Raw genomic sequence first — 57,671 nt, 5'->3', positions numbered from 1 at the left:
TGACAGCATGCGCCTCGACAACCTCGTCCAGCAGCGCTTTCTCAGCCTCGCAAGGCTCTCTGTCTCGGTCACGCCAGGCCCGGTAGCTGCTGCGGTACACCTCAAACACCCGACGCAGGCGCTGCACCGCATAGCTCTCTTCAAGTCGCTCGATTATCGAGAATTGCTCAGGGAGTCCGAGCTTCACCTTTTTGTGGTGCCTTGCCTGATCGCTCGGCTCGAAGCCTGCGCACCCAATACTCCATGATTGATTTACCAACCCCCATGGCATCGCAGGCCGCTTTCATTGTGTAGCCCTGGTCAATCACCAGCTGGGCCGCTTCCAGACGGAATTCCGGACTGAAATTTATTTTCTTTGGCATCCAATCCACCTGACTTGCTCTACGAGTGATCATACACTTAAAATCAGGTGGCCAGATTCACTATGCCACTACTCTTATAGTCAATTCGGTCGTTTCTGAATGTTCGCTTTTGTTTAAAAGAGCTTGAGCTTAACTGAACGTCCAGAAAGGTCCGCTTTGAAAACCGAGTGGACGCAAAAGTGGGGTGATTTTTTTGCGTGCTACTACATGAACAGAAGTCACGCCATGGTTTCTTTCAGCTAACTTTTAGGATTTTAGATTAGTATGTTTACTAAACCTAAAAACGCTCATTCACTCACTCATACGATCATTTGGGATATTTTATATTGTTATAGTACTTCGATTCAGGCTTGCCTCGACCGGTAGCAAATTCACAGGGTCATTAGCAAACCGTAACCGCTTCTCGCCTGACCACTTGTTGGCCCCACGATCCCACGACCAGGCTAGCGGTACCAAGTGATCAATGTCGATATTCGAGGCGTTTTGGATAACGTTACCAGTGAAGGTGCTCACCCAGCGACCGGCAACCACCCGACACCCCCTATCTGTCGCAAAGCGAACTTGGGTGGTAGAGCTGGCGACCAGAGCCTCTGCTCGACTATTTTGGCAGTCACCATTCGCGTCGCCCCATCCATAACCGAAAGCGGACCGCTGGTACCTCGCCATAGCGTCTGGAGAGGCTCTAGCGGAGCTTTTGGCCTGATCCAGGGACGCTAACGATACTCCCTTGGGCAACCGCCCTCCGGCATCTAGGCACGCTTCAACTGTATCGAAGGGCTTGTAGGTCCGAGTCCTGTCATACCAGCTACTTTGTGGCGGATGGCACAGGCCACTGGCTGAGTGCTTTATGGCGCTCGCTGTCGCAGCGTCGCTGGCAAGGGAGAAAAAAGAGAAGACTGCAAGGTGGAAAAATACTACAACGATGTTCATAAATCCGTCTGGTTCGAAAGGGAGGCAAGAGAATACTGATACGTGCAGTCATATGCCTGAATTTAGACCGATTTTGCAATCCATGGCCGCCGAAATGTTTCGGAGAATAACGGCTGCAACCCATTCTGAGCAACCCAAAGACGTTGCTAGACCGGCTTTGACAAACGTGAGGAGCCGACTTTCGACAGGGCGCTACGACACGTCTGACTGCGCAAGTTTGCCACAACCTCAGAGTATGGGCGTAGCGGAGACGAGTTGGCTATAGGGGCATGAAAGAGTCGCCATTAAACAAAAGCAGACATTCAGATATGATCGAATTTACGAGGACCTTTTCCGAGCCGTGTGACCCCGTTTCCTTCCCTCGATTCACTTGAAGACCTGACGCAATGGAGATACCTGGCAAAGCACCAAAGGGCTGAAACCTCTAATCAGCAATGCAACTAAACAGGGATGGTTACACACCCAATCTTTTGAGCAACATGCTGCCAACGGGAAAAAATAATGCTAGGTACCACTCGGTAAAACTTCTAATAAGTTGCTCAGACCGGCGTATGCCGCAGCGCGGCACACGCTGATCATGCACCTCGACTGTCATTGCCGGTTCGTGGACACCCACTTCCGGGCAAGAGCTTGAGCTTCATAAACCTGCTGGGATGTCATTAGGTCAGCTAAAAGATCACGGCTTTCAGAAGCATTTTTATTCCCTTGTGACGCCGCTAAGTTGTACCACATGTGAGCTTGTATATAGTCTTGAGGAGTTCCCATTCCTTCGGTGTACATAACCCCCATAAGAATCTGAGCAATGGCATTGTCCTGTTGTGCTGCCTTCCGGTACCAAGTCAATGCCTCAGTATGGTTCTTGGGAACACCTTTCCCATTATTGTACATATTCCCCAGATTTAATTGAGAACCGGCATGACCCTGCTCCGCCGCTTTCCGGAGCCAAGTTACTGCCCCAGAATAATCTTGGGGAATACCCTGGCCTTTTATGTACATAAGCCCCAAATCGTACTGTGCACTGGCATGCCCCCGCTCCGCTGCTTGCCGGAACCAGCTCGCCGCCTCAGCATCGTCCTCAGGAGCAATCTGACCTTTGTCGTACATAAGCCACAGGTTGTACTGGGCACTGGCATGGCCCTGTTTGGCTGCTTTCCGGTACCAGATCATCGCCTTTTCAGCGTCTTTGGGGGCACCGCGGCCCATCTCGTACATAATCCCCAGATTGTTTTGGGCGAGGGTATGGCCCTGTTCGGCTGCTTGCCGGAACCAGTTCATCGCCTTGGCATCGTCCTGGGGAACACCTAGGCCATTGCTGTGCATAATGCCCAGGTTGTTCTGGGCGACTGCATGGCCTTGATCCGCCGCTTTCCGGTACCAGCTCATCGCCTTGGCATTGTCCTGGGGGACACCGCGACCGTTTTTATACATAAGCCCCAAATTGTATTGTGCGCCAGCATGGCCCTGTTCTGCTGCTTGCCGGAACCAGCTCGCCGCCTTGGCATCGTCCTGGGGAGCGCCGTGCCCCATGTTGTACGCAACCCCTAGGTTGTATTGTGCGTCAGCATGGCCCTGCTCTGCTGCTTGCCGGAACCAGCTCGCCGCCTTGGCATGGTCCTGGGTAGCACTATGTCCCACGATGTACATATATCCCAGATTGTTCTGGCCGCTGGCATGGCCCTGTTCGGCTGCTTTCCGGTACCAGCTCGCTGCCTTGGTATCGTCTTGGGGCACACCGCGTCCGTCTTCGTACATAAACCCCAGTCTGTATTGGGCCTCAGCCACTCCCTGTTCCGCTGCTTGCCGGAACCAGCTCGCTGCCTTGGTATCGTCTTGGGGTACACCGCGCCCGTCTTCGTACATAAGCCCCAGATTGTATTGAGCCTCAAACACTCCTTGTTCGGCTGCTTGCCGGAACAAGGACGCTGCCTTGGCAGCGTCCTGGGGAACACCGTGCCCCATGTTGTACATAACCCCAAGATTGTACCGGGCGCTGGCATTGCCTTGTTCGGCTAACGGTTGAAACTTTTGAAGAGCCGTTGTGTAGTCGGCTTTGTTATAGGCTTTTAAACCTTCATCAAAGGCTGAAGCCCCTGCTATAGAGGTGATGCCCAAGCTCAGAGCAAGGAACATGGCATTTATTAATTTTATAGATTTCAACTGCATGTAGTTTCCTTCGACTGCTTGGGTGGCGGCTAATATGGGGTCGGTGGATAGCTAAGAGTAACGAAAGTCGTCGTATGGTTGAAGTTCACAGCACTGCGAGTAAGAAGTGTTATCTAAAATCACCACCCGCCGCATCAAAGCAAACCGCTATCATGTGCTTACTGTATCGGGGGCTTGCCACTGCCCCTGAGAGGAGGGGCCACCCCATCTCGGCGCGGTAACAAGGGCCGCCTTCCAATGCAGACAGTAGTTTTATGGCTTCAACACGACTTCTAACGCACCCAAAGAGAGCGCTTCTGTTCTATCCCCGAATGTCCGCTTTGCGACCAGGGCATCCTCTGAACCCAGCTAAACAAAAGCGAACATTCGAGTCAGCGCTTTCCTCCAGAGCCTCAAGGCCAATCACTGTCATTTCATCCAGTATGATTGGCGGGCCAACTTGCAGACGCTGAATGATTACATGGTAGAGTTAGCTATGTTCGGCTAAGCTCTTGTTTTATCGATTTATGTGCAGCGTGAGTGATAGTTCCAAGTCAGCAATAACGGCGCAGTCCAATTTTTGCATTGATAAAGCGCGCTGCCTGATTGCTGTTATGTGAGGAGAGATTAATGAATCATATGTATCTGTTTTCGGTTACCAAAGGCGTAGAAAAATATCCATTACACGATGAGGCGCAGCGGACGGGCAGCTTCGTCGTGTCTGATACACAGTTTGTAGTTAGGGAAGTGGGTTTAGATCCTGACCAGGTTATTACTAAAGTAAATGAACAGTATGGTGTTGAGGTAATAGTTGAGCCCCTCACTCAGGAATTAGTTGCCAGTTTCTCAGGCACTGGATTGCAAGAGCACATTGAGCAGTATTGGTCCTAATAGATTCGCATAAAAAATACTACGTGTGAGGAAAAGCCAGATGGGAACCCTAAATCTCGATGATCCGCTTGGCTTTTTTAGGGAATTAGTGGATCCGAATTTCAGTGACTTCTACTGGGATTTTCAGTCGGACGAAGACTGTGATCAAGTCAAGTTGATCCGCGTTTTCCGAAAAATGGTGAATCTCTGTCTTACACTGAACCACCTTGCTGATAAGAATGCGGTTAAGCTTGGGTATGGGGAGGCAAAATTGCTAATTCCCGTCATATGCAAGCACTATCCCGCAGACGGTGCCGCAATTGATGCAGTTCGCCAGTTTTCCAACAACGTAAAACATAAATCTAAACTGGATCATAATTTTTCCACCAGAAAACGAACTTCATCTGACTCGTTTTTGGATGGGTCAGATTTGCCTGAATGGTCTTTTACGGATAAATCTGGAAAAAAAGTGGCGATTTGTAGCAGTGTTATCGATGCTTACCTGTTTTGGGGAAAGTGGTTTGCTGGTGAACGAGTTCTTCCATCGAAGAATACATAACCAAGCCATTGAGTCTGCTCTGTACTTACTCCACTTAAAAAGACTCGCATCGATAACTGCGAAAAGGGAGAAAGCCGATGGTCGCCGGGCGCCCCAAGCTAAGCTACATATATTACTGGAGGGCTGAGAAATGGTGTCTGTAATTCAGAAGCAATTCTTAGTTTCTGATTGGTTCGATCGAACCAAAATTGTTGAGGGAAGGTTTATAAGTGAGGCAGTATCGAAGTTCTTAGGTTCGCCGGTGGCTACTGCAGTAGATCGTAACTCAGCAATTGCCTTCGCTTGTGAGCTTACAGATGAAGTTAAAACGATCGTATTCTCGAAAGACCTAAGGCAAAAGGGCTCCGATGCTCTGGAAGCGTTGCCAGGAACAAGATATTACATTAAATTATCAAATTAAATCTATAAGGGGTGATCTTGAAAAACATCGCTGCGGAATCTGAATTGTTCAAGGAGATAACTTTAAAAATTATAATGGCTATGAGTGATATTTCAGATCAAACTACTAATGACAAAGTTGTTGATATTTTTAAAAGCTACTCGGGCGCCAAGGATAATTTAATTAGAGTTAGGGTCTCGTCTATCGTCTTTGAAGGAAGAAAAGGTCAGCAATCGACCTACACCTGTTACGTGACACTGTATCTGCATGGTTCTGAAGTAAATAGGCGTGCCGACATTTTAAGAAACTTTTTAAAGGTGGGAGCTGCGACCGAAATTTTTCAACGCAATCAAATGAAGCTTAGCGATATCACAAAACATAGGGACGCCTCCAGGAACCTTGGGCGAGGGAATGTTGAGGATCGTTCAAGCTTTTCCTTTTCGCTGGTAATGGAAAAGTCTCAATTATAAAGGCGCCGTCGTGGACTGGCATTATTGCACCATTTGAATATCCGCTTTGCGACCAGGGATCCTCTGAACTCAGCTAAATAAAAGCGGACATGCGAATCAGGGCTTTCTTCCGGATCTTCCAAGCTCATCACATCCATTTGATCCAGTATGATTGGCGGAGCAAATTGCAGATGCTGAATGATTGCATAGCAGAGATGGCTTTGATCAGCTAAGCTATTGTTTTATCGATTTATGTTCAGCGCGATTGATGGTTTAAAGTCAGTAATAATGGCGCAGGCAGATTGCTGCAATCATAAAGCGCGGTACCTAATTGATAGAAGTGGCTCAATTCGTATCGCTGTAGGAGGCTCATGATGAGCTTGGCAAGGAAATCGCTAGTTTCATGTTTTTTATTGATCATACTTACTGGGTGTTCAAAGAGCCTTGAAGGTGAGGATCTTAAGAAAGCGACCGTTCTGTATGACACAAATGTGATGTGCTCGATTCTAGTAAAGTATCGGGTTGGACAGGTTTCTCTCTTGGCGCTGAATGGCGATAAGCACGACCAGTTGGCTGAGAAATTGAGGTCGATTGGTGCGGACCATAGGAATGATGATTTTAGGCAAAGGCTGGACGAAGCCCTTGAGGATGACCTAGAGCGAATTTTTGCACAATTTGAAAAACATGAGCACGAACGGATAGTAACTGGGATTTATGAAGACTCTCAGGATGACTACTTAAAAAAACATGGCTATTCTTACCCAGACTGTCATATGGCCATTGCGATGAGCGAAGCACTGATTGAGCGTTATAGCTTTTGGTGAGATGAGCCTTTAAACAAGGGCTGTAGGCTATGGGTTCCAGGCTTTTAAACAAGCAAGTATTTTTGGTTTTCTTGGCTACTTTGACGGTTGCATGTCAGCCGGTTGAGCTTGGTGAATTTAGCGTAGCAGAGGTTTGCAAGGCTGGCATCGCTACTTTCATGGGGAAGGATCCTGGAATCATCGTTTCAGATGGAAGTTTTGGTGAGGTTGAGTACCTCTATTATTATCGGAAGTCAGACGGCACACGTTGGGACTTTCGGTGCAAACTCAAAAGTGACCGCATTGTTTGGGCAACCGAAACTGGTCCATGGAGAACTAGAAACGGGGATCCTAAAGTTGAGTTCGCTATTCAAGGTAATCGCATAGCTGTTGCTGAAATTTTCTCCGATGGTTCACATCGTTCAAAAGTCTTCAGTAGAAGTCAGTTATGAGAAAGTGAATCGGGGCACGCGAACTACCGCTGTTGAGCTGTAACCGAAGCAGGTTTATTACCTGTTGATCCGTTGATGTTTCTGGGAGCGGGCCTTCTCGGTTGATCCCAAGGTAGCGTTCGTTATTGTTTGGACTTTCTATCGGGCCTAGCTCTCAGGGTTGATCATCCAGTCTGAATGTTCGCTTTGCGACCTTAACGTAACGCCGATTATGCGCAGTATGAGATTAGATGAGCTTGGAAGCTCAACCACTAATGAATTTCATATGATGGGATAGCTCCAGCCAGTCACGTACGTTCAGGTACGCGCTTCACCTCGTGGTTCTGAGTGCAACAACCATAAATCTGGGGCTTTTTTGAAGCCCTCTCTGCTAGAAATGCTCCCGTAACGGATTGCCTCGTCGATATCCTGTGGGAATTTTTTTACAGGGGTCATCAGCCGGCTCTGATTACCAGATTTCCGCCGAATCTGTCTCTGACGCCCTTTTAGACGAGATAATTCAACCACCCCCAGGTTTCCTTTCAATCTCACCAGAGGGAGGAGCGAAAGTGAAAAGTCTATTACTACACATTCGCCCCCTCCATCGTTCTGAAAAGCCCACGCTCTCAGAGTAATGAGAAAAGCGGAACTACTGCTGATAAGCTCCAGTGCCCTGACTTTTGCCATCACCACACAGACACTCGTAATCCCAAGCCTCAAGCGTAAAACGTCTGTAACCGTCATCCAGTGCTACAGGTGTCATGGCTCCTTGGAGATATTTACTTGGGATATCCAAATTCGCTGTCCCGGCTGAAATCGGCGTAGTTCCGGCAGGGCATTTCAACTTCGGCCCCTCGGGGACGTGGACGCTTTTGGTCACCTCCACAAATTTGGGCCGGTGGAAGGGCCCTGCGCATACCTTGTTTTGTTTACCTGTCGCTGAGCCTGGTGCCCCGGAATTAGCTGCTGAAGGCGCGGCCCCCGAATTTGAGGGTTCAAACGAACGATCAATTTCTTTTAGTTTCTTATTCAATCCTTGTATTGTCGCGGCATTGGGCCGTGTTTGATAGCTAGAACTAGATGCTCTCTGCGACGCATAAGCCCTGTCAATCATCTTCTGGGTTCGTGACATGCTTCTATCCAGCATTCGGTTTGTTCTTTCTAGAGATCTCTTGATGTTATTCCTGAAATCAGCTGCCATTTGTCGTCGGTCTTGCGCCACGGCGGACTTTTCAGCTTGTATTTCGCGCTCTTTCACGCGCCTAACGTAAGAAAACTCCCTGGAATAAATGTTATACAACTCATTGTTCTTCCCGGCTTTTATGGCCTCATCTTCAATGAGGGTCTTCATGGCATTGGCGTTATCTCCCAAGACGCTCGCCAACTGGTTCTTCTGTTCTTTGTAGACTCGACAGAAGCGTGAAGATTCCGTGTTGAGCTGCTTGACAAGTTCAGTCCTTATGGCTTCACAGCTCTCGGAAAAGAAGCTACCAGAACCTGATATAAAAGCACCGCACCTGTATTCGGTGACAGGACCCATAATATCTTTTATTGTTTTACAATCTTTGCCCGAGGAAACAACTTGTTGAAAGGCCGATTTTAGGGTTGAGTTGCCATTAATCTCTTTTTGAATAGCGGCAACTTTTCTATCTATGATTAATTCGTTTTCAAGATATTTCACGATTTCATCTTGATCAAGACGCCGAAGTTTAAGTAGCTTTTCATACTCGGCCCTCAGCTCTAAATAACGGTCACCATAGATATCAACTCGTCTATCAATTAAGCTTTTGGCGTTGTCTCTAAATGGCCAATTTTTAGTGTAATGATATGGGTCCGCACCGTATTTGAGAACGAGTACTTTCATGCTTCGTATGACCGAATCATTTCGTTCCTTGCTGTTTTCGTGATCCCAACCTTCTCGGACTAATGAAAGAAATGCAGTAATTCCATAGCCGCCCCAGTCATCCACGTCTGCACCTGCATTGATGAGAATCTCTGTGAGTTCCAAGTCGATAGAGGGATCTGCATCTATCCCCCAATATTTTTGGAGCCAATGCGAACGATTAACTGCTAGAACAGTATAAGGGGACGTCGAATAACCATCCTCTATTGCCCAGGCTCTGAAGGGAGTTCTAACATACCCTCTCACACTTGCACCTTCTTTTATCAGTTCCTCGACTCGCTCTGGAGAAAAAAGAATGGCCGAAGAGAGTGGGGTTAACGAATAGTCGTCCCACCAAAACTCTTCTTTTTGATTTACGTCCTCATAACTGGCTAATAAATCCAAAGACTGTTTACGGTACTCATCACTAATTTCATGAATGGTGTGGTTGGCGCAACCTCCAAAGAAGATCAATAATGAGCTGATAAACAAATTTTTTAGATTTCGGCTAATCCAGATTAAATTCATCGCGTCTTGTGCCTTTTAAAATTACGGACTACAGAGAATTCAGTTAACCATTTTCCTTAACCACTTGCACCCCCCCCCCATATTGGGGGCAGCAAAAGCCTGAGTATCCCGCACAATCAAAGTATAGGTTTATGCAGCTAAGGAGTAGGCTTGACGGCGGAGCGGCCCCATTAGGATTGGCATGATCTGTAGTGGCATAGTGAATCTGGCCACCTGACTTTGAGTGTATGATCACTCATAGAGCAAGTCAGGTGCAGACGATGATGAAGAACAGAAGGTACAGCCCGGAATTCCGCCTGGAGGCGGCCCAGCTTGTGGTGGATCAGGGTTATACCCTGAAAGCGGCCTGCGAGGCGATGGGCGTCGGTAAATCCACGATGGAGTATTGGGTACGCCGGCTCCGAGCAGAGCGATCCGGCAAGGCTCCACAGAGAGGTGAGGCGCTGACTCCGGAGCAGCGTGAGATTCAGGAACTGAAGCGCAAGCTGCGGCGGGTGGAGGAAGAGAAGGAGATATTAAAAAAGGCTACCGCTCTCTTGATGTCGGACTCCCTGAGCAATTCTCGATAATCGAGCGACTTGAAGAGAGCCATGCGGTGCAGCATCTGTGTCAGGTGTTTGGGGTGCATCGCAGTAGCTACCGAGCTTGGCGCGGCCGGGACAGCAGGCCCTGTGAGACGGAGCAGGAGCTGCTGGATCAGATTGTCGAAGCGCACACGGCCAGTAACGGTTCGGCCGGCGCTCGTAGCATTGCCAAAATGGTCACGCAGGCCGGAATGCCGCTGAGCCGTTACCGTGCCAGCAGACGGATGAAACAGTTGGGACTGGTGAGCACGCAACCGCCAAGCCACGCTTACAAGAAAGCAGATCAGCCGCACTTGGGTATCCCGAACCTTCTTGATCGGGAGTTTGATGTGAAGGAGCCCAATCAGGTTTGGACGGGCGATATTACCTACGTCTGGACAGGCGTACGCTGGGCTTATCTGGCGGTGGTCATCGATTTGTTCTCCCGTAAACCGGTGGGCTGGGCAATGTCTTTGTCGCCCAATACCGAGCTGGTGAGCAAGGCTTTGACGATTGCCTACGAATCACGTGGAGAGCCAGCGGAAGTCCTGTTCCATTCGGATCAGGGCTGCCAGTACACCAGCCCGGGATTCCGACAGCTGCTCTGGCGATATCAGATGAAGCAGAGCCTCAGTCGCCGAGGGAATTGTTGGGATAATGCCCCGACGGAGCGCTTCTTCAGGAGTTACCTGTTTTCGAGCCGCTTAAGCGAAGCGTTCAGGGTTCCCCTTGCTATGTCAAAGTGCTCAGCTACCTCTTTCTTTGTGATATTCGGGTCTAAGAGCATCGCGGCAGCCTTCTTTGTATCTGCTTCAGACATAGCCGGTTTCCGGCCACCTTTTCTCCCTCTAGCTCGGGCGGCCTGCAGCCCAGCCATTGTCCGTTCTCGAATCAGGTCGCGCTCAAACTCAGCCAGAGCCCCGAAGATGTGGAACACCAGACGGCCACCTGAACTGGTGGTGTCGATGGATTCCGTCAGGGACTTAAAGCCGATACCGCGATCCTGGAGGTCCTGAACAATCTCCACCAGGTCCTTCAATGATCGGGCGAGGCGGTCCAGCTTCCACACGATCAGGATATCGCCCTTCCGGAGCGTACGGAGACACTGCGACAGCTCAGGTCGCTCCCGGAGAGTTCCGGTGAATTTTTCCTGAAAGACCTGTTCAGCCCCGGCTTTTTCCAGAGCATCAACTTGGAGTTCCGGATTTTGGTCGTTCGTGCTGACTCGCGCATAACCTATGATCATAAAAGGTACCTTTTCTGATCATAGATTGTTGTACGTGATTGTTGGACACAAAACAAACCGAAATCGGATATTTTTGAGGGGTAGCGGGGAGCGTCCAACAAACGACCGTTTTTTTTCAGCAAACACCCCACGTGAGGCCCTGTTTGGCGTTCCGATCCAGCCGGTCCAGGCTGGTAATAATGTAGTTGCACAGATAGTGCACAAATAAGTAGCCGTCCGATATTCCCATCTTGACCAGCGTAAGCGTAAGCGTAACCAAGCTCCACCCAAAGGGTCGTAATTACTCCAAATGTGCGGAACCTTCGCATTTCCCAGGTTTTCTCTCTCCTGAGATTTTTGCCTATCCACGGCTAACAAAGAACCCGACATCCGCCGGGTCCTGCTATAGTTCGTGTGCATCGTTCGTCATAGGTGAGTCCTTTCGTTAATGATCCATACTACTGTCTTCGTAAACCGCAATATCGGTGGCCCAGCCACCGGCATTGACTAGCCGACCCTCTTTATCAAGCTCCAACATTCTTTGTACTTGTGCTTCAAGGCCCAGATCAAAATTGAAATATTTCAGATCGTGGCGGAAGGCTTTCATTTCCCAGTAGCCCATGCCCTGATCGAAAGCCAACTTGATCGTACGCCCCGAGGCCAATCCAATGCTAAGCATCCGACGGTGGGTAAGTTCACGCCTATCATTATTGACTTGAAAGTCTACCTGTTTGGCCCCTAGAGCGGCCCTCAGAAATGCACCCGAGACGACGCGCTGCGTTTCGGCGTTTACCCAATCGTCCCACGCCATTCGACTATCCCGACGGCCATCGCCAGGCATGGTGATAACAGACAATGATGTTTCATCGCCTATTTCCACCGCTTTCAAAATATTGGCGAGCATTACTACCGCCCAGGGAGACTTGAGATAGCGATCCTCGTACTGCAGCGAAACAATTTTTTCTTGATCAATGGCTTCCGCATAACTCGGAGCCTTTTGCTTGAGTATGCTCCAGAAGTTTCGGGCCAAATCCTGAATGGAGCCGTTCAGTTCAGTGGTCAGCTCTAACACCGCGGCGCCGCTAGGCTGAGCCGACCAACCTGCCATATCTATGGTGCTGGCTGAGAAAGTAGGCTCCTGATGTGAATAAACCCACAAGGCCTGATCATCGCCACTCAGCCAGTTTTTACCGGGACTCTGGGCGTTGATGCTGTTGGTGATCAGAGTAACGAGCCCGTCCTTTTCAAACTCGAACTGAAGCGGCATTCTTATATCTGGATTTGGGTGATCCTCGCCTGTCTCTGAGACGCTGATACCGAATCGGCCGAGATTGGCGAGCTCCTGTTTGATCTCCTCACTCAACGTGGCGCCCTTCGGCAAGATCAGAGTTACTCGCAAGCCATCGATAGCCCGCCATCCCATGAGTTTCCGGCGAAAATCAGGGTTTCCGAGATCCCATTCGCTGGGGTCTCCTTTTAGACGCAATGAGACAGCTTTCGCGCCTTTGTTAATCCAATGCCGGACAAACCGCTCAGGATCATACGGCCAGTAGGCTGCGCCGGGAACAGAAGCGAAAGGTTCAGGTAAACATAGATGGTCTCTGATACCGCTGTGAGCGACCCATTCCAGTGCTGCCTTACGGTTCAGCTCGTCGAATTCCACCCGGCTGTCTTTGCTGGCAAGGCAGGCCGCACAGACATTGTCGCAGTTGGCTGGGCACTCAAGCTTTCTGAGCATCTTTTCGATCAGTTCTGCCAGATTCTCTAATCCCGTCAGAACAAAGCCCGCGCCACCGGCGACGTCATCGTATACCTGGATGACGAAACGGGTTGCTCCTGTATCGAGGTCTTTGTCTTGCCGGACCCCGAAGCCCATTTCAGTGGTCGCGATGCCGAGCTGGTCTGCAATGGTATCCCTCAGCGCGACTGCCAGGGTTGTGGCAATGACCCGGCCGTCTTCTGAGGCCGGTATCCATTCACCGGTAATCGGACTCTTGAGTATGAGTTCCAGGACATCAGTTTGAGCCTGGTACCCAAGGTAGATCCCAGCCATAACCTGCTCGCCCGAACAATCTTTCTCTTTGTGGCTACCCGCATTTCCTCCAATGGGGCGGTGAAACTTGTCAGGCTGAAGGTCTTTTGGTTTCTCGTGGTTGGCAGACATAGAATCTGCGCGTCCGCAGCTCAGACAAACAGCGTATCCGGTTCCGTTTTCACCGCCCGAATGGTGGAAGACATGGCCTTTGTCTCCGAACCGGATGAAACCGCAGCGTTCGTCAGGCAGTGAAATCACATTCTCATCTACGCTGATCCGGGGCTTTTCAACGGGGATGAATTTCTGAGAAGTAACGTCGTTACTCGTCGAATCGTAGAAATCCGTGGTGAAGCCAGCCGGTCTGAGAACCCTTTTGACGTATTTCGGGTTGATCATGCTGTGGCACTGTGTGCATGACAACTCATCACTGTTCACATAGGCATACTCTCGGTAGCCATGTGCACCGCAATTCTGACAACTCCAGGCCAGATCAAACTTTTGTGGTCCACCCTGCGCGCTGTCGTAATAGGAATACAGGGTCACACCGGCAGAGCGGTATACACGTCCATCGATGACAACCTGGGCTCCAGGAGCATATTCGCGGATGGCGATCGGTAGGCCCCTTGATGGTTTTTCCTTGTAAGTAAAGATGTTGTCCTCGCGGGACTTCTCCTGTTTGCGGGCGGTCTTATTGATGAAATCTTCGACGTTATAGGTATTGAGGTTCACTACGTCTGTGGGAAAGCCATACCCCGGCAGGAAAGCGCGGGCCGCCAGGTCGCGCAGTAAGTACTCCTCTTCGTGGCGCGTTTTCTCGAGTTCCAACGCTTTTTTGTATGCGTCATCCGACGCTTCGCGATGCCGTTCATTGAGGCGACGGTATTCTTCCCGCCAGGATGATGACAATCGTTGGATCGCTTCTTTACAGTCGGCTGCCAACACGGCAAAGGATGTGGCGGATAACGCGGTATTTTCTCGAGTGATCCGGCCAACTCCTTTCACCACGTTGTTTTCTGCTGATCCGGCGGCCAGTGTATCCAGCCAATCGACAAACCTTTCACACACCGAGGGATTACCGCCGAAGAACCAATGAACATTTAATCGGGTGCGATCATCCTCACTGTCCGTTTCGGACTTGAGGAAGTTCGCTAGCAGGAAAGAATTCACGTGCCGTTGTACCAGCGGCGCCGCACTGAGAGTAATCACCGGAGCTGGAATGGCCGTTACCCAGGGCCACTGAGGATTCTGGAAGGCCCGGGTGTTGTGGGGATCTGGTTTACATAGAGTGTAGGCAACGGCTCTCGGCTCACTACGCCGGCCGGCGCGACCCGCTCGCTGGAGGTAGTTGGCTGGGTGGGGCGGCACATTATTCATGACTACAGCCGAAATACCGCCAATATCAACGCCCATCTCCATGGTGGTGGAACAATTGAGAACGTTGATTTTGCCTTTTTTGAAATCATCCTCGTATCTCTGTAGGCGCTCTGCAGCTTGCTGTGCGGAGTGTTCGGCGGTGCGATAGTAAAAGCCGCCCTCAGCGGTTCGATCTGAAATGTCCGTCCAGAGGTTTTGCTCACGAAGAGACGCAACAACGTCATTTGCCGCAACGCGGTTTCGGATAGACCGGAGCACACCTTCCGTCTCCCCTTCCGGGGCAAGCGAGGTGAATTCAGGCATATCAATTCTTGTGCATCGATACTTCTCTACTTCGGCCTTGTTGGGCAAGTAGGGAGTTAACCCACGGAATGTAGTGTCGATTAGCCGGTTTGTAACCGGGCATACCCAAGCCGACTTGGGCAGAGAAAAGGTCAGTGTTTCGCGGGAAAGCGCATAACCCCCACCCTGAGTTTGCAGAATCTGTGATTTTACCAATGCTTGCCAGGCGGCCTTGAGCCAACCGTTCAGCTTGTTTCGTTGCGATTCCAGCTCGGTGTTCAAGCCTGTTCCGAGAGAAAGCACCTTGACCAAGCGCGACTGCGAACCCTTTTGAAACTGAGGCCACGCCTTGTCTCTGGTGCCACTGACATCGCTGCCCGGAGCGTATAGCTCTTTCGGCGCGAACCGCGCGCCCATCCATGAACGCTCCGTTTCGCCAAACCGGAGAAAAGTGTTTTCCCTTACGTGGAAGTCCAAGGCAACTTTCAGAAAATCTTTCCAGTCGTCCAGGGTTAGCCGGGATTCGCTTTTGCCATCTGCCGACGGAGCCTGAGTTTCGGTCCAGAAGTCGGGTGTGTGTGTTATCTGCTCCAGGCCTTTGTAGCCAACAGACACGAGACCCAGCGTTTCCGTGCTGTTCTGGTTTTTGGGCCGGCGGGCGAATTCGCGCAAGAGGAGAACTCGCGCCATGGAATAGCTGCCCTCATTGCCTTTGAACAACTGTGGGTTGGCGTAGCGGTTGTAATCCAGAATTGAGTATTTGAGGTCGTTCGTGGCGGCTAGATCCTCGACCAGTTCAGGCCAGGGAACCTCCAAACGGTCTTCTGAACTCCCCCCACTATTGAGTTTCTCAGCTTCAGACCTTACCCCCGAAGCAGCAGCGTGCATTCCCATTTTCTCAAGCTGCTCGGCTTGCTGTATTAATTCTTCATAGCTAGCCGTCGGAGCATTTTTAGGGCCGGCGTCAGCCTTTGCCTGCTTATTTCTCAGTATCTGAAATACTAACCCTCTCAGACGCGAGCGTTCCGCTTCCTGCTGCATACGCACCGCCATACGAGCAGTGCCCTGGCGGCTATCGGTAAAGGTGATCAGCTTGCGGCCACGCCCCGGCAGGGATTCGGGTGATTCCCCATCGCAATCTTCGCGGGAAGGGTCAGGACAAAACTCCAGAACCGTTGGCACGGCGTTACTGACGTAGAAAGGTGATCCCAGATACGACTTGCGCAGAAAGCCGCCTGGCGTTTTGCCGGCGCTACCACAGTTCACGCAGATCGATTCATGTTCGTCCGCCTGTGAAATCGTGATGCTGTTTTCGGCGTCCAGCTTCCCAAGCTCTGCCGTGTCCAGATCCAGATCTTCAGAAACGAAGGCTTCGTGGGGCTTGGGCGCAATGACGGTACGCCCTTTCAATGAGCTCCCGGCGCTGTCCGAAAGCCCGCTGTCATCCGAGTCATCTTCCTGCAGTGAGAACTCATCACCGACATAGGGGCTGGCCTGACGCAGATACGGATGAGCATGCTCAGCCGTCAGGTGAGGTGTCTTGCAGTCGTCACAAAAGCCGACTTCGTATATTGGCGAACCACAGTCACATTTCCCACGCTGCTGAACATAAACCTGGCCGAATGGCCAGTCTTTGAGATCCTCGGATTTTGCGGAGCAGCCGGGGTTTACGCAGCTCCAGAGTCCATGAAGCATGCGTTGAAACAAGTGGGCCCGTAATTTGAGGAAAGGTTCCTGTTTATCCGACGGCTTGGTATCGGTCAGCAGATCCAACCATTCCAACAGCTCCTGCTGTTGCTCAACAGCGTCCTTACTTACCAACAGAGGCCCCACAGAGCCGGAGAGATCGTTAAGGCTGACGGGCTTCGGTGAGTTGACTACCGTATTCCGTATCAGCTGTGCCGTTCTGGATTTGCAAAGGGCGTCGAATCTCTTGGCCGAGGTTGTGCTTCCCTCCTCGATCGACTTTAACTGTGTCAAAGACATGCCGCTGTCATCGCCGTCAAACTGAATTTCCGGAACCTGACGCTGACCACCGATCACTACAACCTGGTGCAAAGGAACACCAGCCAGACCTGCAAGGTATTCTCTCAACCTTTCTTCAGCCTTCTCATCAGCGATGGTCGCAGATGTGGCGACAAACCGGATATCTGAGGCTTCGCGGCCAAAGGCTTCGACTACACGACGAAGCAGCAGAGAGAGCTCAGCGGCTTGAGATCCGATGTAGGTGTGGGCTTCGTCGAGGACAATCCAGCGAAGAGATTGCGCTTCCCGTGACTTTCGAATGATTGGATCATCCACCTGACGGACGAGCATATACTCAAGCATCGTCGCATTAGTCATTAGAATCGGCGACGGATGCTCCCTCAGCTCCTCCCGTGAGAGGGTTTGATTGGGAGCCTCTTTTTGTTCTTTCCGAACGGAGGCTCTAGATTCTTTAGTGTTGCCATTGTAAAGACAGAACCTGATGTTCTGATCGAATGGCCGAGTCCAGGCGTCAAGACGTTCCCGTTGAGAGTTGATCAGCGCATTAAGAGGATAAAGGAACAGGGCTCGCACGCCTTGAAGTGGCTTCCTTGTCTGCTGATATTCACTGACGAGATCCTGCAAGATCGGGATCATGAAGCACTCGGTTTTACCTGACCCTGTCCCGGTGGTGATTACCGCAGACTGTGGTTTTTCAGCGAGCAAAGTTCGCCAGGCAGTCAACTGATGCGTATACGGTTTTATATTCGGGTCAAACCGATAGTTTTCGTTGGGCGCATCGGACAAAGCAGAGATAACTTCACTGCTGAGCAGTTCGCCCTCCAGGGCCTTAAAGGTAATATTGCCCGGCTCCCATCCAAACGTGTGCTCGAAGACCGGTGGCGCGAGAAAACAGCCCTCCTCGCCCAACTGGTTGCTCATTTGCTTTGCCAAATGGGCTCGCAATCCGGGGTCAGCCAAGCCCAAGATGCTGAGCGTGGACTCCCGGGTACGCTCTAGTGATTGGTTAATGAGATCCTTGAAATAACCACTCATTTTGATTCCTTATTCTTCTGTTTCGAGCAAAAGATTTGAGAGTACCAGTGAATAGGTAGGTTCATACCAAGCGTCACGGTCGAAGTCCGAAAGAACCCGAACAGCAAACCTCAGTTCCGGAAGCGATTCTGAAACATCCGTAAACCTCGCTTTTCCTGCAGTCACCGCCGCCATAAATACAGGCAAGTAGGCCACTGCCCTCGAAAAACCAACATCGGGGAGTGTCGTTATTTCCGCTGGGAAGTTCTGCTGGTGAACCCAGTTTGCGAGCTCCACCTTGAACCATTCGGGCCATCTCTGGTCGTCCGCATGATTACGTCGCAGATCTTCAAAGCATATCTTCGCAAAAACGTAAGGAACCTGTTCCAAGTTCACGTGCTTTGGCTCTCGCAAATAGTTCGATAGATGCATAAAGCAGGGAATTGCGGTAGCGACGCTGCTTATCCGATCCTCTACGAGTTTTTCAGCTAATTCTTCGGGGATGCCCTGGTCGACAAGAAAATCGCTCTGACCAGCCCGAACATTGATCCAAGTCTGCACATTCACCGTTTCCCAGATCACTGCAAGCTCGTTACTCAACCGCCTACAAAACGCAGGATCAAACTCTAGCCGAAAAACTGCCGCTGCTATCGCTGAAGTATTGTTCGCCAAAGCCTTCCAACTCTCGAATGCCGACAAGGGCAAAGCGCTGTATTGCTCTTTAAGGGCCCGAAGATAATCCCAACCACTGTGAGAGAAATCCCGGGCCATCGCCGAGATGACTTGATCAAAAGCATTAGGATTGTGCACTGGGTGAAATGCTTTGGCGGCCGAATGCAGGGTGTTTACAGGAGATTCGGATGTGTTAGCAGAGTCCTCCGTAACCCAGACCGTTGGTCGGAACTTAAGGCTGGATTCAGCCGGGGGAAATAGTAACCAAGGACCGTTTTTCATCATTTTCGGTGGGATTTCGAATACCCCCATTCCCACGCCCTCGGATACCCTCTCTGGTACCTCAACTGGAAGTGCCCGGGGGTCGTCGAGTCGCATACCAGATACTCTGACGGAGTTCTCTGATTCACATAGAGTATCTGTAACTACTTCGAGCCTTCCTGTCGATGACGGGCCCTCAAGACGGGCATTGTAACGAACGATATTTAGCTGTTTGAGGATGCGATCTGTTTCGACGCTAATGCGAACAAATGCGTCTTGATTGGACGTTGTTCCCAACATCTGTTGAATATCTTCCTCGAACGCATAGAGGCTAATTCTCTGCGCCTGGGTATTCACTGTGAAAGGATAATAACGACGAAAATTGGGAAGTTGCGGACACACAAGCTCAAGAGAAACAAAGAATTGTTCTCTCGTGTCGGGCTTTGGTGTCAGCGTCATAGACATCCCTATAAGCTGATCGAGGGATATCAAGCCACCTTTAACTTCAGTGCCCACATCGTCATAAAGCTGAGCCCCAGTCCTTGGATAAGGTAATCTCAAAATCACTGGTTCACCAGGATTAAGGCCATCAGAGAGCGCAACGCTAACCTTTTGCGGAACCTGCCCTCGTACAATCGGCTCCAGGGTTATCTCACAACCATCGTCTATTAATTGAGTTTCGGCCCGCATAGAATCATCAAGTATACAAACCGCAAGCTTCCTCCCACTCCTCAGAATGATTTTGGCGGAACTGTGAGTGGAAGCGGGAACCGAAATTACTCGCAGATCTTTGGGTATAACACCAATCTTTCGGCGAAGAACGGTTTCTCCTCCCCTCGCAACGGCGCTCAGACTGAAACTGCCAACTTCATTTTTTTGATAATCGAATTCCAGGGGTTTACCGTTTGCGAACAGACTGATGTCCTGATTATCCTCATTTCCAGTAGCCCTGAGGTTTGGCCACCCTCTGTAGACAAGATTGGGAAGTGTGTCGTATAACGACACCGTTCCGGCCAGAGTTGGCTTTGTGATTACTGCATTTGGGTCAAACCGCACAACCACTCGCGAATCCGCACCTACGAAGGTGATGTCTTCCGATACGCGGATCCACTCTGCGCCCAATTGATCACTTCCTAACAGCTCACTCTTGGATAAATCCTCAGAGCTCATCGCCGGGGGCACTCTCACCAACGCATATGAAGCCGCCAGAGTTGTAGACGCTGTTGAAGCTAGTTTTAACTGCTCTCCGTCCTCAATGAAAATTAGTGGCAATGATGCAAAATCGACTTCGCTTCCCTCGAAATAAAAGACATCGATTCGCTGTCCGTTCGATAGAAGTTGAACGGTCAAAGGGAGCTCCGGATTCACCCGGCCAACTCGAATTGCTCGGTTGTTAATCTTTAACGTAATCTGTGAACGATCGTCATTCACTTTGCCATGAACAATTCCCGATCGCCTTAGCAGTTCATCGCCTTCGTAGAAAGCGACCTCAACCCTGGTGCTCTGAATGGGGGCACCTTCAAGCGAAATCGAAAGTTCTGAAGGCAGAAATACCTCTGTTTCGATCGCCCAATTTTCATAGGTGCCTTTTAACCAGTGATCACAGGTAAAGTTTTTCTCGTCTGCTTCAATCCGCTTTTTCTCAGACCGACTCTTGCTAGCATCTTTAAGCCATTCATTGATGAGATTGCGCGCATTACCCTCACTCACAGGGAGAGGGGAAAGCTTGCGCCAGTCGGGTGCATGCTCGTCAAGGTAATCGGTCGGATCTTCAATTGATGCAATGGGATGGGCTTCTGCAATTCCCATCAGCCACTCAACAATGGATGCGATCAATAGATATTTTTCATGGGTCCTGAATGTCTGCGGAAAATACTGGGCGTAATTCGACACAGTCGAAGCTATGTCGCCGCCTAACTGCTGGACTCGATAATAGTTAGAAATCGTCCCACGAACAGCCCGACCGAAGCCGTGCGTGTCACTCTGAATCAGGCGCCAGGGTAATCCCCCTTCATCAAACAGAGAGCCAAGATAATCATGGCCATTGGTTCTAAGGCGAATTGGACGTCGCCAAAACTCCAGCCCTTTTCTGACAATTTCTGAATGACGCAAACTTGGAAGCTTGATTGAAAGCGGTTTCTCGAATCCCTCCCAAGACCATCCGAGGTTGGTGCCGTCGTATTCTCTGCGATATTTTTCAGCAACGAAAAGACAGAAAGCAGCCGACCAATATACCGAATGCACGGGACTCTCGATATCGGGCAAAGTCTGTCTCAATAAAGTCGGAAGATAGGCAAATTCTTCATCAGTCACGTGGTATAGGTATAACGGACTTCCATCTGGCCCCGAAATCATACCTCTAATGAACAAAAACTCATTCACCCAGGCTTTTGACTTACTTCTCATACCCATATCCATTTGAAAGTCCTTTTTACAGCATTTCTTCTTCATTTGCTTTGGACGATTTCATTGACCATAGCTACTGCTTTCGCCAACTAAATCAGCAAAAAATTTTTATAACCTACGCCTTACTGTTACTGGACCCAGGTAAAACACTTTGCTTTCAACCTTTGTGCTCCATCGAACCGATATGCGCACAATTTTCCGCCGGGCCCACCGGCAACGCTGTAATCCAGGCAAGCAATGCGCTCATTCAATGGAGCCGGCTCCCCTTTCATCCAGTAATGCCCCACAAACAGCGGCTTCTCACCGTCGTAACCGGGTAAAACGTGAGAAGCTACTGGTTCATGGGGAATTTTATCGATGACCTCTTCCGGTACCATGGCAAGATCGCGATAGGTCAGCTCACCCTCGCGCCACCATTCAGTGCGGATGTTGGTTCGCTTATTCTTATCTTTGTCGAAGAAGTGATGGTCGCCCGGAAGCGGAATCTCCAACCCTTTGAGAAGAGTTTCAATCGCCTCATAGGCCTCTGAGCCCTTTCGGCTTGCCTCCTCCCAGGTGCCAGGAAGTAACCGGTTTTCTTTATCGGTGTGCTTGGCTATGGCCGCAAGATGCTCTGGGTGCCAACAGGCGTGTACTACTCGAAATTCCGGCAAGTCCAGGTACACCGGCAAGGTTTTGAACCACTTGATCATGCTGTGGTGCAGTTCGCTCCCCTCACCTACTTGCTCCAGAAAGGCTCTGTGCTGCTTCAGGTTTTTTTCGATATGGGGGCGAAGATGTTCACCAGGGTTTTGCGGGTCTTCCGTAGCCCAGGCTACTGCGTTGAATTCGTGGTTGCCCATGACCGCCAGAGCGTGGCCCTTCTCGACCATGTTTCGGGCAATGGTGACGGTTTCTACCTGTTCCGGGCCGCGGTCTACAAAGTCACCCAGGAAAATGACCTTTCGCTCGGGGTGCTGCCACACGCCGTCTGTTTCGCGGTAATCCATCTTGGTGAGGAGGGCTTTGAGTTCAGTGGCGTGGCCGTGAATATCACCGATCAGGTCGTACATCTTTCGTCCTTGTTTGGTAAATCTCTCTGCGCGGCCAGCCCGCAAAGTTCAGAAAAGTTAGGCTGCGTTGCATTCCGAGTATAAGCAATACTGCTTGAAGTTGGAGCCAATTCCAACAAACGTAACTATTGTTTACATGTTGCAAAGTGTTTTTCGCCAATCACGTGATCTTTCGGATCGTCGAGGCATAGAACCTTGACCCCTCGCTATTCTTACGGGGCGCTGCGACATTGAATGTCGCCTCTCTGCTCTAGAATTATCGGAGTTGAAATCAACAGGGAGAAAACGATGAATCGTGCCGAAAAAGAAATGCTCAAGAAGCGCACCGCAGAACGCGAGGGTCTATCCGGGGAGGAGTGCCGGAAGCTGGATGAGCTCAACAAGCTGGTCCACGATGTTCACTACGAACTCTTCCCGGAAGAATACGATGCCATGATGGATTCCATCGCAGACGCCAATGACCGTCGCCGTGGTATTAATCCCATGAGTTTGGACTACACCGAGAAGGTAAACGCCCGACGCAAAGAGCGCGGGGTACCACCGCTGGGAGCTAACGGATTGCGTACCGACGATTCCAGCTGGGATGTTGCCCGGGAAGAAGCGTTGCGGAGAGTTAACGCCAAGGCGACATAATTTGTCGCCACTACACCTTAAGCTTTCGCTCCAATACACAAGCCTTTGGAGCTCATCATGCGCAAGATCGCCGTTATTGGTTCTCGCCACTTTAATGACTACGACCGCCTGGAGCGTGTGCTTCAACCCTGGCTACCTGCACATATCATTTCTGGTGGTGCAAAAGGCGCGGATGCTCTGGCGGAGCAACTGGCCCGAGAAAATAAGCTGCCTATTACCGTGATCAAACCCGACTGGAAACAATACGGCCGTGGGGCCGGCCCGATTCGCAACCGTACCATCGTTGATACAGCTGATTTGGTGATCGCCTTCTGGGATGGCAAATCCCGGGGTACCGCGTCCGCCCTGAATTATGCCCGGGCAAAAGGTAAAACGGTGATTGTTGAAACCGTGGGGGAATGACTCATGCGTTACCGGTCCTTCGGGTCCGCCTCAGCCCCTGCTCTCTTCCCCTGAGCCCGCGCAGCTCAGGGGGGGGGCACCAGACAGTGCACTCCACTTCCCTCAAGTTCTTAGTAGTGCGTTTACTTAGTTCCGCCGACGAACATCGCTAGTTCGAGCGCTCTGAGCCCGGAGACGCTATACCCCAGCTCTTGATTGATGTGCGAGTGCAACTCCAGGAATCGGGGATGATGCATTAGCTTCAGCAGTCTTTCCCGGTAAACGGTATAAGTTTTTACATTGTTGACCCGATTCGGGTGCGGCTCGGTGGCAGGATAAGCAAATCGAAAGATCTTTGAATCCCAGATCGGATACTGCTCGGGGTTGATAAAGTGAAGCAGTTTAGAAGCTCCAACTATAGAGTTGTTGACACACTTCTTCACCACTTCAAGCTCGTTCGTGTTGAGGGCAACGTCGCCGTCCTTCGCGGATTGCAGAATTGGGATGACATCTTCCAGCTTTGCGCCATTCTTATTGAGGTGCACTATGGTTGGCATCCATCCGTAGACCATGTGTGCACCGACAACGACATCCTTCGCCGTCAACTGGGGTATGTCGTGGAAATATTCGAGCATATGGGGGTAGCTTCTAATGTACGAAGCGTTCTCGACAGTAAGCTTCGCTATGTACTCGGGCTCAAGCACCCGCTCTAGATCATCCATTAATTCTCTCCTAGTCCATAAACTACTTCGGTGCGATCATGGAAGGCCTCAACCCGAGGCAAAGCCTCTTTCATGTGAGCGAACCGACGGCTGCCGCCCGGGAACATTTCAACTTACTTTTCATGGTACGGTTTGCAAGCGACAAAAAGTGTCGCAGCCAGATGATAGTGTTTGGTCACTGATCACCGAGTTCCAGAGTACACCACCATGCCCCACCCCATAGAAGAAAAGCTCGTTATCGCCGTAGCTTCCAGCGCTCTGTTTGACCTGTCTGAGTCCGACAGGGTGTTTCAGGAGCAGGGTGCCATTGCCTACCGGGATTACCAGGAAGAGCATCTGGAGGTCCCGCTGGACAAGGGGGTGGCGTTTCCGTTTGTTCGGCGGTTTCTGAACATCAACAAGCGGTTTCCGGAGACCTCGCCGGTGGAAGTGGTACTGCTGTCCCGCAACTCCTCAATCACCGGTAAACGAGTGTTTCGGTCGATTGAGTACCATGGGCTGGATATCTCCCGGGCGGCGTTTCTGGAGGGCAAGTCACCCTACCCCTATATTCCGGCGTTCAATGCGTCGCTGTTCCTGTCGTCCAATGAGCAGGATGTTCTAAAAGCCATCGACTACAAATACCCGGCAGGCACGGTGCTGCCGTCCCCTGTGGTGGATGACGAGGACGATTTCGAGCTGCGTATTGCTTTCGACTTCGATGGGGTGATTGCCGATGATGCGTCAGAGCGGGTTTACAAAGGTGGTGAGCTGGAAGCATTCCATGCCCACGAAACCTCCAAGGCCCGCATTCCCCACAGCCCTGGCCCACTGGCTAACCTATTCAGAAAGCTGTCACTGCTGCAGCAACTGGAAGATGAGGCCCAGAAAGCCGATCCGGACTACCAGCGCATCTTGCGCACCGCCATCGTCACCGCCCGCAGCGCCCCTGCCCACGAGCGTGTGATTACCACCCTGGAACACTGGGGCGTGGATGCCAATGAGGTGTTTTTCCTGGGCGGTATGAAGAAAGACCGCATTTTGAATGTGCTGAAGCCCCATATGTTCTTTGATGACCAGCGCAGCCATCTGCAGTCGGATGCGGGGAATGTTCCGATGGTACATATTCCGTTTGGGGTGGCGAATCATGCTCAAAGCGACACGAATAGTCGCTAACAAGACTTGGCCTGCCGCGTCCGCTTCAGCCCCTGCTTGAGCGTGTCTTCAATCTCATCCCGCAACCAAGCCGGTTCCAGAATATCGCAATGCACCGCCTGAGCGGTAAGCCACCAGCGCAAGTCCTGGGTGTCGCCCACGGTGACGGCCATTTCGAAGGTCTGGTCATCAATCTCGGTGGTGATCTGATCAAATCCCAGTGGGGATTCGATCAGGTGGTTCAGCACCGGTTTGTCGCAGCGTAACTTCAGATACACCGGCTCATCGGATTTCAGAATACCCATGGCGCCGGAGTGGATGTACAAATCCAGATCAAAATCTTCCGGGCGCTCGATGAGCTCTTCCACTACCTCACCGGCCGTGGCCCTGTGCAACACCAGCTGGCGAACCCCTTCCCTGCCTTCGATGGTACCAATCAGGTACACGTTCGGGTCCCGGAAGATAAGCCCGAATGGATGCACCACAATCTCTTCCGGCTCCGGCCAGCTGCGAGCCTGATACGTAAGTTTGCACTGGTATTCCCGGAGCAAGGCTTCGGTGACCGCTTCCAGAACATCGACATCAACAGGCGGGCGCGCACCTCCTAACCCCCGATTGATCACCCTGACCCGGTCTGGCCATTGGCCCAGGGGGTTCTTTTCACGCAACAGCGTGCGGTGGGCTTCATCGAAGTGAGGCTTTAAGTGGGACAGCGCCCTTGGGGGCAGCATTGGTGAGAGGTAGGCCTTCGCCAGCTCAAACGTGAGTGCTGCCGGCAGATCCAGCGCCGGTATGATGTCCATGGTCGCATTGCGATCAAACGACCAGCGGTAAGGCCGGGAGTTTTCATCAACCAACAAAGGGAAATCTGCACTCAGCTTTTCCAGATCCCGCTGGATCGAGCGCATGGTTACCGAAAAGCCCTGCTCTTCCAGGCGGCTCGCCAGTTCGGTGGTGGTGATGGATCTTGGGTACCGGGGCACCATCCGGAGCATGGTGAGGTAGCGAACGGCAGTGCTGGACATGGCGGGATCTTTGTCTTTTCTCGAAGTCGACAGCTTAAGCGACACATTCTGACGCTACGTCATGCTAGATTCTTGTGCTGGTCAAGTAAAGCCAATGGCCAACTCTGCCAACGACACAAGGAACCCTGCCCTGAACAAACACAAATTTGCCGCCCTCCTGCTAGAACATGGGTTTACCCCAAAAACCTACGATTTCGACTCCACCATGCTGGGGTTCCAGCACGACATCTTTAATGCCCTGATCCACAACGACCCTGTGTTCAGCGAGCAATCATTCATTCGCGAGCAGCCCGATTGCCCCGATGCCCTATTGCGCTGCGAGCTCATCACCCAGTCAGAGGATCTTTCCGCAGCCGTTCAGCATTTCTATGCTCGATGGTTTGAGGAGCTTCGCTATTCGAATTCTGTGCTGGAGTTGCTCAATCTGGAGATGCACGAAGATGCCGCCAGCATTCACGTGCTAACCATCAGCAAAGCCAATGCGATGACGTTTGTCTTTAACATCCAGCGAGGTGCGTGATGATTCTGATTTTAGCTGCGTTGGGTGCGGTGCTCTGGGTTGTGGTGTCGATGCTGTGCATCAGCTATTTCAATGACCACGGTGTCGGTTGGGAGGAATGGGAAGCCTTCCCGGTGTGGTTAAAGATTCCGATTCTGGTGGTTGCGCCGGTGTTTTTTATTTCCTGGTGGGTTCGCTAAAAACACCTAACCATCGGCAGTGATAACCTCCTTATCGCCTACCGGCTTCAAGTCATGAGTACTCCGCACCGGCTCGCACACCAGCGGTGCAGAAATATGCGCTCGCATCAGCCCCCGAAAGGCATCCGTCTCGTGAAACTCAGGATCCAGCCACAAATCAAACTCTTCTGGCCGGAGCATCAGTGGAATGCTTTTCGGGTGGATATGGCTGAACCTCGGGTGAGGCGGCAGTGTGATGACGGTGAAGGAATTCACCTGCTCGTCCCCGAAATGCCAGGATTGCCAGAGCCCCGCCAGTGCCGTGGCCTCATTCTGCGGGTGAATGTTGTAAACCTGCTTACCTTTCCATTCGTGAAATGCGCTGACTGGAATAATGCAACGCTTGGTCGCATACACCTTTTTCCATAACGGACTGCTGGTCAGCCGATCGCTGCGGGCATTGAAGGTGTGAAATTTCGGGTTGGGCCGGAAACCATAGCCGTTCGGGTTCGGCTCAATTAATAGCGACCAGATCCCTTGTAGCAGGTACCGGTCATCCGCCGCTTCTATGACAAACTCACCGATTCCGCCTGGTGGTACATTGTGTTGAGGCCTGGGTGCAATGCCAGACAGCCCCAGTTGTTCCATCAGCGTTTGGACTTCCGGAGAGTCGCTTACGTTGTACCGTCCGCACATAGCTGCATCCTTGGCTGGCCTGTCTGGGGCAGTGTAGTCAAATCTTTACGGCTTAGGCCACCCACACTGTCGTATCGCTGGATTGCGCTGCCCCAACCTTGGATCGACCTATATCTACAAATATACCGGACAGGCTCTGTCCATATGAGAAAGTGCGTCAAGGCTGCACGATTGCCTCAGAGTCGCAAAGCGATCCGCATGATGCGTGGTCACTGGTAACCTTGGGTGGCGATACAGAGATGCACCATGAATGCGACTCAAAAGCAGAACCTGTTGAGCCATGATATCCAACGATTGTTTACCGTAGCGTTTTCGCAAGCGAAGTGGCCTCACACTGACTTTTTCGCCCCAGACGCCTAGCTCCTGACCGCTATAGGTGGCCAGAATGAGCTCGTCGAGACCGACATAGCGATAGACGTCCCCCACTTCGGGATTTCGGTACTTTCTCTGCCCGGAATGCTGATATTTTCGGAACAGGATCGGGGCACCGCTTTTAATCACCTCAAGCACATTGATATTGATGTCATACTGTTGCTCAATATCCCTTATGACCTCCAGGCTCTCAAAAAATCGGCCATCGCGGTGAATGGTAATCTTGCGTGGCGGTTCTCCATTATGGTGGTGGCGATACTCTTGAATGCTTTTATGCAGTAGGCTTTTCAGAGCTTCGTCTTCAAGGCGTTCGCCGCTTTGCAAATCGGCCAATTGCCAACCAAGCTGCGCCCCGTTGCAGGTAAACAAAAAAGCTGAGCCCGGTGCTCGCTGCGATACTCCACCCATGTCCAGACCGATGAACAGATCCACCTCACCCGGCATCTCACCCAGGCCACAAATCAAACCACCTCCTTTACTGAACACTCCGGCCGCCAGGTTGTTGTAATAGCTGTTTTGGTATGTCTTTGGGTTATGATCCGTGAGCATGAATTGGCAGGCCAACTTATGACGAAACGCCACATCTCTGATCGTCGCCTTGTCAACGGACCTGTCAATGGCAACCACTAACAGCGTATTCTCAGGCGGGGTATCAGCCAGTCGTTTATCCAACTCCTGGGCATCCTTCAGTGGCTTAGGTGTGGTCATACCTAGCCACTTAGGTAATGGACCGGCTGACAATCTTTGGCAGGATTCTCGCAACTTATAGAAGTGTCTACTCAATACATCTGACGTAACGCTGGTACCGACCGCTAGGCAAACAACCTGAGAACGGGTCATGCCGCGGAAAGCGCCTAGGGCTAATACTGCTTTTTCAGTGTCGCTGGTACGGCCATTGTGAAAGGTCAAACTGAATGGCGGACAGATATTATCCGCAGCATTCTCCAGCGATGTAACCGGCACAACCTTTGTCCCAAATCCCGGCAACCTCAGGCCCTTTACCATCCCGGCGCTGGCTTGCAGTCGATCAATGATCGGCCACTTTAGATCCCTGGCCATCCTATTGAGCAATGGGCTATCAATCTTCTGGAGGGTTTCAAAGTCAAACATGGGTTCCAGCAGCGCGCCCAGGTGATCAAATCTGTCCTTGCGCCCGTAGCTCACTTTAACTACATGGCTGGCCCGGACACTTTGAGCTTGCCCTGGGGGGATATGGCCCTTTTCTTCATGGTAGCTATAAAGGGTATGCGGCATACCAGGCACCGCTGAATTAACAGTTTTATCATTCGCCACTCCATGAAAATGGGCCACACCCCGCGGTCTACCATGGTCAGTGTAACGGTGACGTACACGCTTGATAGCCGTGAGCCATTCCGGACGTTTGTTGATCACCCAGTCGACAGTAATGCCATCCCGGGCGCATATTTTGTGGCGAAGCGTAAGTCCAAGAATAACCTTTCCGCACGGTAGAAGTTCCGGTATCAGTCGCAGAGTTTTGAACAAATCCAGATAAGCAGCCTTTGTGCTGACTCTGTCTGATGGATTAGTTTCTTCAAGCTCAACCCAGCCAGAGCTATTCCGAGATGCCTTCAGGGCTCGCCCATGAGAGGGGTTTCGATCCTTTGCCAGACTCAAGGCGGCGCGATAAAGATCCTGGTTCAGTAACCTTTCAATCGCAGCCCTTTCCCCTTCTTTAGCTGCCTCGAGTACCCCTTCTCCTTCAGGCTCAAGAGTGCATTTAAATCCATAGATTTCGATGTTGAGTATTTCTAGGGGTTGCAGGGTAACAACCAGAAAGAGACCCGCATCGGTTACGGGTTGCCAGTTGTTCTTGATTGATGTGAGCCTGGCCGCTTTTCGACTCTGCTGAGCCTGAGATTCGTTTTCATTGAGACCTGACTCAACGATCACGCGATAACGGTGAACAGAGACCTTGTTCAGGTCGCAATCAAGCCCCATCGCCAAAAGGCCGACCTGTTCCTGAGCTAACGCCATATCAGTGCATCCCTTTCGAATTAACTAGTCGTCCTGAGGATGCCGAAGCGCTGCCGATCATGCGATACTGAACAGATTTACAATCTGTCCAAATTTCAAGCAGACCCGTGTGTTTATATGGATGCAAACATCGACACAGCACTTACCTGGGAGCGCGTTGCTCAGTTCCACCTGATCGAAGTTGTTGCCCTTTGGGAAGGGCGTCTCACGACTAACCATCTTAAAGTGGCGTTTGCCATTGGCCGAAGCAAAGCTTCAGAAATCATCAAGTCATACCAAAGAGCGGTACCAGATAATATCCGTCACTGCAGCCAGACAAGGGGCTACGTCCTCGAACCGCAGTTTCGGCCCAGTTTCAGTCACGGTGAGGTACATGAGTATCTGAATTTGCTGCACAGTGAATCCATACACAACAACTATTTCTACGCCCTGCAAACAGGGCGAGCCCCAATAGACAGATTGCCATCCCTAACTCGCCCCGTTAATCCCGAGATCGTTCGCGTCATCTTGCAGGCAGTTCGTGAGGGCCAGCGTATCAATGTGTGTTATCGATCCTTCGCCAACCCTTGTGGCGAAGAGCGGCTGATTGCCCCTCACACACTGGTGTTTGCCGACGGTCGCTGGCATGTCCGGGCATTTTGCGAGCGAGACCGGGTTTTCAAGGACTTCATGCTACACCGGTTCGTCGATGTGCCCGATTTGGAAGGCGAACGCCTGGAGTTGGGGAAACCGTCCAATGATATTGAATGGTTTAAAGAAGTTGAGATGGTACTGACACCTAATCCCGCGCTGCAGCCGGAGCAACAACAACTGGTGGCTGATGACTACGCTATGGAGCCCGACAATACGCTACGAATATGGGTGCGTTCGCCCCTAGTAATGTATATGGCCATTGCACTAAAGATTGGTACGCCCGCACAAACCCGGGCTAACCCGAAAGCTCATCAATTGGCTTTGGCCAATCGGCATACGCTGAAAGACCTGATTCTCTGACCAACGAATCAATCGGCGTGAGCTACAAATTGAGGCGATCAACTTGTAAAAAATTACCGATGCTACTGGACGTCAACTAACTGTAGACACCGTTACTACCTTGAGTTTCAAGGCACTTTAACAACGGCTGCACCACTACTGCCCTTCTCGGCCCTCGAATTGTCTGTTCTAACTACAGGTTTTACAGGGCCCTCAAAAGCACTATATCGATCACCCCCTGGAAAATTTCACCAAAATCAGACCAAGGCTTGCAATCCTCAAGAAAAACACCATACTAAAAGATGTGATTTTTTGATGTCTCTTTTAATTGTAATTTTGAGGTAGTATTTATGAATATCTTAGAAAAACACTTCCCAGATCTGAAAGTCGGTAGCACAATCAAGCGTAGCGACCTCCACGAAGCAATCGGGGGACAAATCCGAAGCGGTATTAGCCCTTCATCTGTCGAAAAAATCGTAATGCTGTTTAGCACGCCAACCGCTGGCGAACAGTATGGCTACTACGACGGTTGGTTTCAGGATGGCTACTTCCACTATTGCGGTGAAGGTCAAGACGGCGACCAAATATTTCAGAGGGGTAACAAGGCGATCCTCGAGCACGAAAGGCTTGGCAAGGAACTGCATCTATTTCTAGGCACATCAAAAGGAAAACCCGTGTCTTATGAGGGACAGTTTAAGCTCGTCGACTATTACGAAACGGATGGACCGGACGGCAAAAAAGGGACAGGCGCCTTAAGAAAGGTTATCAAGTTTCGGTTAAAGCCTCTGAACAGGACCCCAGAATACTCCAAAGGCCTACCGATCATACCGGATGAAACTACGACTGATACCGTGCCTATCGAAAACAACCACACTGAAAGGGCTTACTACACTCCGGCCAAAGGTGAGGTTACTGCAGAAAGAAGGGAGTCTTCATTAGTAACAGAATACGTAAAATGGAAGAAGGAGAATGGAATCATTCTTGAACGCCTCAAAATAAAACCAAAAGGCGAGGAAAAACCTCTATTTACTGATATATTTGACCATTCTGACAACCTTCTAATAGAAGCAAAAGGCTCCACAGCAAGAGAGTATCTACGAAGTGCTGTTGGTCAGTTAATGGACTATGAGCGTTTCATTGAGTCAAGGCCAAGAAAAGCAGTATTAGTTCCAGAAATGCCACGCAAAGATTTATTAGATTATCTAAGACACTGCAACGTTGGAGTCATCTATCCTAGCCGCGATGAGTTTATTGAAGACTTAACACAGCTAGGATAGCTCAGCTACAGCAAGATGAAATGGAGGCAGGGTATTACGTTACCTGTCTCCAGTCTACGTTTAATCCGAATGGTCCACCCAGAGCGTTTAACCAGATCGCTTGAGTATCAGAACAAGACGTGGTGCTTGGAGAGGTTCGCGGTGTGCGTAATTCAGCCATCAGAAGGTGCTTTGGACTGGATTCGACGGTGGATTACTGACGATCGAAGGAAATAAACTTGTCTGCACAGTCACGCGTTATCATGGCATGGTGTATTTCGGTGAACGTCTAATTGAAAGGATTCGTCCCATGAGTTTGAAAGACCTAAATGATCCCAAGGCCGTCCTGGAGGCGATAGCCGAGTACGACCAGCTGGGACAAGAGGTGTTTCTAAAGCGTTACGGTTTTGGCAAAGCCCGCACCTTTGCACTTATTCATGGCGGGAGAAGCTACGACTCCAAAGCCATTGTTGGTGCCGCACACGGCTATCAATTTGGCACGCCATTGTCGTCTAAGCAGTTTTCCGGTGGTCTTGCCACCGTTGTCCCAAAACTCGAAGAGCTCGGGTTCACTGTGGTCGCCCTAGCGCTGGATGAACAAACGGCTTCGATACCGGAAGAAGTTCCCGATTCAGTCTGGGAGGGCGCTCGGAGGTCCGTTACTGTAAACCGTTATGAACGAAGCCCTGCAGCCAGGGCCGCTTGTATCGAACACCACGGCTCGGCTTGTCTGATCTGCGGCTTCGATTTTGCGCAAACCTATGGAGCGGACTTTCAAGGCTTCATACACGTCCATCATATTGTCCCGATCTCGAAAATCGGCGAGCAGTATGAAGTAGATCCCATTAATGACCTGATCCCGGTATGCCCGAACTGCCACGCAGCACTGCACTATGGCGGCAAAGAACAGAGCCCTGACGACATAAAAGCATTACTGCAGCTACCTCGCTCCACTTAACGGGTCACTTTACCCAGGGTAAAGCTGCCCAATCTGTCGTATACGCCGGCGACAAATGCCCACGCCGCATCGCATAGGCCGCAGACCCGGCCTCTCTGGCCATGTAGACCGTCGCCCTGGACTTCCTGTTGATGGTATCCATCACCGCCATCAGGCGTTCCGATCTGCCACTGTCTGGCGCCTGCTCCTGCGCGGCTTGGAAGAGATCCTCCTGAACACCCGACTCACCCACCAGTTCCCCCAACATTACGCCGGCCTTGGCGTAATCAAATCCTTCCCGATACATCGGTCTAAGCAGGTTCAGAGCCTGCTGCACAATAATCCGGGAGTCCTGGCTGGGCTGGATGAGCTTCACGCTGGCACTGCGTGAATACTGCGGCGCTGCGGTTTTGAACGGGTTGGTTCGGATGAACACCATCAGTTCCCCAGCATACTGCTGGCCTCCCCGTAGCTTCTCGGTCGCGCGAGTCGCAAAGTGCGCCACGGCTTCTTCCAGGTCGCTCAATTTCTGAAGGGGCTGACCAAACGATCGCGAGCACATGATTTGCTTCTTCGGGGCCGGCACATCCTCCCACGGAACACAGGGCACGCCATTGAGCTCCCGGGCGGTGCGTTCCAACACCACAGAGAACTGTTTTCTGAGCGTTGCCAGATGGGTATCCGCTAGTTGTAACGCCGTGACAATACCCATGGCCTGAAGCCTGGCACTGAGTTTTCGCCCGACACCCCAAACCTCCTCAACCGGTACCCGCACCATCAGCCGCCGTTGCCTGTCGGGGTCCGTCAGATCGACCACGCCTCCAGTGGCTGGATATTTCTTGGCGGCATGGTTGGCCAGCTTGGCCAGGGTTCGCGTCGGAGCAATGCCCACACAGACCGGTAAGCCGGCGTTCTGATACACCGTGTTCCTGACCTCTCGCCCAAAGTCCTCAAAGGACACCACCCGGTCAATGCCGGTCAGGTCCAGAAAGGCTTCATCGATGGAATAGACATCCACTTTGGGAGCCAGGGCTTCCAGAGTCGTCATCACCCGCCGGCTCATGTCGCCATAGAGGGTGTAGTTGGAGGAGAACACCTGGATGCCGTATCGGCGAATTTCCGGTTTAATGTGATGAACCGGCACGCCCATCTTGATCCCCAGCGCCTTGGCTTCTTTGGAACGGGCGACGACGCAGCCGTCGTTGTTGGACAGCACCACAACCGGTGTATGACGAAGATCCGGACGGAACAGCTTCTCGCAGGAGGCATAGAAGTTATTGCAGTCCACCAGGGCGAACACAGGCTTCCTCATCCGGCTTTGGCCTGTTCCCGATACAGCGCAGCCCCGAGAGCGGCAAAGTAATACTGAAAGGCGTCATTGATACGCTGGCGATGCTCGCCCTGCGGATACAGACCCGCCTTGGCTTCATCAGAGTGAACGGTTCCGTTTACCAGAAATCGGTTACGCGGCTGGCTGTCTTCAATGAAGGCTTCAAAGGCGCGAGCGCACAGCTCCTCCGGTTTGGCGTAATAAACCGTTTTCAAGTGCTGATCGGCCACCTGGGCGGCTCGGAACAAAGTGCTCGGCGCTGTGCCGCCCTCCGTCAGCATGATGGCCTGGAAGCAGGCGCCTAGCCGTTCATTCAGTGGGTGGGGTTTACTGCTTACGCTGTTCAGCCAGGCACTGGAAGCGAAGCCGCACGGTCCGGCATTCCGGTAAGCTTTGCCACCCATGTAGTGATCAAAGGCGTGAAACCATTCATGAGCGAGGCTACCCGCACCAGCGTTCTTGGCCAGCGCCAGTTGCCGGGTGGCGGGAATGTAGTGCGCCGCCACGCCCAACCGGCCGCCGATGCCATACTGTAGGCCCAGCGTGCTCCTCAGGGAGATCAATGGCTCCGGTCCTCGCAGGATCGTCATCAAATCACAAAGCGCCTGATAGAACCGGCCGGCTGCCCGGTCCCGCTCCTGAGGCGTCACCCAGCGTCCGACCTCGATGCTGCGAAAATCGAACCGTCGTCTTACGGTGGCAAAGGATACTGCCGATTCAGGTGTCATCCCTGCCCTCCCCGCTTGAGTGACCGGATGACGTTGGTGACCACCCCAAACACCTCCATCACCATATCGCCCTCGACGGTAATAGGCCGGTACGCTGAATTCCGTGGAAGGAGCCGAACGGGCGGTGGCGTCAAATGCAATTGCTTCACCGTCATCTCGCTTTCCAGGCTGGCGATGATGATGTCTCCGTGCTTGGCCCTCAGCGACCGGTCCACCACCAGGACATCGCCGGGATAGATGCCCGCCTCAACCATAGACTCTCCCTGCACTCGCACAAAAAACGTGGCAGCCGGGTGTTGAATACACAGCTCGTTCAGGTCAATGGTTTTCTCAACGTAGTCCTCCGCCGGCGATGGGAAGCCAGCCGAGACCCGTTCAAGAAACATCGGGATGTTCAGGCGTGAGACGGATTCGTAGTCACCAAGCAGAATGCAGGACATGCTTTACACCGGATACTGTTTGAATATACAGCATTTTGGCGAGACAATACGGTTGGGTCAACCCATCATTGGGCCTAGTGTTCTATACTCGGACTAGTGCAGCTGCCAGGAAGGCGGGAGGAGTCTGAGCCGAATCAACCTCTTTGTCGGTGAGGCTTCAATATAAACCGGATTTCCTGGTCTTTTTGGCGTAACAGGTGACCACGGGGGCAGCTCCAGATGTCTGTCCACCAGTAGTACGCCCTGCCAGCTCTCATTTCATTTGCCTTCGTGATCGCAACGTCTTGGACTTCATGGCCGCATTCCGGGCAATACACCGTAGCGGTTCCATCGGTTACCCAGTCATTAATCCGCTCTTCAACGAGGCCGAAATGGCCCTCCGGCAACCGACTCACCTTGCGTGTGTCGAAGGTGGAATTGGCGAGCCAGATTGGCAGCACCTCCCTCGCCGCTTGGGCACTGACGCTTTGAATCACCGTTCTCTCGGCGTCTTCCCTTGCCCAGGCCAACAACACTCTTGCCGGGACCGTCACGTCGCAGAAAAAGCCCTCATCCCGGTTCTCGGTAGTGGCAACCAGTATTTGTCCTTCACATCTGGGAAGTGTCGCCAGATGCTCTTGAATCTGGGCCTGCAGCTCGTTCTGGCGTTCTTCAGCAGCAAGCTGACGGCGATACGCCCGGGAAAACAGTTTTTTCAGGTAGTGCGGCATAGAGATCATAGTGTGGGTTGTTTACCGTTCCTTGGACATTGATCAGGCCGAAGCGGACTAGAAGGCATGCATTTACTCGTCGCCCACTACTCCTTCACTACCGGATAACAGGCATCGCCCCACAGTGTCTCGGAGTGATCCATCATGATCGTCAGAATGACGGGAACCAGTTGGCTCATCAAGGCCACACAGTCATGAACCTGCTCCCGGTTTACCTTACTGCCCCAAGTAGCACCGCCATGTATCAACTGATTTCGCAGGGTGTAGATCCGGCTAAGCGCAATGCCCAGTACCGTCGCGGTATCCTCTGAGCCCAAGGCTGACTGAGCGGCGACTTTTGCACGGGCAAACTGGTCCTGCCACTCGTCCTCACTGAGCTTTCCGTTCTGATGGTCCCAGAAGGGCTGAAACACAAAACGATTGCTGAGAAGTACCCGAATACTCCGGGGGAATTCTGTCCAGGTCAGCTCATCCAGCTGTTTGTCTGCATCAAGAGAGACTAACTTCTCCAAAAAACCACGGAAGGCGGTTTTCTCTGTCGTCCGGTATTCTTCGTTGATCTCTGTGGCATAGGCCGCGTTGAACGCAATCCACAGAAAGATGAACCGGCTATCCGGGTCATCCAGTTGCTCTGCTCGCTGTAACCAGCTCAGCGACCGATGAACCCGCAGGCTGAGATTGGCAGGGTAGCCGTCTCGCTCATCACGGTGGCGCTGTTTGAGAGTGTCGTAATTCATGGTTCGGTCCGTCCGTTCATCCAGTCCGGGTTTTCGGTTTCAATCCTTCACATGTTCCCGAATCAGCTTCAACGCTTCTTCCGTGTGCTCAAACCGATGGCTGCCGCCCTCAAAACTATGAACCGGAAAATAATCCCCAAGCGCCCTGACGGTGTCGTTCCACGGAATCAGTTCATCCCCCTGATCCAGCAACACAAGCCCGCTGCCATAGTGGGTGAAGGGATAGTAGCTTGAAACCACTTCGTCCGTCAGTTGATAGGCGTGCCCCTGATGATAAACACCCTGCCCTATCCAGGGCTTGAGAGTGTGACCGGGATCCATCACCGGGTTGATGGCGACAAACGGAATGCCGGATTCGGCACCCAGAATACCCGCCAACCATCCCCCCATCGAGGTCCCAACCAGAAGGTCCGGGTTCACTTGCATCAGTTTGTCCAGGCTATCTTCAATGACGTCTTCCGAGGCTTGAGTGTAATCGATGTCGTGACCATAGACAGGGCCAAGCTTCGCGAGCGCTTTAAGTTTGTCGCTGGTGGTATCGAAGCGGCTGGCGAAGCCATGGAGGTAGTATATTTTCAGCATTTCCTTCGCTCTGGACGCGATATTTTTTCTGACCTTAGCACCGTTGCCGGGTAAATGCCTGCTTCACTGCCTAGCTGCTTTCCTCACACACCATCTAATGAAAAAGGGGTGTGGCCGCCATGTGCTCACACCCCTCACTGTAGTTTCCATCAGCCTCATCCATGAGCTTCTATCGATGGCCGCCAATATGTGTTGTTTCCGAGCCGCCCAAAACCGATTGACTGGCGCTTTCGATAGGCCTTCCGCTGATTGTCAGCCATGGCACTCTGGGCATCGGCGTCCCGAACGTAGCGGGCAAGCGTCATCGCAGGGCTGACACCGTAGCGAGCACCGGGCGAGGCACAGGTCCAAATGTGCCGGAGTGCAAGAGCCGCATCAGGGTCTACCTTGTCAAGATAAGCCAGGCCGTAGGCGCAGGCCTCTAAAGTCATGTCGGCATGGTCGCACAACCTTGCAGTTGCTGTCGGCTTACCCCACGTATCATAGGTGTAGGTCTTGCCAATATCGTGCAACAAACCAGCGACGAAACCGAGTTCCTGAAGTTCTCGTGGCATGTCTGGTTCATTGGTCTTCGTCATGACCACTACGTTCTTCGCCACGTCCAAGGAATGAGCCAGCAGCCCGCCAGGCTCGTTATGATGGTAATTCCTGCTCGCCGGAGCTTTTAGAAAGACTTCCAGCCTGTCACGGCGCTCCAATACTCGCTTAATGAACATCTGTAACGGGGCTGACTGCAAAGACCGAACCGCAGCCACCAGCTGATCCAGTGCCTCCGGTCTCGGACAGAACGTCCGTGGCAAAGTCTGCAATGCAGGCAAGCCGGCAACGTCTGCCTGCAACGGGCGGCGGATATCGGTCAGCAGGATCTCACTTTCCTCCGCACCCACACACACCTGCCCTTTGACCACGACCAGATCCATGTGGCCCAAGTGCTCTGGAATCAATATAGAACCAATTACCGCCAGAACCACGATGTCGCTGGCACAGCTGCTTAACCGAAGTTTCAGATACGGAATGCCTTCATCATCAAAACAGGCAACACGCCCCGTCAGTCGGTAGGTGCCTTTAAAAGTTTCCTGCATCAACGGGCGTAGATCATTCAGTTTCATCACCTACCTCCTTATCGTTTTCGATGACCCGACTCTGAATCAGTCGCTCAAAGGCGCTGCCATCCATGCGAGTCAGGTTCGGGATATAGCGGGAATACACTTTAAACAGCATTTCCGTTGAGGAATGGCCCAGAGTGCGGGCGACCCATTCCGGGTTTTCTCCCGACGCGAGGAGTAGCGTCGCAGCTGTATGCCGGGTCTGGTAGGGTCTGCGTTTCTTCAGCTTGAGGTGTTCCAACAAAGGGTACCAAACACGCTTGGTCACGTTATTGTGGTCCAGCGGCTCTCCCAGCCGGTTACAAAATACGAACTTGCTGAGTTTGCCGGTTGCCTCGTACTGGGATTTGAGTGCCTGGTACACGGGGCCAAACATTGGAATTTCCCTTTGTGAGCCGTCCGTTTTTGTGTACTCGGTTTGGCCGTGGATAAGTGTTTCACGTACCAGGATTTCCCGCTTTTCAAAATCCACGTACTCCCACTTGAGGCCATCAACCTCCCCCGTTCGCATGCCGGTGTAAAAACGCACCAGGTAATAGTTGTGGTAATCCTCTCTGACCGTTTCGAGAATCTTTTCTACCTCATTCAGGGAGAAAGGCTCGATGTGTACCCTCTGCTGCTTGAGCGGCTTTATGTTCAGATAGGGATTCGTGAAGTCAAACCGCTCAGCCGCCTCCGTTAGAATCATCCGCAGGATCGTCATGTGGCTGTTGATGGTCTTAGGCGACATCAGGCCGTTTGCTCCCCTGCCCTTACGCTTCGCCATCTTGTTCCGGGCGGCAAGAATGTCGGCCTTAGTGATCTCGCCTACCTGCTTGTTCTTAAAAGCTGGTTTGAGCGAGCTTTCGAGAATGGAGATCACATTTCGAGTGTGGGAGTTTCGCCACTGAATTTTGCTTTCTGCAAACCATTGATCAGCAAAATCCGAAAACATAGGAGTATGCTCTCCAGTATCAGGCCCCGCTTGTACGGAACCATTAACTTCACCACTCCCTGTTTTCGGCTGAAATTTCTTAAGGTTCTTACTCTGCGGAAACTGCTCTGCATAATCAAATGAACCCACCAGAATGCTCGCTTCAACTTTCTGCAGGAGCGCTTCAACACGCTTACGATTCGCTGCCGTATTCGGCAACGCTGTCTGTTCGCGGCAGCGGTGTCCTCGGTACATAAAATCCAGGTACAGCTTCCCGGTTTCTTTTCGCACTCTCACTTTACCCATGACACACCACCCCACTGGCCATTGGAATGGACAAGTGCTCATGCTCACGAGCATTAACCAACATTTCTTTCTCAACCTCCTCCCAGAGGAAAAGAATCTTCCTGCGACCAAACGGCTTGATGTAGTGCTTGCCCTCCAACAGCACCGTGTCTTTTAAACACTGACGGATAGTTCTGCAGTCGTATTTGATACGACCAGCCAATTCTTCAGTAGTCAGGTAGGTGTAGGAATTTTCCATCGAATTGTTCCTTCTGTTGCGCTACTCTAGATCAACAAAAGACATTCCTCGTATCAGAATGTCACCCTAAATGGCATTTTAGGCAATAAAAGTACATTTGCAAGAACTTTTTGCCATTCTGGATGACATTTGTTCATTAAGGACGACTCAATTAATGATTAGATGCCACCTAGCCCGACTGATGGGCGAGCATAAAATGAAGATTGTGGATGTAGCTCGAGAAACAGGACTCAACCGAAATACAGTGACGCTTCTCTACAAAGAAACAGCCCAACGTATTGAGCTCGACGCGCTCGATAAGCTCTGCAAACTGTTTGAATGTGAGGTCGGTGATCTACTGGAATTTCAGAAAGACGAATAGATAGACAAGAAACCCATTTCATAGCGATTCCAAGGAAGGAGCCGGCCAAAGAATGCGGGAAAGCGGGGGCACGTCCGCCGCAGTTAGACTCTGTGCCACAAGAAGCCTTACGGTCACTTTTGGAAATGAGCCCAAGTTGGGGCTTTCACGTTTTGGCACAAATACGTCACATATTTGTCACAGGGATTTTCCCTCACCCCAAACGCAAAAAAGGCAGACCAGTAAGTTACTGATCTGCCTTTCTTTTATATGGTAGCGGGGGCTGGATTCGAACCAACGACCTTCGGGTTATGAGCCCGACGAGCTACCAGACTGCTCCACCCCGCATCAAACTGGTTGTTAACCAAGTCGCCTTGATCAACGTGGCGCGAATAATACGAGGTGAAGCGCCTTATGTCAAAGGGAATTACAACATTCCTGGAATTTAGCGCTCCAGAATAGCCGTAACACCCTGACCACCGGCCGCACAGATCGAAATCAAGCCGCGGCCGCTTCCCTTCTCTTCCAGCAACTTCGCCAGCGTCGAAACAATGCGCCCACCGGTGGCAGCAAACGGGTGGCCGGTTGCCAGGCTGGAGCCTTTCACGTTCATCTTCGAACGGTCGATGCTGCCCAGCGGCTTGTCCAGGCCGAGGCGTTCTTTACAGAACGCGGGATCTTCCCAGGCTTTCAGCGTTGACAGAACCTGAGCGGCAAAGGCCTCGTGAATCTCATAGAAGTCGAAATCCTGAAGCGTCAGGCCAGCCTTTTCCAGCATACGCGGAACGGCGTAAGCAGGCGCCATCAACAGGCCTTCTTTCTTATCCACAAAATCAACCGCAGCAACCTCCGAGAAGGTCAGCCACGCCCGAACTTCCAGGCCATTCTCTTTGGCCCACTCTTCACTCGCCAGCAACACGCAAGACGCACCGTCGGTCAGCGCGGTGCTGTTGGCAGCGGTCATGGTGCCGTTTTCACGATCAAAGCAGGGCTTCAGTGTCGCCAACTTTTCAAGCGTGGTATCAGGGCGCAGGATGTTGTCTTTATCCAGGCCCGCCAGCGGGGTGATCAAGTCTTCAAAGAAACCTTCTTCGTAGGCTTTCGCCAGCTTCTGATGGCTTTCGTAAGCAAGCTGATCCTGATCTTCGCGGGCAATACTCCACTCTTTGGCGGTGATCTGGCAGTGATCCCCCATAGACAAACCGGTACGGGGCTCCCCGTTGGTCGGAATTTCCGGAGCCAGATGGCTGGGGCGGAAACGGGTCAGAATTTTCAGGCGTTCTTTGGCGGTTTTCGCACGGTTAAGGTCCAGCAGGATCTCACGCAAGCCTTCGCCCACACCAATAGGTGCGTCGGAGGTAGTATCTGTACCGCCAGCAATACCGCACTCGATTTGCCCCAGGGCAATCTTGTTGGCTACCAGAATAGCGGCTTCAAGGCCGGTACCACACGCCTGCTGGATGTCATACGCCGAGGTTTCAGGCGCCAGGCCAGAACTAAGCACCGCCTCTCGGGTCAGGTTAAAGTCGCGGGAGTGCTTGATAACCGCGCCGGCAACCACTTCACCCAAGCGTTTATCTTGCAGGTTGTAACGATCCACAAGACCGCGCAAACACGAGGTCAGCATCTCTTGGTTGCTGATCTTACTGTATGCCGAGTTGGACCGAGCAAACGGCGTTCGGTTACCACCAATAACCGCAACGCGACGAATACCGGTGCCGGATTTCGCTGCTTTGGATTTGGTGCTTTTCTGAGCCTGTGCCATATCAAAATGTCCTGTATCACAATGAAGAGTCGAATAATTTGACGTTAGGCTGAAGTCTATCGATAAACCGGCGCGTCTCATTGGCAAGTCTGACAACACCAACACCGGCTTCAGTCAATCCAATAGGCTGAGGAATCCTTACCCTTTATGGCATTCTTAGCAAAACGCCCTAATAGGAAGCATGTATGTCTGACCTCTATCTCAAGCTCGTCAACACCCCCGTCGGTAAATCTGCCGCCCAATCGTTAGGCCTGCCTTCGCCTAACCCGTTGAAGCGCCTGAAGCGTGTCGACCAGCCTTATATTGAAGGCGACGTATTGGTTGGCGCCGGCTCCGGCGCAAAGGCGGTCGCCACATTAGGTGCCACACTGGGCGCCAGCCCCGCCAATTTGTTTCACGCAACCGGCCTGGACACTTTGGACGAATCCTCGAAACTAGGCAATAAAGCCGAAGCGCTGGATGTGACCGGCGAATTGAACGGCAAGTTCTCCGCTCTGGTTTTTGACGCAACCGGTCTGAAAACGCCACAGGAATTGCGCGCGTTGTACGATTTCTTTCACCCGACTATCCGCAAACTGGCCGCCAACGGCCGTATTCTGGTGATCGGACAAGACCCGCATACCTGCCGCAAGGCACCTCAGGCTGCAGCCCAGCAGTCGCTTGAAGGTTTTGTACGGGCCATGGGCAAAGAGATCGGCAAAAAAGGCGCCACCGCCAACCTGATCTGGGTGGCACCTAATGCCGAGAACCAGCTGGACTCCAGCGTACGCTTCTTCCTGTCGCCTCGCTCAGCCTATGTGTCAGGTCAGTTTGTTCGCATCGGAAAAGCCGACACAGCGAAAGCCACCAATCCGGTCGCACCTCTTGCCGGCAAAGTCGCACTCGTCACCGGCGCGTCTCGCGGCATCGGCGCATCCATTGCCGAAACCTTGTCTCGCGATGGCGCAACGGTCATTGGCCTCGATATCCCGCAAGCCCTGGAAGATCTGAAAACCGTTACCGATGCCATCAAAGGCAAGGCTCTGGCCTGCGATATCACTGACGAAAAAGCACCAAAGCTGATTGCAGATTTCATCGCCAAAGAAACCGGCGGTGTGGACTTTGTGGTTCACAACGCGGGCATCACCCGTGACAAGACGCTCGGCAACATGCCAGAGCACTTCTGGGACATGACCATTGCTGTCAACCTGACCGCAGAAGAGCTGATCGATGAAGAGCTGATGCACCGCAGCCTGCTGAACGAGAACGGCCGCATTGTGTGCATCTCGTCCATCAGCGGCATAGCCGGCAACTTCGGCCAAACCAACTATTCCTGCGCCAAGAGTGGCGTCATCGGATACGTGGAAGCCATGTCCAAGCAGCTTAAGGACGGCATCACCATCAACGCTATCGCGCCCGGCTTTATCGAAACGCAAATGACGGCCGCCATGCCCTTTACCATCCGTGAAGCCGGCCGACGCATGAACAGCCTGTCTCAGGGCGGTCAACCAATTGACGTGGCGGAAGCCATTGCCTGGTACTGCAACCCAGCCTCTGCTGGTGTTACAGGTAACGTTGTGCGGGTTTGTGGCCAGTCTTTGATTGGCAAGTAAAGCACGGTAGGCAAATCAAAGCCGGGTGACTTAGGTCTCCCGGCTTCTTTTGTGGCACGCTGAGATTTCTGAAGGCAAAAAAAAAGCAGATCCGATTGGATCTGCTTTTCTTCAAACCTGGTGGGTGGTACTGGGATCGAACCAGTGACCCTCGCCTTGTAAGGGCGATGCTCTCCCAGCTGAGCTAACCACCCGAAAAAGTGGCGGAGCGGACGGGACTCGAACCCGCGACCCCCGGCGTGACAGGCCGGTATTCTAACCAACTGAACTACCGCTCCGCATGACTCAGCCTATTCGGCTAAATCGGGTGCCAGACACTCGTCTGACTTACTGCTTAAAAGTGGTGGGTGGTACTGGGATCGAACCAGTGACCCTCGCCTTGTAAGGGCGATGCTCTCCCAGCTGAGCTAACCACCCACTTCGAGGCTTTACTGTTCTTCAAGCCTTAAGCAGTCACTTGTGCGCTTTTGGCGCTTGCTGATTCAGCGTTGCTGTCTCAACCAAGTGAGATGCGCATTTTAAGCATTTCTTCGTCGGTGTCAAACGTTTTCACGAAAAAAATCTAAACTTTTTCGAAACACCCTCAAGCCGAGCAATTATTAACCAAAATCAGCGACTTGAACCCAAACGGCGCAGTGCTTTAGGCGAACGCCTCAGTGTACCCACCAACGCTTCAAAAAATCCACCAGCCTCCGCCAGACTCTGCTTCTTTCCGTCGCTCACGCTCTTGTTCGAGCCGGGCATACTGCTCATCAAGCTGTTGCAGTTTTTGATCACTTTCCAGAGGCACCGCCCGGCCTCCTCCGAACGGCCAGTACCAAGGAGCCGACTCATACTTGCCCAGCTGCTTAAGCCGCTCAACCTCCAGCTCCCGCTCTTCTTCGAGGGCCGCCTTCCGCTTTTCATAATCGTCGTCTTGGTTTTCCTCGACGATAGACGCAGCGGCATGGTTCGGCGCCAGCAAATCACTGTTTAGAAACAACGTCGAAACAATCTCGCCGGGCCTCATGGCATAGCTTCGCGTCACCAACTGCAAATCACCGGACGCCAACGGATCATCGGGATCTAGTTCTGGGTGTAGCTCGTCCGGCTCGGTGAGTTCGTTATAGCGAAGGTAATAAATTTTGCCTGACTCAACATTGAGCGTGGCATCTGCAATCAAGCTGAGACTGAACGAACCCAGCCCCTCAAGCCCAAGCAAAGGACGACGCATCGCGATGTGCCGCTCGCCCGGCGCGACCTCAAGCCATGTAAAGCTGTTATTACGGATATTGAAATAATGATGGTCGTCGATATAGACACTGGGCGCTTCAATTTCATCGCCCGCCCATTCAGAGTCGGTACGGTAAAAATAGAGCAGTGCGTTATTCTGGCTCCACTCATCGGTATCGATGTGCACGAAGTTATGACCTGACACGGGGTGCAGAAAACCACCGACACTCTTACCAATAGATTGGTATACCGTACAACCGGACAACGCCACCACACAGCAAAGCATGGCGGCGTTCTTAACGAAAGGCACTCGGATTCTCATTGTTTTTCACTCTTCATCCCTTTTCGAGTTGCCTGATCATATCAACTGCTACCCGAGAGAAATGAGAGCTACCGCAAGGGATGAATACAAACCGTTACATTCAACCTCGCACAGCTTCGCCTTAAATCACTGCCCGCCAGCTCTGGACCGAATCTGATTGACCTCTTCAGACAAACGAACCAACCGGGACGTCAGCTGCGCCCTTGAAGCATCGATAGACGCGACCGCTTGTTTTAGTTCAGATATCTGGGTCTTCAATGCCCGAACGTCTCTACCGTCGGCTTGCGTTCCCGCTTTCTTTTCCAGTGTCGCGATACGAGCCTCTAAACCGTCCATGCTCAACTTCTGCTCTTGCTCAAAGCGTTTGATACGACGTTCAACAAGAGGCTCAACACCGTCTATTTTCTGTTCGACGGCCGCCAGTTGTTTTTCCGTGGCTTGATCGGCCTGTTCCAGAGATGCAATGGCTCCTTTCATGCGCTCCGCCAACTGAGCCACATCTCCGGCAATCCCGGAGCGAACTTTTTCCAGCTGCGCACCAAGATCTGTAACAGCTTTTCCTGCCCCCGCCAGCTGTTTCTCGAGGGCGACGATTTTTTGCTGCTGCTCGTTCAAGCGCTGCTTATTTTTCTCGTTCGCAATCACCCATAACTTGCGGATCTCGCTATCCGCCGTTTCCAGGCGCTTTTCATGACCGGCAATCTGCTGCTCTAACCGAGCCCCTCGCTCCTCCAAAGACTCTCCGGTTTCAGACAATTCACCCTCAAAGCGTGCCAGCGCCAGATTACTTTGTCTTGCCCAATAATCAGCGTCCTGAAGCTGCCCCTCAAGAGCCTGAATACGTTGCTCTTGCAGATACCAGCCCACCCCGGCGGCTGCAGCGACAAGCACCAACAGCACCCAAACCAGTGCAGTCCCTCCGCCGACACGGCCGCTGTCGTTGACCGACTTCGGCGACTTGGGACTTTTAGCCGGTTTTTCTTGTTTCACTCGTGGTTTTTCCGGTTCTCTTCGCTCGGCACCACCAAACGGTTCGTCAGCTCTCAGCTCATCGTCATCTGGACGAATGGGTTCCATTGCAACTCCTGAATACAGAGGGGGTTAATAAAGAAGATTAGATAATACGCTCGCCAATCAAAACGTTAAAATGAATAACCATACAGGTGCGTTGTTTGGCGGCACCCCCAATCTTGCATGGCGGGGGGCCAATCCATACAATGGCCGGCTTTCCAATTATCACAGGACTGTTGCTTATGCAGCCGCTTGTAGGTCTTATCATGGGCTCGAAATCTGATTGGCCCACCATGGAACACGCCGCCGACATGCTCGACAAACTCGGCGTGCCTTATGAAACACGAGTCGTCTCTGCCCACCGCACCCCCGATCTTTTGTTTGAGTACGCGAAAACGGCCTCGGATCGTGGCCTGAAAGCCATCATCGCAGGCGCAGGCGGCGCTGCGCACCTTCCGGGCATGGTTGCGTCACAAACCTCCTTGCCCGTTTTGGGCGTGCCGGTTCAGTCCAAGGCGCTGAACGGTCTGGACTCACTGCTCTCGATCGTACAAATGCCGGGGGGTATCGCGGTCGGCACACTCGCCATCGGCAAAGCCGGTGCCACGAACGCCGGCCTGTTGGCCGCCCAGATTATTGGCACCTTTGACGACAAGGTTCGCAAAGCGGTTGACGAATTCAGGGCAACTCAAACTCAGACCGTGCTGGACAACCCTGATCCCAGCGATCAGTGATGCCCACTCCAAAACCTTAAGAGGCAGGAGCGTTCGAATGAAAATCGGTGTACTAGGAGCTGGTCAACTAGGGCGTATGCTGGCGCTTGCCGGGTATCCGCTAGCCAAAGATTTTGTCTTTTACGACATGTCGGGAAGCCCCAGCGCTGGCCTTGGCGAGACCATCGTAGACCGGAACGGCGAACAGCTGGAAAACTTTCTTTCAAAAGTAGACCGCGTCACCTACGAATTCGAACACTTGCCGGTGGATGTGGCCGAACAGCTGGCACAGCACAAACCGGTACACCCCTGCCCCCGTGCGCTGAAGGTATGCCAGAACCGGGAAGAGGAAAAAACATTGTTCGGCCAGCTCGGGATTCCAACGCCCGAGTGGAAAACCGCCGACAGTGCAGAGTCACTGAAAGCCGCTGCTGAAGCCCTCGGTTGCCCGGTTGTCGCCAAATCCATTACTGAAGGTTACGACGGCAAAGGCCAGGCGGTACTGAGAAGCCCGGAAGACGCCGAAGCCGCCTGGGCATCCATCGGCCACCCACGGGTTATGGTCGAGAAGTTCGTTAATTTCAGCCGCGAAGTATCGCTGATTGCCGTGCGTTCGGAAGACGGTGATGTCGCCTTCTACCCGATTGCCGAGAACACCCACCACGAAGGCATTTTGCGCTATTCCATCGCGCCTGCGCCCGGGTTGCCGGCCCATGTTCAACAAGACGCCGAGCGCTACATCAAAGCACTGCTTAATGAATTAGAGTACGTGGGCGTGCTCACTCTGGAATTGTTCGAAACAGCGAAAGGCCTGGTTGCCAACGAGATGGCGCCCCGGGTTCACAATTCCGGTCACTGGACCATTGAAGGCGCCATGACCAGCCAGTTCGAAAACCATATTCGGGCGGTCAGCGGGCACGCACTTGGCAGCGTCGAAGCTCGAGGACTGAGCTGCATGATCAACATCATTGGCGAGCACGGCGACATTGAGCGCATTCTTGAACTACCCTACGCTCACGTCCATCTTTACAACAAAGGCGAGCGCGCCGGCCGCAAGCTCGGGCACATCAACATTCTGGCGGATAGCTACGAAGAACTGGTCTGGCGCGTGAAAAACTGCGCGCAATTCCTACCGGGCAGTCCCGATTTTACGTGCAGTCTCACAGCAAAGGGTTGAATTAAAACAATTCGCCCTTATATTGCTGGTACGCACACTCATAAACAAAGAGAGAAAGGGAGAACGACCTCATGGCATTTGAACTTCCCGCACTGCCTTACGAAAAGAATGCTCTAGAACCGCACATGTCCCAGGAAACTCTTGAGTTTCATTACGGCAAGCATCACCAGACCTACGTAACCAAGCTGAACGGCCTGGTTGACGGTACTGACAATGCGGACAAGTCTCTGGAAGAGATCATCAAGAGTGCCAGCGGCCCTCTGTTCAACAACGCAGCCCAAGTTTGGAACCACACGTTCTTCTGGAACGGCCTGACGCCTAACGGCGGCGGCGAGCCAACGGGTGCAGCTAAAGAAGCCATCGAAAAGGCGTTCGGCTCTTTCGATAACTTCAAGAAAGAATTCAACGACAAAGCCGCCAACAACTTCGGTTCAGGCTGGACTTGGCTGGTCAAAAAGGCCGACGGCAGTGTTGAAATCGTCAACACCAGCAACGCCGAAACGCCGCTGACTGGCGCAGACAAGCCGGTTCTGACGGTCGACGTGTGGGAACACGCCTACTACATCGACTACCGCAACAGCCGTCCGAACTACCTGGAAGGCTTCTGGAAGTTGGTTAACTGGGATTTCGTAAACGAAAACCTGGCATAATTCAGCAGCTGAGTCTGGCAGCGAAGCCCCTTCCGCTGCCCAGAAACAGAAACGCCCGCCCGGAATTTCCCGGCGGGCGTTTCTGTTTTATGACATTGATCAAACTGCAACAAATCTATACACGCGCTTTCAAGACATAACGGAAATTTCAGGCATACTCGGTGGCGTCAAAATCGGCTTCAACCATACTCTGTTGTGGGTGCCGTCCGGACGAACCAACACCCCCGATACCCATGACACATGAGCTGCAATGATTGGCATGACGAAAACGCTTGAAGCAGAAAATCATCTGGGATCCCGAATCCTGCGATGGGTGCTGGCCGTTGCGTTAATCACCGGGCTCGCCGTCAGCACGGTTCAGGTTGCTCTGGATGCAAAGAGGGTGTCGTCGGAGCTCAAACAGCAGGCAGAACAAACCCTTGCCATGGTCTATGATGCAGCCACCCAAGCGGTTTTCAGCATTGACGAAACCCTGGGGCAACAGGTTGTGGACGGGCTTTTCGCTCTGGAGCCTATTAATCTTGCGCGCATTTCCCATCTCGATGGCAGCGAGCTAAGTAGCCGCAAACGCTCGCCTAGCAAACTGGGCTTTCGCCCTATTACGGATCTTATTTTCGGCAAGGTCTGGGTCTATCGGGAAACCCTTAAACGCAGCGATAATCCAACCGAGCCATACGGCTACCTAGAGATACACCTCGACACCGCACACGATGCCGAAATCTGGTTAATGCGAGGGCTCACGACTTTTGCATCGGGCATCGCCATCGCCTTGATACTCGGATTGGCACTTTTCATCCTTTTCCACTGGCTGCTGGCCAGCCCTTTGCTCAGGATCGTGCATTCCCTTAAAAAGGTTGATCCTGATTACCCGGACCAGTACCTCCTCAGCGTCCCTAAAGGTCACGAGACAAACGAACTCGGAGTCTGGGTTAACGCCACCAACAACCTGCTGGTTGCAATTGCCGAAGGCCAGCAAAAACACCGCGAAGCCGAGGATCGGGTTAATGAACTTGCGAGAATTGATACGCTGACAGGCCTACCCAGCCGGGATGCTTTCTTGGAGGACCTGCAGAAGATCATAGAAACCTCCAAGGCCAGGGGCATCTCCTTCTCACTGACCGTGTGCGGCATCGATGATTTTAAATCGGTGAACGAGCAATGCGGCTTTCGCACCGGTGATCTGATTCTGAAATCAGTTGCCAGCCGGTTAAGCGCGAATTTCCCGACAGATCGTTTCGCTCTGGCTCGTTTGGGAAGCGACCAATTTGTCATTGTCGAGAAAAGGCTTCGCGACAACTTTCACGCTGCAGAAACGGCAGAAAAAATATTGTCCATCGTTGGCACCCCGATCGACGCTGGCAGCCACCGCATTGCCATGACATCAACGCTGGGCATTTCGATCTTCCCGAACGATGCTGCCGAAGCCGACCGGTTGCTGCAAAGTGCAGAGCAAACCATGGCACTCGCGAAGCAGAACAGTCACACCCGTTTTCAGTTTTACATTGCCAGCATCGATCAGGAAATCCGTGATCGCAAACAGATGGAAAAGGACCTCGCTCAAGCCATCGAAAACAAAGAGTTCCATCTCGTTTACCAGCCCCAAATCAACCTGGAAACCAAACGGGTTATTGGCGCAGAAGCCTTGCTTCGCTGGAAGCACCCGGAGCGCGGTTTCGTATCCCCGGACAAGTTCATTCCCATTGCCGAAACCAGTGGGCATATCGTCAAAATAGGCAAATGGGTACTGGAACAAGCATGCAAGCAGGCTGCCCTCTGGGCGGCTACCGGCTCCCATCTCAGAATTGCCGTGAACCTGTCGGCGGTGCAGCTGAGGCAGAATTCCATTGTCGAAGATATTCTGTCGTGCATCGCCCAATATCAGGTTCCGCCCGGCCGGCTGGAACTGGAAATCACAGAAACCAGCTTTATGACCAACATCACCGATGCGGTTGCAAAACTGCACCAACTGCACAGGGCCGGCATCAGCATAGCGGTCGATGACTTTGGCACCGGCTATTCATCGCTGACCTACTTGAAGAAAATGCCGGTACAGCATCTGAAGATCGACAAACAATTTATCCAGGATCTTCTGGCCAACGAGGAAGATACCCGGATTGCCAACACCATCATCGATCTCGGCCGAAGCCTGAACCTGACCGTTATCGCAGAAGGGGTGGAAACGGAAGAGCAAGAGCACTACCTCACCCAGCGAGGCTGCAAAGTGGCCCAAGGGTATTTGTTCAGCAGGCCTCTATTGCCCGATGATTTCGAGAAATTTGTAAAGACTTTCCACGCCAAGATCGTGGAAAATAACGCCTAAACACAGTTCGAGGGTTAAGCATGGGAATGACAACAGTCATCGGCCTTGTGGTGATCGCGGTCGTCGTGATCTATCTGGTTTTCATCTACAACAATCTGGTATCACTGCGTAATCAGTTCAAAAACGGTTTCGCCCAAATCGACGTACAACTGCAACGGCGACACGACCTCATCCCCAACCTGGTAGAAGCGGCCAAGGGTTACCTGGATCACGAGAAATCCACGCTCACCCAGGTCATGGAAGCGCGTAACAATGCCGTTAGCGCCCAGAAAGACGCCGCCAAAGACCCTGCCGACAACACCAAGATACAGCGACTGGGCAGTGCCGAAAATCTTCTCACCAAGGCTCTGGCCAACTTCTACGCTGTGTCCGAGAACTATCCGGAACTGAAAGCCAACGAAACCATTCAACAGTTGATGGAAGAGCTGTCCAGCACCGAGAACCGGGTCGCCTTCGCACGCCAAGCCTACAACGATGGCGTAATGACCTATAATATTTTCCGCGAGAAGTTCCCGAACAACATCATTGCCGGTATGTTTGCCTTTAAAGAAACCGCCCAACTTCAACTGGAATCTCCCGAAGCCCGTCAGGCCCCGAAAGTCAGTTTCTGAGGCCTGATTCATGGCAGCACCCGGTTTTTTTCAGCGCCAGGCTCACGCCCGGCGCAACACCACGCTTCTTGTTGTCCTGTTTTTGACCGCCGTCGTGCTGATCACACTGGCGGTCTGTCTGGTCGGCTATCTGGTTACCCGAAGCGAAAGCTCCCCCCTACCCTTTCATCATTGGCTACTGTCTTCGCACGGCATTACCACCGCAGCAGCGGTCGTCGTTTTGATCGGAATTGGCTCGCTAGTACGCTGGGCAGACCTGGCCGGGGGCGGTTCGCGCGTGGCAAAAATGGTCGGGGCACGCCTGATCGATCCGGACACCCGCGATCCCGACGAACGCAAACTGCGCAACATCGTGGAAGAAATGGCCATTGCCAGCGGTGTTTCGGTGCCCGAACTGTACGTGATGGACGGTGAAACCAGCATCAATGCTTTTGTGGCGGGCTACAGCCCGGGTGAAGCCGTGATGGTGGTCACCAAAGGGGCTCTGTCGCAACTAGACCGGGACGAACTCCAAGGTGTGGTGGGACACGAGTTCAGCCACATCCTGAATGGTGACATGCGCCTTAACGTGCGGCTGATTGCCATTCTTGCGGGCATTCTGATGATTGGCCAAATCGGCCAGTTCCTCCTGCGAGTGGGCTTCTACAGCAGCGCCACACGAAGCCGAAATAGCGATAATCGCGCACAATTCGCCATGGGCGTTCTGGGCCTCGTTCTGATGATTATCGGGTACGTAGGCGTATTCTTCGGCCGACTGATTCAAGCCGCGGTGTCACGCCAACGAGAAATGCTGGCAGACGCGTCTTCGGTACAGTTCACCCGAAATCCGGAAGGCATAGGCGGGGCGCTGTTCAAGATTGGTATGACCAGCGGTTACCTCGACACCACCAGCCATGCCAGCGACATGAATCACATGTGCTTCGGTGAATCGGCACGGATGAAATTCAGCTCGCTGCTGGCTTCACACCCGCCCGTCAATGAACGCATCAACGCGATACAACCCGGATTATTAGCGCGCCTTCGAAGCCGCTTGAGAGATACCGAGCCGAGCGCAAAGTTGCAAACAAATACACCGCAGCCAGAAACGGTTCGATTCGCCGATCTGGCCAATCAAGTGACGGGGCCTGCGCGTGGTACACCAGGTGCCCGGCTTTCTCCGTTGCGGTCCTCGTTCAATGAAACCGCACCCCAACCAGCCAGCCAGCTATCCTCTCGGGTGGGCACCGTTACGCCAAAGAGCGAAGCCTTTGCAGCCGATCTTTTGCAGCAACTGCCGGCTACTTTCCGAAATCTGCTCTACACCCGGGCCGGCGCCATCCAGCTGTGTTATGGCTTACTGACCTACCATCTCCCCGCCAACGAACGGGAGCGCTGTTTGGCACTCCTGCCCGAACACACTCTGCTGGGGGAACAGCGGGACATACTGACCAAGTTGAATCCCACTCTTATAGCATTAGGTGAAGCCGCCCGATTCCCGATTCTCGAATTGGCGATGCCGGCGCTGAGAAAATTAGATTCCGACGAGCGTCGTCTACTACTAAACAACGTTCGAAAGCTGGTCGCTGCCGATAAACGTTTAAGTTTGTTTGAGCTGGCACTAAACACGTTCTTAAGCCGGCACCTGGCTCCCAACGCAGAGCAGGCGGTGCCTGTGAGGCACAGAAACTATCGCTCAGTAAGAGCCGACATTGAATGTGTTGTCGGGCTATTCGCCCGCGCTGGCTCCCCTTCCGAGCAAGATGCAGCAAAACTTTATCAGGAAGCCATCGCAGGCTTCTTCTCACAGCCAAACCAGCCGCCGACCCCATCAGTCTCTATCAAAGAGCTTCAGGCCGCCCTAGCCTCTCTGAGCCGGTTGTCGCCCTTATTGAAGCCCGGCATCATCGATGCCTGCGGTCATTGCATCCTGCATGATGGCAAGGTGGAGGTGCGGGAATATGAACTGATGAGGCTGGTAGCCGATCAGTTGGACTGCCCCATGCCGCCGCTGTAAGTGCTCTGAAAACCATAAGCGGGCCGGGTATCGTAAAGGCCCATTGGTTTAAGTCACGCGCCCATTGCTTGCATTAGTCGCGTGCTCTACTGGCCGCAAACACGCTTCGGCCGAGCCAGCCCCAGAGCTCCCGGCAATCCCGTTCGCTGCCACGGACTATAAGACGACGCGCTTCCTGTTCCCTGTCCGGATCGCTGTCACCGGTCCAGATCTCGGTCAGGCTGAGGACGCTGGCCTCCACGACGAGCGTTAATTCGTGCCCCGGGTCCTCTCGGCAAAGATCAATCTCTCCGTTGCTCACAACCAGCCACCAATGCCGCTCACGCAGTCTCGCATCGTTCAGGAAAAAGTGGATGACTACGCGGCGCTCAGCGGGAAATTTGTCACACTGTGCGAAACGGCGGATATCCCACATCAAGAAACCGGCATCAAGCTGATTCGCCTGCAACCGGCTACCAATCCACTTCGCCCCCCAGTGACCAATAGCCAGGATAATTGGACGCAGCTCTTCGCCCGCTGGCGTCAGCTGGTATTCAGGGTTACTGTCGCCCTGAACCCGCTGAAGTACGCCCATTTCCTCTAGCTTTTTCAAACGTTGTGCCAGAAGTGTACCCGACATTCTTGGCAGACCCCGACGAATCTCATTGAAGTGGGTGCTGCCACACAGTAGTTCCCTTACCACCAACGGAGTCCACCGCTCGCCCAATATCTCCGAGCCCCGTGCCACGGTGCAGTACTGTCCATAGTTGGTCATGAGTGTTGACTCCTTTGTAGAAATTCCGGCCCCAAGCTTTCATATTAGCCCTTGCAGACATCGGTCGCTCCATTTTCTGGACTATCGCGCCCGCACATAAGAGGGAGACAATAATCTCAGGCTCAGCAAACCGCAGGGTCATTGCTTGGAAAAGGAACGACACTATGAGCACTGAAAAGACTGATGTGATGTGCATTCCTACAGCCCAGCTTGCGCGTCACCCACGCGAATACCGCTGAAGAGGCAAGGGTCATGACAAAGATAGCGATAGTTCAGGAACCCCCGGTTTTTCTGAACCGGGAAGAGACCATACACAGAGCCGTGCAACTGGTTAAGGACGCGGCTACCCAAGGCGCCGAACTGGTGGTGTTCTCGGAAACCTACATTCCCGGTTATCCCGCCTGGATATGGCGTTTGAAACCGGGCGGAGACTGGGGCTTATCAGAGCAGTTACATAGCCGTCTGCTGAACAACGCCGTGCAAATCGGATCTGACCAGTTGCGCCCCCTACTGGACGTTGCGAAGGAGATGCAGGTGACGGTTGTCTGCGGCATCGAAGAGCGCGACGAAGATACCAGCCGGTCCACAATCTACAACTCGGTGCTGACCATCAGTCCGGAAGGCACCGTGCAGAATTGCCACCGCAAACTCATGCCCACGAACCCGGAACGCATGGTCTGGGGCTTCGGCGATGCCAGCGGTCTGAAAGTCGTCGATACACCCGTTGGCCGGGTGGGTTCTCTGGTGTGCTGGGAGAACTATATGCCGCTGGCGCGCTATGCGCTGTTCGCCCAGGGCATCGACATCTACATCGCGCCGACCTATGACAGCGGTGACCGCTGGCTTCGCACCCTGCAGCACATCGCCCGGGAAGGCGGGTGCTGGGTTCTGGGTGCGGGCAACGTGTTGCGTACACGTGACCTGCCTGCGGACTTTCCAGAAGTCGATCGGTTATATCCCGACAAAGAGGAATGGATCAACTCCGGTGACTCGGTGGTCATATCGCCGGCCGGGGAGATAGTGGCAGGCCCAATGCGGCAGGAAACCGGGCTGCTGCTGGTTGAGATCGATGTGAGTGAAGTGAGCGCGGCAAGGCGCAGCCTTGACATCGCCGGTCACTACGCCCGACCGGACATTTTTTCACTGCAGGTGAATACCCGGCAACAAAGGCCGGTCAGCTTCAACGAATAGGATCGACGAATTCCCTAACACGAACCAGTAAGCTGGAGGTGTATCATGAACGAACAAAATTCCTGGGACGGATGCTGCTTTTGCGGCGCTGTCCGGTTAACCGTAAGGGGCAACCCGGAAGCCATGGGCTACTGTCATTGCGACTCCTGCCGACATTGGTCGGCGAGCCCGGTGAACGCCTTTTCCCTGTGGAAGACTGAAGCCGTTACCATTCAACAGGGTGAGGCCAACATTGGCACTTACAACAAGACGCCTGAAAGTTGCCGAAAATGGTGCAAAATTTGCGGTGGCCACTTGATGACCGAACACCCGTCGATGGGTTTAACGGATGTCTATGCCGCTATCATCCCCGGGTTCTCATACCAGCCTGGGGTACATGTGCACTATCAGGAATCCGTACTGCCGGTGCATGACGGACTCCCCAAACTAAAGGACATTCCCGAGGAAATGGGCGGTACTGGCATTCACATGGCGGAGTAATCTTAGGGACCGGCGGAAGGAACATGCTCGTTCCTACTTGGTGGTCCTTGTATTACGGTCACTTTAGGCCTGAGTAATACTCGGCCCGGCACGGCTCGCAAGCCACGAAGTGTGCCGGGAACGGGCTTTTTGTTAACGCTCAGCGATTAATAGCGGCGCCCATCAAACAGCATCTCTACAGCCGGCTCAGCCTCGGGCTCCGGGAGGCCCAGCTTCTCGCGAACCTCCAGATTCACATCCCACAACCGGTTGAACTTCTGCAGAGTCGCTGCTGTCGCATCTTGCTTTCCAAGCATGATGGTCGGGCGCAGGAACACCAGCAAATTGCGTTTAACACGGCTTTCACTCTCCGAAGAGAACAGCCGGCCCAGATATGGAATGTCGCCCAACAGCGGCACCTTGCTCTTGTTCACCTGGTAATCGTCTTTGATCAGCCCACCCAGCACAACAGTTTCGCCGTCGTCTGCCAGTACCGTGGTTTTGATTTCCCGCTTATTGGTAATCAAATCGGAAGCTCCGGTTACTGTCGTCGCCGAAATATCCTCGGTAGTCTGTTCGACCACCATGCGCACCAAACCATCGGCACTAATGGTCGGCGTCACTTTAAGTGACAGGCCCACGTCGCGCCGCTCTATGGTGGTGAACGGGTTGGTTGTCCCATCGCCGGTGACGGTAGATTGCCCGGTACGGAACGGCACGTTCTGGCCCACAATGATTTCGGATTCCTGATTATCCAGAGTAATGATGCTCGGCGTAGACAACAGGTTTGCCGCCGAGGCTGAGGACAGTGCCTGAATCAACACACCCCAGGTAATGCCATTTTCGTCACGATTGCCTGCGCCAACAGTGACACCACCGCCCAACTGCGGAACCACATCGCCCACCAAGGCACCGATCACCGAGTTTAAGCCAACCATGCCTGAACCGCTGGTAAGGTTGGTGCCCAGCACCGGCAAAGAGGAAGCAGATTCGTCGCCGGCCGCTAATTGAACACCCAACTGGTCACCCAGCTCGTCACTGATCTCTACAATCGCCGCTTCAATCATCACCTGAGCACGGCGGACGTCCAACTGAGAGACAATCTGTTCCGCTTCCTGCATCAAGGACGGATCGCCACGAACCACCAAAGCGTTCAATCCCTCATCCGCGAAAACAGCAAAGTTATTGTTCGGGTTACCGGATCCGCCGCCTGCGCCGCCGGAACCGCCACTTTCTTTAATAGCTTCACCCATCACGCCTTTGAGAATCTCAGTCAGGGTTTTTGCATCGGCGTGGCGTAGGCGGATGACTTTGGTTGTGCCGCCGCTTGCGGAGGGCTGGTCCAGTTTGCGGATCAGCACTCGCATCTTTTCACGGAAGACTTCGTCGCCGCGCAGAATCAGGCGATTACTGCGTTCATCGGCCGTCACATTGTATTTTTTGGCTACATTGTCGTTACCGGCAC

49 protein-coding genes, 4 tRNA genes and 2 pseudogenes (2 of these 55 only partly in view) are annotated in these 57,671 nt (G+C 52.6%); 25 read left to right on the top strand and 30 right to left on the bottom strand.

What is annotated here, in order from left to right:
- From Q9245_RS13135 to Q9245_RS13125, 3 genes and pseudogenes are all read right to left on the bottom strand, one after another.
- Positions 1-395, bottom strand: a pseudogene (locus Q9245_RS13135) (transposase) (it extends 266 nt beyond the left edge of the window).
- Positions 396-683: 288 nt separating this feature from the next.
- On the bottom strand, positions 684-1,028 hold the full coding sequence (locus Q9245_RS13130; protein WP_305897628.1) for an HNH endonuclease family protein: 345 nt from the start codon (positions 1,026-1,028) through the stop codon (positions 684-686).
- Positions 1,029-1,883: 855 nt separating this feature from the next.
- Complete coding sequence (locus Q9245_RS13125; protein ID WP_305897603.1) at positions 1,884-3,455, bottom strand: SEL1-like repeat protein; 1,572 nt, start codon at positions 3,453-3,455, stop codon at positions 1,884-1,886.
- Between the two features lie 609 nt (positions 3,456-4,064).
- On the opposite strand from Q9245_RS13125, the gene Q9245_RS13120 reads away from it, so the two are divergent.
- The 6 genes from Q9245_RS13120 to Q9245_RS13095 all read left to right on the top strand — a co-directional run bounded on the left by Q9245_RS13120 (position 4,065) and on the right by Q9245_RS13095 (position 6,946).
- On the top strand, positions 4,065-4,325 hold the full coding sequence (locus Q9245_RS13120) for a hypothetical protein (protein ID WP_305897602.1): 261 nt from the start codon (positions 4,065-4,067) through the stop codon (positions 4,323-4,325).
- Between the two features lie 40 nt (positions 4,326-4,365).
- The gene (locus tag Q9245_RS13115) at positions 4,366-4,863 is read left to right on the top strand and encodes a hypothetical protein (RefSeq protein WP_305897601.1); all 498 of its coding nucleotides are present in this window, start codon (positions 4,366-4,368) and stop codon (positions 4,861-4,863) included.
- A 130-nt stretch (positions 4,864-4,993) separates the two neighbouring features.
- Positions 4,994-5,263, top strand: a complete 270-nt coding sequence (locus Q9245_RS13110; RefSeq protein WP_305897600.1) for a hypothetical protein — start codon at positions 4,994-4,996, stop codon at positions 5,261-5,263.
- A gap of 17 nt (positions 5,264-5,280) precedes the next feature.
- Positions 5,281-5,712: a hypothetical protein gene (locus tag Q9245_RS13105; protein WP_305897599.1), complete on the top strand. Its 432-nt coding sequence runs from the start codon at positions 5,281-5,283 to the stop codon at positions 5,710-5,712.
- A gap of 350 nt (positions 5,713-6,062) precedes the next feature.
- Positions 6,063-6,515 carry a hypothetical protein gene (locus Q9245_RS13100; RefSeq protein WP_305897598.1) on the top strand — a complete coding sequence of 151 codons (453 nt, stop codon included), beginning with the start codon at positions 6,063-6,065 and terminating at the stop codon, positions 6,513-6,515.
- Between the two features lie 29 nt (positions 6,516-6,544).
- On the top strand, positions 6,545-6,946 hold the full coding sequence (locus Q9245_RS13095; protein ID WP_305897597.1) for a hypothetical protein: 402 nt from the start codon (positions 6,545-6,547) through the stop codon (positions 6,944-6,946).
- Positions 6,947-7,574: 628 nt separating this feature from the next.
- Here Q9245_RS13095 and Q9245_RS13090 read toward each other — a convergent pair.
- The gene (locus Q9245_RS13090; protein WP_305897596.1) at positions 7,575-9,335 is read right to left on the bottom strand and encodes a hypothetical protein; all 1,761 of its coding nucleotides are present in this window, start codon (positions 9,333-9,335) and stop codon (positions 7,575-7,577) included.
- 263 nt (positions 9,336-9,598) lie between these two features.
- Between Q9245_RS13090 and Q9245_RS13085 the strand changes: the two are divergent.
- Positions 9,599-10,584 (top strand): annotated as a pseudogene (locus Q9245_RS13085) (IS3 family transposase); the annotation flags it as partial.
- On the opposite strand, the gene Q9245_RS13080 reads toward Q9245_RS13085, so the two are convergent.
- The 4 genes from Q9245_RS13080 to Q9245_RS13065 all read right to left on the bottom strand — a co-directional run bounded on the left by Q9245_RS13080 (position 10,584) and on the right by Q9245_RS13065 (position 22,205).
- A complete protein-coding gene (locus tag Q9245_RS13080; RefSeq protein WP_305897595.1) occupies positions 10,584-11,144 on the bottom strand; it encodes a recombinase family protein in 561 nt (186 codons plus the stop codon). The pseudogene Q9245_RS13085 and the gene Q9245_RS13080 sit on opposite strands and share 1 nt — an antisense overlap.
- 424 nt (positions 11,145-11,568) lie before the next feature.
- Entirely contained in the window at positions 11,569-17,835 is a 6,267-nt protein-coding gene (locus tag Q9245_RS13075; RefSeq protein ID WP_305897594.1) for a DEAD/DEAH box helicase, read from the bottom strand.
- Positions 17,836-17,844: 9 nt separating this feature from the next.
- Entirely contained in the window at positions 17,845-21,165 is a 3,321-nt protein-coding gene (locus Q9245_RS13070; protein ID WP_305897593.1) for an STY4851/ECs_5259 family protein, read from the bottom strand.
- A 116-nt stretch (positions 21,166-21,281) separates the two neighbouring features.
- On the bottom strand, positions 21,282-22,205 hold the full coding sequence (locus Q9245_RS13065; RefSeq protein WP_305897592.1) for a metallophosphoesterase: 924 nt from the start codon (positions 22,203-22,205) through the stop codon (positions 21,282-21,284).
- Between the two features lie 288 nt (positions 22,206-22,493).
- Between Q9245_RS13065 and Q9245_RS13060 the strand changes: the two genes are divergently transcribed.
- Positions 22,494-22,838 (top strand): hypothetical protein, encoded by a 345-nt coding sequence (locus Q9245_RS13060; RefSeq protein WP_305897591.1) that lies wholly within the window; start codon positions 22,494-22,496, stop codon positions 22,836-22,838.
- Positions 22,839-22,895: 57 nt separating this feature from the next.
- A complete protein-coding gene (locus tag Q9245_RS13055) occupies positions 22,896-23,240 on the top strand; it encodes an SLOG family protein (RefSeq protein WP_305897590.1) in 345 nt (114 codons plus the stop codon).
- A 122-nt stretch (positions 23,241-23,362) separates the two neighbouring features.
- Here the strand turns inward: Q9245_RS13055 and Q9245_RS13050 are convergent, their stop codons facing one another.
- On the bottom strand, positions 23,363-23,941 hold the full coding sequence (locus Q9245_RS13050; protein ID WP_305897589.1) for a hypothetical protein: 579 nt from the start codon (positions 23,939-23,941) through the stop codon (positions 23,363-23,365).
- A gap of 207 nt (positions 23,942-24,148) precedes the next feature.
- On the opposite strand from Q9245_RS13050, the gene Q9245_RS13045 reads away from it, so the two are divergent.
- Positions 24,149-25,096 carry a 5'-nucleotidase gene (locus tag Q9245_RS13045; RefSeq protein ID WP_305897588.1) on the top strand — a complete coding sequence of 316 codons (948 nt, stop codon included), beginning with the start codon at positions 24,149-24,151 and terminating at the stop codon, positions 25,094-25,096.
- Here the strand turns inward: Q9245_RS13045 and Q9245_RS13040 are convergent.
- Positions 25,093-26,100 (bottom strand): YafY family protein, encoded by a 1,008-nt coding sequence (locus tag Q9245_RS13040; protein ID WP_305897587.1) that lies wholly within the window; start codon positions 26,098-26,100, stop codon positions 25,093-25,095. The two genes, Q9245_RS13045 and Q9245_RS13040, sit on opposite strands and share 4 nt — an antisense overlap.
- 94 nt (positions 26,101-26,194) lie before the next feature.
- Between Q9245_RS13040 and Q9245_RS13035 the strand changes: the two genes are divergently transcribed.
- Positions 26,195-26,620: a hypothetical protein gene (locus Q9245_RS13035; RefSeq protein WP_305897586.1), complete on the top strand. Its 426-nt coding sequence runs from the start codon at positions 26,195-26,197 to the stop codon at positions 26,618-26,620.
- On the top strand, positions 26,620-26,799 hold the full coding sequence (locus Q9245_RS13030; protein ID WP_278351268.1) for a hypothetical protein: 180 nt from the start codon (positions 26,620-26,622) through the stop codon (positions 26,797-26,799). Before Q9245_RS13035 ends, Q9245_RS13030 begins: the two co-directional genes overlap by 1 nt.
- A 6-nt stretch (positions 26,800-26,805) precedes the next feature.
- On the opposite strand, the gene Q9245_RS13025 is transcribed toward Q9245_RS13030, so the two are convergent.
- Entirely contained in the window at positions 26,806-27,474 is a 669-nt protein-coding gene (locus tag Q9245_RS13025) for an SOS response-associated peptidase (protein WP_278351267.1), read from the bottom strand.
- A 114-nt stretch (positions 27,475-27,588) separates the two neighbouring features.
- Positions 27,589-29,841 (bottom strand): Piwi domain-containing protein, encoded by a 2,253-nt coding sequence (locus Q9245_RS13020; RefSeq protein ID WP_305897585.1) that lies wholly within the window; start codon positions 29,839-29,841, stop codon positions 27,589-27,591.
- Between the two features lie 117 nt (positions 29,842-29,958).
- Between Q9245_RS13020 and Q9245_RS13015 the strand changes: the two genes are divergently transcribed.
- The 3 genes from Q9245_RS13015 (at position 29,959) to Q9245_RS13005 (ending at position 33,027) form a co-directional block, all read left to right on the top strand.
- On the top strand, positions 29,959-30,834 hold the full coding sequence (locus tag Q9245_RS13015; RefSeq protein ID WP_305897584.1) for a WYL domain-containing protein: 876 nt from the start codon (positions 29,959-29,961) through the stop codon (positions 30,832-30,834).
- A gap of 329 nt (positions 30,835-31,163) precedes the next feature.
- The gene (locus Q9245_RS13010) at positions 31,164-32,090 is read left to right on the top strand and encodes a hypothetical protein (protein WP_305897583.1); all 927 of its coding nucleotides are present in this window, start codon (positions 31,164-31,166) and stop codon (positions 32,088-32,090) included.
- Between the two features lie 289 nt (positions 32,091-32,379).
- The gene (locus Q9245_RS13005; protein ID WP_305897582.1) at positions 32,380-33,027 is read left to right on the top strand and encodes an HNH endonuclease; all 648 of its coding nucleotides are present in this window, start codon (positions 32,380-32,382) and stop codon (positions 33,025-33,027) included.
- 4 nt (positions 33,028-33,031) lie between these two features.
- Here Q9245_RS13005 and umuC read toward each other — a convergent pair whose 3' ends face one another.
- The 9 genes from umuC to Q9245_RS12960 form a co-directional block, all read right to left on the bottom strand.
- Entirely contained in the window at positions 33,032-34,318 is a 1,287-nt protein-coding gene (gene umuC / locus Q9245_RS13000) for a translesion error-prone DNA polymerase V subunit UmuC (RefSeq protein ID WP_305897581.1), read from the bottom strand.
- Positions 34,315-35,064: a CLCA_X family protein gene (locus Q9245_RS12995; protein WP_305897580.1), complete on the bottom strand. Its 750-nt coding sequence runs from the start codon at positions 35,062-35,064 to the stop codon at positions 34,315-34,317. The genes umuC and Q9245_RS12995 overlap by 4 nt, the downstream gene beginning before the upstream one ends.
- Positions 35,061-35,504, bottom strand: a complete 444-nt coding sequence (gene umuD, locus Q9245_RS12990; protein WP_199457149.1) for a translesion error-prone DNA polymerase V autoproteolytic subunit — start codon at positions 35,502-35,504, stop codon at positions 35,061-35,063. Before umuD ends, Q9245_RS12995 begins: the two co-directional genes overlap by 4 nt.
- Positions 35,505-35,638: 134 nt before the next feature.
- Positions 35,639-36,223, bottom strand: coding sequence for a hypothetical protein (locus tag Q9245_RS12985; protein ID WP_305897579.1), 585 nt, complete (start codon positions 36,221-36,223; stop codon positions 35,639-35,641).
- Positions 36,224-36,300: 77 nt separating this feature from the next.
- On the bottom strand, positions 36,301-36,951 hold the full coding sequence (locus Q9245_RS12980) for a HEPN domain-containing protein (RefSeq protein ID WP_305897578.1): 651 nt from the start codon (positions 36,949-36,951) through the stop codon (positions 36,301-36,303).
- A gap of 39 nt (positions 36,952-36,990) precedes the next feature.
- Positions 36,991-37,533, bottom strand: coding sequence for a YqiA/YcfP family alpha/beta fold hydrolase (locus tag Q9245_RS12975; protein ID WP_305897577.1), 543 nt, complete (start codon positions 37,531-37,533; stop codon positions 36,991-36,993).
- 155 nt (positions 37,534-37,688) lie between these two features.
- Positions 37,689-38,642, bottom strand: a complete 954-nt coding sequence (locus Q9245_RS12970; protein ID WP_305897576.1) for a TraI domain-containing protein — start codon at positions 38,640-38,642, stop codon at positions 37,689-37,691.
- A complete protein-coding gene (locus Q9245_RS12965) occupies positions 38,629-39,858 on the bottom strand; it encodes an Arm DNA-binding domain-containing protein (protein ID WP_305897575.1) in 1,230 nt (409 codons plus the stop codon). The genes Q9245_RS12970 and Q9245_RS12965 overlap by 14 nt, the downstream gene beginning before the upstream one ends.
- Complete coding sequence (locus Q9245_RS12960; protein ID WP_223133692.1) at positions 39,851-40,096, bottom strand: hypothetical protein; 246 nt, start codon at positions 40,094-40,096, stop codon at positions 39,851-39,853. The genes Q9245_RS12965 and Q9245_RS12960 overlap by 8 nt, the downstream gene beginning before the upstream one ends.
- Positions 40,097-40,250: 154 nt before the next feature.
- On the opposite strand from Q9245_RS12960, the gene Q9245_RS12955 reads away from it, so the two are divergent.
- Positions 40,251-40,457 carry a helix-turn-helix transcriptional regulator gene (locus tag Q9245_RS12955; protein ID WP_223134019.1) on the top strand — a complete coding sequence of 69 codons (207 nt, stop codon included), beginning with the start codon at positions 40,251-40,253 and terminating at the stop codon, positions 40,455-40,457.
- 250 nt (positions 40,458-40,707) lie between these two features.
- Here the strand turns inward: Q9245_RS12955 and Q9245_RS12950 are convergent.
- Together Q9245_RS12950 and Q9245_RS12945 are read right to left on the bottom strand one after the other, a co-directional pair.
- A tRNA-Met gene (locus tag Q9245_RS12950) sits at positions 40,708-40,784 on the bottom strand.
- A 97-nt stretch (positions 40,785-40,881) separates the two neighbouring features.
- Positions 40,882-42,201 (bottom strand): acetyl-CoA C-acetyltransferase, encoded by a 1,320-nt coding sequence (locus Q9245_RS12945; protein WP_305897574.1) that lies wholly within the window; start codon positions 42,199-42,201, stop codon positions 40,882-40,884.
- A gap of 185 nt (positions 42,202-42,386) precedes the next feature.
- Between Q9245_RS12945 and Q9245_RS12940 the strand changes: the two genes are divergently transcribed.
- Positions 42,387-43,793, top strand: coding sequence for a 3-oxoacyl-ACP reductase (locus tag Q9245_RS12940; RefSeq protein ID WP_305897573.1), 1,407 nt, complete (start codon positions 42,387-42,389; stop codon positions 43,791-43,793).
- Between the two features lie 118 nt (positions 43,794-43,911).
- Here the strand turns inward: Q9245_RS12940 and Q9245_RS12935 are convergent.
- The 5 genes from Q9245_RS12935 to Q9245_RS12915 all read right to left on the bottom strand — a co-directional run bounded on the left by Q9245_RS12935 (position 43,912) and on the right by Q9245_RS12915 (position 46,404).
- A tRNA-Val gene (locus Q9245_RS12935) sits at positions 43,912-43,987 on the bottom strand.
- 7 nt (positions 43,988-43,994) lie between these two features.
- Positions 43,995-44,071: transfer RNA gene (locus Q9245_RS12930), tRNA-Asp, on the bottom strand.
- A gap of 63 nt (positions 44,072-44,134) precedes the next feature.
- Positions 44,135-44,210: transfer RNA gene (locus Q9245_RS12925), tRNA-Val, on the bottom strand.
- 256 nt (positions 44,211-44,466) lie between these two features.
- A complete protein-coding gene (locus Q9245_RS12920; RefSeq protein WP_305897572.1) occupies positions 44,467-45,327 on the bottom strand; it encodes a DUF2846 domain-containing protein in 861 nt (286 codons plus the stop codon).
- 126 nt (positions 45,328-45,453) lie between these two features.
- Positions 45,454-46,404: a hypothetical protein gene (locus Q9245_RS12915; protein WP_305897571.1), complete on the bottom strand. Its 951-nt coding sequence runs from the start codon at positions 46,402-46,404 to the stop codon at positions 45,454-45,456.
- Between the two features lie 176 nt (positions 46,405-46,580).
- Here Q9245_RS12915 and purE point away from each other — a divergent pair, with 176 nt between their 5' ends.
- The 6 genes from purE (at position 46,581) to Q9245_RS12885 (ending at position 53,802) form a co-directional block, all read left to right on the top strand.
- On the top strand, positions 46,581-47,072 hold the full coding sequence (gene purE, locus Q9245_RS12910; protein WP_305897570.1) for a 5-(carboxyamino)imidazole ribonucleotide mutase: 492 nt from the start codon (positions 46,581-46,583) through the stop codon (positions 47,070-47,072).
- 37 nt (positions 47,073-47,109) lie between these two features.
- Complete coding sequence (locus Q9245_RS12905) at positions 47,110-48,228, top strand: 5-(carboxyamino)imidazole ribonucleotide synthase (RefSeq protein WP_305897569.1); 1,119 nt, start codon at positions 47,110-47,112, stop codon at positions 48,226-48,228.
- A gap of 71 nt (positions 48,229-48,299) precedes the next feature.
- Positions 48,300-48,878: a superoxide dismutase gene (locus tag Q9245_RS12900; protein ID WP_305897568.1), complete on the top strand. Its 579-nt coding sequence runs from the start codon at positions 48,300-48,302 to the stop codon at positions 48,876-48,878.
- A 250-nt stretch (positions 48,879-49,128) separates the two neighbouring features.
- A complete protein-coding gene (locus tag Q9245_RS12895) occupies positions 49,129-51,198 on the top strand; it encodes a bifunctional diguanylate cyclase/phosphodiesterase (RefSeq protein ID WP_305897567.1) in 2,070 nt (689 codons plus the stop codon).
- Between the two features lie 26 nt (positions 51,199-51,224).
- On the top strand, positions 51,225-51,809 hold the full coding sequence (locus Q9245_RS12890) for a LemA family protein (protein WP_371824820.1): 585 nt from the start codon (positions 51,225-51,227) through the stop codon (positions 51,807-51,809).
- A gap of 10 nt (positions 51,810-51,819) precedes the next feature.
- Positions 51,820-53,802, top strand: a complete 1,983-nt coding sequence (locus Q9245_RS12885; RefSeq protein WP_305897565.1) for a M48 family metallopeptidase — start codon at positions 51,820-51,822, stop codon at positions 53,800-53,802.
- Positions 53,803-53,875: 73 nt separating this feature from the next.
- On the opposite strand, the gene Q9245_RS12880 is transcribed toward Q9245_RS12885, so the two are convergent.
- Entirely contained in the window at positions 53,876-54,556 is a 681-nt protein-coding gene (locus Q9245_RS12880; RefSeq protein ID WP_305897564.1) for a helix-turn-helix domain-containing protein, read from the bottom strand.
- A gap of 252 nt (positions 54,557-54,808) precedes the next feature.
- Here Q9245_RS12880 and Q9245_RS12875 point away from each other — a divergent pair, with 252 nt between their 5' ends.
- Positions 54,809-55,747, top strand: coding sequence for a carbon-nitrogen hydrolase family protein (locus Q9245_RS12875; RefSeq protein ID WP_305897563.1), 939 nt, complete (start codon positions 54,809-54,811; stop codon positions 55,745-55,747).
- Positions 55,748-55,792: 45 nt separating this feature from the next.
- Positions 55,793-56,227 carry a GFA family protein gene (locus Q9245_RS12870; protein WP_305897562.1) on the top strand — a complete coding sequence of 145 codons (435 nt, stop codon included), beginning with the start codon at positions 55,793-55,795 and terminating at the stop codon, positions 56,225-56,227.
- Positions 56,228-56,373: 146 nt separating this feature from the next.
- Here the strand turns inward: Q9245_RS12870 and gspD are convergent, their stop codons facing one another.
- Positions 56,374-57,671, bottom strand: the 3' portion of a protein-coding gene (gene gspD / locus Q9245_RS12865; protein WP_305897561.1) for a type II secretion system secretin GspD. 652 nt of this gene lie beyond the right edge of the window; 1,298 of the gene's 1,950 nt are visible here — the last part of the coding sequence; the start codon falls outside the window, past its right edge — the gene reads right to left on this strand; its stop codon occupies positions 56,374-56,376.

Source organism: Marinobacter sp. MDS2 (genome assembly GCF_030718085.1).
In the GTDB taxonomy this organism is placed as follows: domain Bacteria; phylum Pseudomonadota; class Gammaproteobacteria; order Pseudomonadales; family Oleiphilaceae; genus Marinobacter.
Note: the sequence above shows the minus strand (reverse complement) of the source record. Positions and strands in the feature narration are given on the sequence as shown.

Excerpts from the sequence above, each read along its gene's own strand:
- Q9245_RS13115 (WP_305897601.1), top strand. The coding sequence starts at position 4,366 with ATGGGAACCCTAAATCTCGATGATCCGCTTGGCTTTTTTAGGGAATTA.
- Q9245_RS13065 (WP_305897592.1), bottom strand. The coding sequence starts at position 22,205 with ATGTACGACCTGATCGGTGATATTCACGGCCACGCCACTGAACTCAAA.
- Q9245_RS13095 (WP_305897597.1), top strand. The coding sequence starts at position 6,545 with ATGGGTTCCAGGCTTTTAAACAAGCAAGTATTTTTGGTTTTCTTGGCT.
- Q9245_RS13050 (WP_305897589.1), bottom strand. The coding sequence starts at position 23,941 with ATGGATGATCTAGAGCGGGTGCTTGAGCCCGAGTACATAGCGAAGCTT.
- Q9245_RS12970 (WP_305897576.1), bottom strand. The coding sequence starts at position 38,642 with ATGAAACTGAATGATCTACGCCCGTTGATGCAGGAAACTTTTAAAGGC.
- Q9245_RS13030 (WP_278351268.1), top strand. The coding sequence starts at position 26,620 with ATGATTCTGATTTTAGCTGCGTTGGGTGCGGTGCTCTGGGTTGTGGTG.
- Q9245_RS12900 (WP_305897568.1), top strand. The coding sequence starts at position 48,300 with ATGGCATTTGAACTTCCCGCACTGCCTTACGAAAAGAATGCTCTAGAA.
- Q9245_RS12985 (WP_305897579.1), bottom strand. The coding sequence starts at position 36,223 with ATGATCTCTATGCCGCACTACCTGAAAAAACTGTTTTCCCGGGCGTAT.
- Q9245_RS13070 (WP_305897593.1), bottom strand. The coding sequence starts at position 21,165 with ATGGATATGGGTATGAGAAGTAAGTCAAAAGCCTGGGTGAATGAGTTT.
- Q9245_RS13005 (WP_305897582.1), top strand. The coding sequence starts at position 32,380 with ATGAGTTTGAAAGACCTAAATGATCCCAAGGCCGTCCTGGAGGCGATA.
- Q9245_RS12995 (WP_305897580.1), bottom strand. The coding sequence starts at position 35,064 with ATGACACCTGAATCGGCAGTATCCTTTGCCACCGTAAGACGACGGTTC.
- Q9245_RS13060 (WP_305897591.1), top strand. The coding sequence starts at position 22,494 with ATGAATCGTGCCGAAAAAGAAATGCTCAAGAAGCGCACCGCAGAACGC.
- Q9245_RS12875 (WP_305897563.1), top strand. The coding sequence starts at position 54,809 with ATGACAAAGATAGCGATAGTTCAGGAACCCCCGGTTTTTCTGAACCGG.
- Q9245_RS12975 (WP_305897577.1), bottom strand. The coding sequence starts at position 37,533 with ATGCTGAAAATATACTACCTCCATGGCTTCGCCAGCCGCTTCGATACC.
- Q9245_RS13035 (WP_305897586.1), top strand. The coding sequence starts at position 26,195 with ATGGCCAACTCTGCCAACGACACAAGGAACCCTGCCCTGAACAAACAC.
- Q9245_RS13075 (WP_305897594.1), bottom strand. The coding sequence starts at position 17,835 with ATGAGTGGTTATTTCAAGGATCTCATTAACCAATCACTAGAGCGTACC.
- Q9245_RS12915 (WP_305897571.1), bottom strand. The coding sequence starts at position 46,404 with ATGGAACCCATTCGTCCAGATGACGATGAGCTGAGAGCTGACGAACCG.
- Q9245_RS13125 (WP_305897603.1), bottom strand. The coding sequence starts at position 3,455 with ATGCAGTTGAAATCTATAAAATTAATAAATGCCATGTTCCTTGCTCTG.
- Q9245_RS13055 (WP_305897590.1), top strand. The coding sequence starts at position 22,896 with ATGCGCAAGATCGCCGTTATTGGTTCTCGCCACTTTAATGACTACGAC.
- Q9245_RS13015 (WP_305897584.1), top strand. The coding sequence starts at position 29,959 with ATGGATGCAAACATCGACACAGCACTTACCTGGGAGCGCGTTGCTCAG.
- purE (WP_305897570.1), top strand. The coding sequence starts at position 46,581 with ATGCAGCCGCTTGTAGGTCTTATCATGGGCTCGAAATCTGATTGGCCC.
- Q9245_RS12980 (WP_305897578.1), bottom strand. The coding sequence starts at position 36,951 with ATGAATTACGACACTCTCAAACAGCGCCACCGTGATGAGCGAGACGGC.
- Q9245_RS12940 (WP_305897573.1), top strand. The coding sequence starts at position 42,387 with ATGTCTGACCTCTATCTCAAGCTCGTCAACACCCCCGTCGGTAAATCT.
- Q9245_RS13110 (WP_305897600.1), top strand. The coding sequence starts at position 4,994 with ATGGTGTCTGTAATTCAGAAGCAATTCTTAGTTTCTGATTGGTTCGAT.
- Q9245_RS12890 (WP_371824820.1), top strand. The coding sequence starts at position 51,225 with ATGACAACAGTCATCGGCCTTGTGGTGATCGCGGTCGTCGTGATCTAT.
- Q9245_RS12960 (WP_223133692.1), bottom strand. The coding sequence starts at position 40,096 with ATGGAAAATTCCTACACCTACCTGACTACTGAAGAATTGGCTGGTCGT.
- Q9245_RS12945 (WP_305897574.1), bottom strand. The coding sequence starts at position 42,201 with ATGGCACAGGCTCAGAAAAGCACCAAATCCAAAGCAGCGAAATCCGGC.
- Q9245_RS12880 (WP_305897564.1), bottom strand. The coding sequence starts at position 54,556 with ATGACCAACTATGGACAGTACTGCACCGTGGCACGGGGCTCGGAGATA.
- Q9245_RS13040 (WP_305897587.1), bottom strand. The coding sequence starts at position 26,100 with ATGTCCAGCACTGCCGTTCGCTACCTCACCATGCTCCGGATGGTGCCC.
- Q9245_RS13120 (WP_305897602.1), top strand. The coding sequence starts at position 4,065 with ATGAATCATATGTATCTGTTTTCGGTTACCAAAGGCGTAGAAAAATAT.
- Q9245_RS12965 (WP_305897575.1), bottom strand. The coding sequence starts at position 39,858 with ATGGGTAAAGTGAGAGTGCGAAAAGAAACCGGGAAGCTGTACCTGGAT.
- Q9245_RS12895 (WP_305897567.1), top strand. The coding sequence starts at position 49,129 with ATGATTGGCATGACGAAAACGCTTGAAGCAGAAAATCATCTGGGATCC.
- Q9245_RS12905 (WP_305897569.1), top strand. The coding sequence starts at position 47,110 with ATGAAAATCGGTGTACTAGGAGCTGGTCAACTAGGGCGTATGCTGGCG.
- Q9245_RS13045 (WP_305897588.1), top strand. The coding sequence starts at position 24,149 with ATGCCCCACCCCATAGAAGAAAAGCTCGTTATCGCCGTAGCTTCCAGC.
- Q9245_RS13010 (WP_305897583.1), top strand. The coding sequence starts at position 31,164 with ATGAATATCTTAGAAAAACACTTCCCAGATCTGAAAGTCGGTAGCACA.
- Q9245_RS13100 (WP_305897598.1), top strand. The coding sequence starts at position 6,063 with ATGATGAGCTTGGCAAGGAAATCGCTAGTTTCATGTTTTTTATTGATC.
- Q9245_RS13130 (WP_305897628.1), bottom strand. The coding sequence starts at position 1,028 with ATGGCGAGGTACCAGCGGTCCGCTTTCGGTTATGGATGGGGCGACGCG.
- Q9245_RS12870 (WP_305897562.1), top strand. The coding sequence starts at position 55,793 with ATGAACGAACAAAATTCCTGGGACGGATGCTGCTTTTGCGGCGCTGTC.
- Q9245_RS13020 (WP_305897585.1), bottom strand. The coding sequence starts at position 29,841 with ATGGCGTTAGCTCAGGAACAGGTCGGCCTTTTGGCGATGGGGCTTGAT.
- Q9245_RS13090 (WP_305897596.1), bottom strand. The coding sequence starts at position 9,335 with ATGAATTTAATCTGGATTAGCCGAAATCTAAAAAATTTGTTTATCAGC.
- Q9245_RS12885 (WP_305897565.1), top strand. The coding sequence starts at position 51,820 with ATGGCAGCACCCGGTTTTTTTCAGCGCCAGGCTCACGCCCGGCGCAAC.
- umuD (WP_199457149.1), bottom strand. The coding sequence starts at position 35,504 with ATGTCCTGCATTCTGCTTGGTGACTACGAATCCGTCTCACGCCTGAAC.
- Q9245_RS12955 (WP_223134019.1), top strand. The coding sequence starts at position 40,251 with ATGATTAGATGCCACCTAGCCCGACTGATGGGCGAGCATAAAATGAAG.
- Q9245_RS12920 (WP_305897572.1), bottom strand. The coding sequence starts at position 45,327 with ATGAGAATCCGAGTGCCTTTCGTTAAGAACGCCGCCATGCTTTGCTGT.
- Q9245_RS13080 (WP_305897595.1), bottom strand. The coding sequence starts at position 11,144 with ATGATCATAGGTTATGCGCGAGTCAGCACGAACGACCAAAATCCGGAA.
- Q9245_RS13025 (WP_278351267.1), bottom strand. The coding sequence starts at position 27,474 with ATGTGCGGACGGTACAACGTAAGCGACTCTCCGGAAGTCCAAACGCTG.
- umuC (WP_305897581.1), bottom strand. The coding sequence starts at position 34,318 with ATGAGGAAGCCTGTGTTCGCCCTGGTGGACTGCAATAACTTCTATGCC.